Below are 57671 nucleotides of genomic sequence, written 5' to 3'. Positions count from 1 at the left end.
CATCCAAGCGCTGGTGGAAGAGGAACGCAGCCGTACCGCCGAGGCCTTGGGCGAGCGGCACGACGAGTTCATGCGCCTGAAAGTGGAAGGCATCGCCGACTGCGGCGAGCTGCTGGTAGCGGCCCTGGGCGATAAGCGCGAACGGCACATTTTCGGCCGCCGCACCCTGCCGGAAATGGATCTGGCCTCCCTGTCCTGCGCCATCCAGAACCTGTGGCTGGCGGCCCGCGCCGAAGGGCTGGGCATGGGCTGGGTGTCGCTGTTCGACCCGGCCGCCCTGGCCGAGTTGCTGAACATGCCGGCCGGCGCCAAACCGGCCGCCATCCTCTGCCTGGGCCACGTGGAAGCCTTCTACGACCGTCCCATGCTGGAACAAGAAGGCTGGGCGCGGCGCCGGCCGCTGGAGGAACTGGTTTACGAGAATGGCTGGGAGCACGGCGCCCCGCCCGAACAAAGCGAATAGCCGCCATGCTCGGCCACCTCAAACCCCAGCTGTGCCGCCTGCCCTCCTCCGCCCGCCGCCAATACCGGCAACTGTACTGCTCGCTGTGCTACAGCCTGCGCCGGCAATTCGGCCTGCCCGCCAGCCTGCTGGTGAGCCACGAAATGACCCTGAGCCTGGCCGCGTGCAGCGGCGAGTGGGAAACAGTCGACGCCGACTGCGGTTGCCCCGCCCGGCTGTTTTGCCGCTCGCGGCCGGTAGTGCTCCACGACGGCATCGACCGGGCGGCGCGTTATTCCCTGTTGCTGGCCTGGCTCAAGCTGCACGACTGGGAAAGCGACAGCGGCAGCCGGTGGGCGAGGGCCTTGCGGCGCCGGCTGGACCCGGCCGTGGCGCCGATACTGGCGGAACTCTCCGCCGAAACCCGCGCCTTCATCGACACCTACCTGGGCTTGGTGCGCGATCCGGCCGGCGGCTTCGCTCCCCTGCGGGAAAGCTCCGGCCTGCTGGCCCAGTATTTGTTCCAAGAACTCGTCCAACAAGCAACGACCGCCGGCCCCACGCTGCGGCGCATCATCCGCCTCACCGGCGAGCTGCTGCCGGTGGCCGACGCCCTGCTGGACGTGCGGCGCGATCGCGACAGCGGCCAAGCCAATCCGGTGCTGGAAGCGATGAAGGCCGGCGGGCTCAGCCTGGCCGCCGCCTTCGGCGCCCTGCGGCAGGACTACGAAACGCTGGCGGCGGACATCCTGTCCCTGTCGCAAACGCCAGGTCTACCGCAAGACTTCACCGCCATCCTGCAACAATCGCTGCGCCGGCTGGATATCCAGATCCGCCGGGAAGAAGACGCCTTGCTGGGCCGCGCCGCCCCGGACAACGGCCAGCGCCGCCGCAAGCCCAAGGAAGACAAGCGAGACTGGTGCGATTGCTGCGATTGCGGAGATTGCTGCGACTGCATCCAATGCCTGCCCAACCGCGTTTGCAGCCCCTGCCGCCACAGCGGCGACTCGCACCACGGCGACGGTTGCGGCCACTGCTGCGCCTGCGACAGCACGTGTTGCCACGGCGGTAGTTGCGACAGCGGCTGTTGCGACGGCTGCGGCTGCGACTGAGGTTAGCCCCATGCCGCCGCGTATCCTCCTCGTCGAAGACGAAGCCGCCATCGCCGATACCGTCGCCTACGCCCTGGGCAGCGACGGCTTCCTTCCCGTATGGTGCGCCACCGGCGCGGCGGCCTTGCAAGCATTGCGGCAGGAACCGGCGGACCTGGTCATCCTCGACGTAGGCCTGCCGGACATCAACGGCTTCGAGTTGTTCCGGCGCCTGGCGGACGTCTCCAGCGCGCCGGTGATTTTCCTCACCGCCCGCAGCGACGAAATCGACCGGGTGGTGGGCCTGGAACTGGGCGCCGACGACTACGTCGCCAAGCCCTTCAGCCCGCGGGAACTAACCGCACGGGTGCGCTCGGTGCTGCGGCGGGTGAACCGCGGCGCAGCACCGACCGCCGCCGTGGAAGCCGTTCCCTTCGCCGTGGACGAGGAAAAAATGCGCGTCGCCTATTTCGGCCAGCCCCTGGAGCTGTCCCGCTACGAATACCGCTTGCTCAAGCTGTTCATCGGCCGGCCCGGCCGGGTGTTCAGCCGCGACGAGTTGCTGGAACGGGTGTGGGACGAGCCGGACGCCAGCTTCGACCGCACCGTGGACGCCCACATCAAAACCCTGCGCGCCAAGCTGAAAGCGGTGCGGCCCGAGCTGGACGCCATCAAGACCCTGCGCGGCAGCGGCTACGCCCTGCGGGACGACTGGTGAGAAAAACCACCCGCGTCTTCCTCGGCGTCATCGCCGTGTTCGTGCTGGGCCTGGGCTGGCTGGTGCGGCAGGCCATCGACGACGTGGAACAGCGCTACCGGGAGTCGGCCGAGGAGCTGCTGGTGGACACCGCCCAGCTGCTGGCCGCCCTGCTCGCCACCGACCTGCAGGACGGCGCCCCTTCCGTGGAACGCCTGCGGCTGGCCATGCCGGCCCTGCAACGCTCCCGCTTCGAAGCGCGCATTTTCGCAGCGGTGAAGCGCGACGTGAACCTCACCGTCTACGTCACCGACGCCGCCGGCCGCGTGCTGTACCACTCGCAAGCGGAACACGAAGGGGAAGACTATTCCCGCTGGAACGACGTGCTGCGCACCCTGCAAGGCCAATACGGCGCCCGCTCCACCCGCGCCGTCCCCGACCGGCCCGACACCTCCACCATGTACGTGGCCGCGCCCATCCTCCGCGACGGACGCATCGCCGGCGTGGTCAGCGTCGGCAAGCCCACCGCCAGCTACCGCCCCTTCGTGGAAGCGGCCCGCCGCAACCTGCTGATCGGCGGCGCCACCACCGGCCTGGCGGTGCTGCTGCTGGCCCTGGCGGTGGCCCTGTGGCTGCTGCGGCCGGTGGGGCTTTTCTCCGACTATATGCAGCTGCTGAAAAACCGCCGCCAAGCCGGCCTGCCGCGCCTAGGCCGCAGCGCTCTAGGCCTGCTCGGCGCCGCCTTCGACGAAATGCGCGACGCCCTGGCCGGCCGCAGCTACGTGGAAGAATACGTGCAAGCCCTCACCCACGAAATCAAAAGCCCGCTGTCCGCCATCCGCGCCGCCGCCGAATTGCTGGACGAAAACCTGCCCGCCGAGCAGCGCCGGCGTTTCCTCGGCCACATCCGCGACGAAGGCGGACGCATCCAGGACATCGTCGACCGGCTGCTGGAACTGTCGGCCCTGGAAAAGCGCCGCAGCCTGGCCGAACTGCAACGCATCGAACTGGCGCCCTTGCTGCGCGAAGCGGCGGCCAGCCTGGCCTCCAGCGCCGCCGCCCGCCACATCGCCATCCGCTGCGACATACCGGAACAACGCTACGTGGAAGGCGACCGCTTCCTGCTGCTGCGCGCCCTGGACAACCTGCTGCAAAACGCCGTGCAGTTTTCCCCCGCCGGCAGCGAAATAGAAATCGGTCTGGAGTCGTCCCAGCACCACCACCAAATCGCCATCCGCGACCACGGCCTCGGCATTCCCGCTTACGCCGAAAAACGCGTGTTCGAACGCTTCTACTCCCTGCCCCGCCCCGACAGCGGCAAAAAAAGCACCGGCCTGGGCCTGAGCTTCGTCAAAGAAATCGCCGAACTGCACCATGGCCAGGTGAGCCTGACCAACCACCCGCAAGGCGGGGTGCTGGCGCTGTTGCGACTGAGACAGGCCTAACGCCGTCACCTGGCACGCCGGGATAAGCCGCCAGGCGTTCTCGGCAAACGGTCTCGCTGTGGCTAAGGCGGCTGCCGGAAACGGCCAAAAGCCTTACTCCGGCCTGCGTCACAAACGTGCGCCGACAGCCGCGTTTGCCCCTCCACACAAACTTTTATCGTTACCACGTTGTAACGTGGTAACGATAAACGGAAAGGCCCAAATGTAAGCCTAGGCTTACAGACGGCGGCTGCCGAGAACAATAGAATGGCTCGCCAGCGGCGTGCTCAAAGGAAGCCGTATAGCACGGTTATGAAAGATTCCATTTATCGCGACGATTGTCGCGCTAACTATATTATTATCACTCAACGTCATGCTCTTTGAAAGGAGTTACTCACGATGGCCTACACAGGAACAAAACGAAGAGTATTTATTTCACATTACAAAGGTGATCGCGTCGAAGTTAATGCCTTTATCGATCACTTTGCTACCAAGCACGAGGTGTTCACCCCTTATATTCTCGGTGCAGGAGACAATTATGACTTCATCAACAGCAACGATCCTGCCTATGTAATGACGCAAATTCGAAAAAAATATCTGCAGGACACGACGATAACCATCATCCTCGTTGGCAATTGCACCCATAGTCGGCGTTATGTAGATTGGGAAATCAAGAGTTCACTTCAACAAGGCGAAACCCTGCCCAATGGTCTAATGGGGATTATTCTTCCGAGCAAAGGTGGCTCGGCTCATTTACCGCCTCGCATAAAGGACAACTGGAACAAAGAGGGCAAGGACTGCTATGCGCGCTATTGGGTATATCCAAAGACACCCGAGGAACTCGGAGGATGGATTGAAGATGCTTACGCCGCGCGGACAGCAAGATCCAAGTTCATCCAGAATTCACAAGATATGATGAAGTACAACGCCAAATGCCTCGTATGCGTGGTTACGCACTGATGGCCTCTGATAGTTTGGTACTGCTTAAGCTGACGTTCTCCATCGACACGCTCAGCTTCAGTCTAGATGCCTCATTGGCTGTAGTGGCGGTAGTTGCCATCGTATCCGGCATATTTTGGTGGCTGAACCACCATAAACTTAGACGATTTAAACTTGTCAAGGTTGACATAGCGTTAGGGAAAATTGGTAAAGCAGAGTTGCGACCAAATATTGAAGACATTCAGGTCGCGCACAAAATATGGACTGAGCTAGTAACAAGAAAGGCCGCCATCCCTATCGATCCAGACCACGACGTAATAGTTGAGGTCTATGACTCTTGGTACGCCCTATTCACAAAGGTACGAGAACTTGTAAGCAGCATTCCAGCAGAGTTGATCAAAGAGGAAAAAAGTACGAAAGAGCTTGTACGGATTGCGACATCTACCCTTAACAACGGTCTGCGACCGCACCTAACAAGGTGGCAGGCCAGATTTCGTGGATGGTATGAAGCCAACTCTGATCGCCTGAAGGAACTTACGCCACAGGAACTTCAGAAGCAGTACCCGGAGTATCTTGAGCTAATCACCGACATGAAACAAATCAATCAGCAAATGATTATTTATGCCGAAGAACTTAAACGACTAATAGATGGCTGACAAAGTGCATAACCCGGCAGTCAACCGGACCCGGAAAAAAGCCGCGCAGGCCGGTTACTTCGTTAGCCCCCAGGCACGGCCGTCTGGTAAGCGTGCCGAGCAGCGTCGTCCAACACGCCTGACACTAGACTTCGTGACAGAGGAGGTGCCGCGTCGCGCCGGTTAACTCTATGTATGGCGTCAGTGGTTAACATACGAGGCTACACAGCCAATTACAGCAAGAGACCCGCTGATCCGAATCGCCCGTCGTGCCCAGCGACGTGGGTAACGCACCATCCCAAGTAAAGGGCATTCCTGTGACCTCAAATTCCACGCGGACCGAAAGAGTGTTGGAACAATCCAGCCGATTGGCGTTTATCTCGCACGCGAGTGAGGACGACGATCTTGCGGAGGAAGTGGCGCAGATTCTTTCTGCGATACAAGTGCGCACGTGGATAGACAATGCTGAACTTCATAGAAACTCTCCGCTTGAGCTTGTCGGGACGCGAGTTTGGGACGGCCTTCAATCCGCAACGGATGTAATCGCGATAGCAAGTCAAGTCGCAACCACAAAGGCTTGGGTCAAGCATGAGTGGCTAACGGCTTCTGGACGTTGGCTTGCATGTGGTTTACCTCGAATTCACGTAATTACTCGAGGACGACTAGTCGCGGTCCCAGATCTCCCGTATACGTCGCTGAGCGCCGAAGGCGAAAACCTTGCACCATCACTACGCAGAGAATTCGCGCAGTCAAATCCCAGGGCCTTCTATCCTTCAACACCAGATGAATGGACTGCACTCGCTCGCGACCTTCGCTCCCAATATTTGATGGGCGGCCCAACCGCGGTTCAAGCGGTGCACCGATTCGATGTTATCCTTCCAGAGCTAGCTCAATTGGTTGACGGTGCGATCGAAGCGAAGTTCAAGGGTAAACACGCGCCGGCATTGGAGTTGATTCGTACGCTAGCCTTACTACTCGATTTGCGCGCCGATCCTCATTGGCTTAGCACCATTTGGCAGGTCGCAGCCCAGACTGTTGGAATCGATTTACGATCTCGAAATATTCTTCTCAACAACGCGGGAATGGCAGATGCATATATCGGGAATTGGGTGGCCGCTCGTCAATCCCTCCTTGCTGCCGTTGATGGGTGCAATGAGGACAACGACATTTCTGGTGCCGCAATGGCGTGCGGGAATATTGCGCTCATTGAATTAGATCGCGGTGATATTGCTGCTGCAGAAGGGTGGATACTTAATGCACAGCGAGTTTTGGACGAAGCGAGCAACAACCTATACGAACAAAGTGACCGCAACGTAGTTGTCGAGGTGCTCACGACCCGGGGTAATCTAGCGAATCACCTTGGGAGGCTGCACGTTGCTCGCGGGCAACACTCGGAAGCTTTGAGGCACTTTGGTATTCACTTAGCTATTGCCGAGTCCTTGGAATCGCGGCGCGCAATAGGCGTGGCTCTCGGCAGAACAGCTTGGGCAAATCTGGTTTCAGGTAAAGTCCAAGATTACACTGCAATCCTTCTCGAGCGCTACATGGCTATATCGGTATCGACCTTCAACCCGCGCGGGGTCGCTAATGCGCACCATTGGCTTGGGCAATTCTGGGTATTCGAGAGTAACAGCCAGTCTGCCTTACAAAATTTCGATAAGGAATTTAACCTCCGAGTCCATCTCCGGGACCGTCTTGGGATGATTCAGTCGCTATGTTGGCTTTGTGTCCTTCATCGTGCGCTTGGGCATCCTGATGAGCACGAGGTTGTGTCGCGCAGATTGCGATCAGAGGCCGCTGGGATTGAACTGGGTCTCTGTGACAGCGCGATGGTACAGATTGCTTTGGCCAAATCGACTCAAGCCATTGACGCCGATGCTGTAATCAAGGCCCAAGCTGCTGGCGCAGCATTTTGCTCAGCGGCAGCTCTCAAGCGCAGATAGCGCAGGGAAATAAAGGCAGAGTAAAGAAGGGCGTACAGCCGTCGAACAACAGCTTACGCTCGGATCGAAAGACCGCTCCCGCACGTTCTACGCATCGCTTGTTTTGCGGCCGGTGAAGCGCGGTGGGTTGGGCTGACGACAGGAAGTCCAACGTAACGATACAGCGGTAAATATTAAGGCTCGCCCCCCCTGTATACAGACACCCCCTATTGAAAACCTCCCCGTTCCAACGCGCCAACAATAAACGATAAGGCGGAACCGCTGCGCGTTCCGCCCTACCGGGCGCTGGGGATAACCGGCCTTTCGCCGCTTCACATTCACTTCACCCGCACCGCATTTTCTCCTCACACAACGGGAGGATAGTGACATCCGTCCGCCATCCTTCGTTTTCAGGAGAAGACCATGTCATCCCTTACCGCAAAGCTCCTCACCATCGGCTGCATTTCCCTGTTGTTGCTGGCGCCCTTGTCCGCCATACGCGGCTTGAACGGCGAGCGGCAGGCTTATCGGGCGCAGGCGCTCAACGACATTGCCGCCGGCACGGCCGCGGCCCAGCAGATCGTCGGGCCGGTGCTGGTGCTGCCCTGCACCAAGCGGCCCCTGCCGGCCGCCGAGGGCGGCGCGGCGCCGCAAACGGCGGCCGATGCGGGCAAAAGCTGCACCCGCTACATCCTGCCGGAAACGCTGGAGGTCGAGTCCGAACTAGCCCACGAAGCCCGCAGCCGGGGCATTTACCGGGCCACCTTGTTTACCGCCCGCATCACCGCCAAAGGCCGCTTCCAGCTGGAGCCGGCCGAAGCGTCGGGGCCGGGCTACCAGACCGAATGGGGCAGGCCCTACCTGGCTTTGGGCGTGAAAGACCCGCGCGGCATCGTCGGCCTGCCGCGTCTGACCTGGGACGGCGACAACACCGCGTTCGAGGCCGATACCCGATTGCCCGCTATCGGCGCCGGACTGCACGCCAAGCTGGATGATGTTGGCGGCGGCAGCCACGCTTTCGCCGTCGAAATCACCGTGAAAAGCCTGGAAGGCATCGGCTTCGTGCCGGTGGGCAAGGCCACCACCGTGGCCATGCATTCCAGCTGGCCCCATCCCAGCTTCAGCGGGCGCTACTCACCAGAAAAACGCGAGGTCGGCGCCGAGGGCTTCAGCGCCTGGTTGTCCACTTCGTACTTTGCCAGCAATATCCAGCAGGCGTTCGAACGCTGCGCGGCCAACCCGGCGGCGGCGCAGGAAATCCTGGCCAACAGCCTGGCGGTGTCCCTCATCGACCCGGTCAACGTGTACCTGCAAACCGAGCGGGCCATGAAATACGGCTTTTTGTTCGTGCTGATCACCTTCGCCTACCTGCTGTGCACGGAAGCGGTGAGCGGCAAGGCCATGCATCCGGTGCAATACGGCTTGATCGGCATGGCCCTGGCGATGTTTTTCCTGTTGCTGCTGTCCCTGGCGGAACATCTGGGCTTTTTCAACGCCTACCTGCTGGCCAGCGCGGCTTGCCTGGGCCAGGTGTGCTTCTATGTCGCCGGGCTGCTGCAAAACCGCCGGCTCAGCGCCGGTTTCGCCGCGGTGTTGGCATCGCTCTACGGGGTGCTGTACGTGCTGCTGTCCTCGGAGGACTATTCCCTGCTGTTGGGCTCGTCGTTCCTATTCGTGCTGTTGAGCCTGGTCATGGCGGTGACGCGCCGAGTGGACTGGTACCGGCTCAAGCCGTCGGCCAAGCCCACAGCCACGTGATCCCCTCACCCTAGCCCTCTCCCTTAGGGAGAGGGGACCTCTTTGCAACAGGCCGTTAAACCACCTCATCGGGAGACACCGAACATGGCTACGCACATGGACCACGCCGGCAACCAGCCGGAACGCCTCTGGCTGCTGCTCCTGGCAGCCGTACAAGCGGCCGCGCTGATCGCCCTGCACTACGCCGCAACGGCGCTGGAGCAACCGGCCGCCTCGTTCCACTGGCTATGGCCGCTGTACGGCCTGGCGATCCTGGCGCCGCTCAGCGGGCAGGTGCTGGCGGCGTATCGCCGCCGGCGGGAATTTTGGCGGCTGCTGGGCGGTTGCGCCCTGGCCCTGGCCGCCGTGGCCAGCTATAGCGGTTGGCGCGCCTTGGTGGAGGGACGGAGTTATTCCTACTGGTCGGGCGACGCCTTTGCCTTCGGCGCGATCATGGCGGCCTGCTGGCTGCTGCTGTTGCCTTTCGCCCAACAACGGCTGGACCGGGGCGGCTGGAGAATCGCCTATGGCGATTATTTCTCGGGCCTGCTCGACAACGCCGCGCGGCTGGCCGGGGCCGCGGCGTTTGCCGGCGCGTTTTGGCTGTTGCTGCTGCTGGCGGCGGGGTTGTCCGACGTGTTGGGCATCCGTTTCGTCGGCAAGCAGATCGCGCAGCCCTATTTCATTTACAGCGCCACCGCCCTGGCGTTCGCCGCAGGACTGTCGTTACCGCAGGTCAAAAGCGCCGTTTACCGCGGCTCGCTGGCGGCGCTGGGCTGGCTGCTGCCGCTGGTGTCGCTGATCGCCGCCCTGTTCCTGGCGGCCCTGCCGTTCACCGGCCTGCAAGCGCTGTGGCAGACCGGCCACGCCTCGGCGCTGATGTTGTGCCTGCAAGCCGCCCTGCTGCTGCTGTTCAACGCAGCTTGGCAGGACGGCGGCGGCCAGCCGGCCCTGACGCCGTGGCTGCGGCGCGCCGTGTCTTACGCCTTGCTGGCGGCGCCCGGCTTCACCGCCCTGTGCGCCTATGCGCTGTCCCTGCGGGTGCAGCAATACGGCTGGAGCGCGGACCGCGTCTGGGCGGCGCTGGCGATAGCCGTCGTCGGCTGGTTCGCCGTAGGCTACGCCCTGGCGGCCCTCAACCGGGACGGCGCCTGGATGGCCGGCGCCGCCGGGGTCAACCTGACCGGGCTGCCGGCCAGCGCCGCCCTGCTGCTGGCGACCCTCACCCCGCTGCTGGATCCCGAGCGCATCGCCACCGCCAGCCAGGTGGACCGCTTGCTGAGCGGCGCGGTGGAACCGGCGCAATTCGACTTCGCCCAACTGCGTTTCCGCAGCGGCCGGGCCGGCAACGCGGCCCTGCGCCAGTTGGCGGCCCTGCAAAACCACCCCCAGGCGGAAACCCTGCGCGGCCTGGCGCAAAACGAGCTGGACCGAGCCGACGAAATCGCGCTGCACGCGAAGCTGCAAGCGGAAGACGTCGCCCGGCACCTGCGCGTCTATCCCGGCGGGGAAACGCATCGAGCCTTGCTCGGCTTACTCGCCGAACGGGCCAACGCGGAAAGCTACCGCTACCCGTGCCTGAACGACGGCGGCGGACCGTGTCCCTTGCTAGCCATCGACTTGAACGGAGACGGCGTACAGGAGCGCGTGCTGATCCTGGAAAACCACAGTTTGGAACTTTACGGAACCACGGCCGGCGCGTGGCGATACCTGGGCGGCCTGCGGCCGCGCCAGGGCAACGCGACGGCCCAGGGCAGCCGGCCGACCATGGACGAAATTCGCGCCGCGCTGGACAAGGGTGAATTCCGCGCACTGGCCCCCCAATGGCGCGACGTGGAAATCGGCGGCTGGCGCTACGGCGTCGATTGAATAGCCGGACGGGCGCGGCCGGTTACGGCCGCGTCGCCAGCGCCCGCTCCAGCCGCGCCCACTCGCCTTCCGTTGCCGGCAAACCGAAACGCAAAGCCGACGGCTCTTGAAACAACCGCGCCAGCACGGCTTGCCGTTTCAAGGCCGCGTGCCGGCGCTCGGCATCGGGCGCAGGCGCCCATTGGAACAAGGCCGTGCCGCCGGCAGGCGGCAAGCCGGCCGCGGTCAACAATGCCGCCAAGCGGCGGCTGGCGGCGGCCAGTTCGTCCCGCATGGGGGACTGCCAATCCCGGTCGGCCAAGGCCAAAGCCCCGGCCCAGCGGGCCGGCCCGTTCACCGCCCACGGCCCCAGGCATTCGTCCATGGACTGCAACAACGCCGGCCAAGCGGCGACAAACCCCAGACGGATGCCGGCCAGGCCGAAAAACTTACCCACCGAGCGCAACACCACCAAGCCCGGGTCGCCGCAATCGGCCGCCAGGCTAAACAGCGGCGTCGCGTCCATGAAAGCCTCGTCCACCACCAGCCAGCCGCCGCGCCGAGCCAGACGTTCGCGCCAGGCGCGCAGTTGCTCCAGCGGATAACGCTGGCCGGTGGGATTGTTGGGGTGCACCAGCAGCAAAACGTCCAGGCCGTCGACGGCGGCGTCGATGGCCTCGGGCGCCAGTTCCAGCAGCCGATGGCCGGCGCGCCGCCAAGCGGCGCCGTGCTCGGCGTAGGTCGGCGTCACCAGCCCCACCCGGCCGGCCGGCCGCAGGGCCGGCAGCAATTGGATGGCCGCCTGGGAGCCGGACACGGCCAGCAGGTGCTCCGTGCCGTAATAAGCCGCCGCCGCGGCCATCAGGCCGTCGCCGCTTTCCGGCAAGCGCCGCCATACGTCCGGGGGGAACGCCGGCACCGGCCAGCCGTTGGGATTGATGCCGGTGGACAAATCCAGCCATTGCTGCGGCGCGATGCCGGTTTCCCGCGCGGCCCGCAGCAGGCCGCCGCCGTGTTCAAGCAAACCACCACCCTCCCGCCAGCAGTACCGCCAGCCAAACGGCCAAGGCCCGGTCCAGCAGGCGCAACGCCCGGCCGATGTGCTCGCTGGAGGCGGGCGACCCCTCGCCCAGCGGCGGGCGCTGTTCGAGGCGGCCGCCGTACACCGCCTCCCCGCCCAGTTGCACCCCCAGCGCCCCGGCCCCCGCCGCCATCACCGGGCCGGCGTTGGGGCTTTTCCAAACCGGCGCCTGCCGCCGCCAGCAAGCCAAACCTTGCCGGACGTTGCCGGCCAAGCAGTAAGCCAAGGCCGTGCCGCGCGCCGGCAGGTAGTTCAATACGTCGTCCAGGCGCGCCGCCGCCCAGCCGAAATGCCGGTAGCGTTCGTTCTTGTAGCCCCACATGGCGTCCAGGGTATTGGCGAGCCGGTACAGCACCACGCCGGGCAAGCCGGCGAGGCAGAACCAGAACAACGCGCCGAACACGGCGTCGCAGCCGTTCTCCAGCACGGACTCGACGCAGGCCTTGGCGACGCCTTGCGGCGGCAGCTCCGCGCTATCGCGGCTCACCAGCAGGGCGACCCGGCGGCGCGCTAGGGGCAGGTCGCCCCGGTCCAGCGCCTCGGCCACCGGCAAAGCGTGCTGCCCCAGGCTGCGGCGGCCGATGGCGGCGTACAACCCGATCACTTCCGCCACCGGCGCCACGTAGGGCAGCCGCGCCAAGCCATAGGCCAACAACACCCAGGGCAGCACCGCCAGCGCCAGCGCCGCCATGCCCCTGCACCGCCGCCGCACCGGGCTCAGTTCGGCCGAACCGTAACAACGCCGCTCCAGCGCCTGGGCCAAACGGCCGAAGCCGGCCAAGGGATGCCAACGGGACGGCTCGCCCAATACCGCGTCCACGCCCAGCGCCGCCAGACAAGCGACGGCCCGCCACAACAGCACGGCGCTCATCGCACGGCCGCCGCCAGCAACACCGCCATCTCCACCAACTCCACCGCCGCGCCGCACACGTCGCCGGTCACGCCGCCCAAGCGCGCCATGGACAAGCGCCGGATTCCCCACAGCACCAGCCCCGCCGCCAGCAATGCGGGCAACCCCAAGCGCCAGGCAACGGCGATCGCCACCGCCAGCGCGACGATGCGCGCCGGCGGCACCGGCAAATGCCCGAGCCAGGCGCCGGCGATGCCCTCGGGATTGGCGTAGGGGCTGGCCGACAACAGGATCAACGCGGCGGCGCGGCCGGCCGCCGGGGCCCACAACAGTGTCTCCACAGCGCCGGACTGGGCCGGCAGGCTTTGCAAAGCGGCGAATTTCGCCAGCAACACCGTCACAGTGACGGCGACGGCGACGCTGCCGGCGTGGGGATCCTTGAGGATTTGCAGCGTGCGCTCGCGGCTGCCGTGGCCGCCCACCCAGGCGTCGGCACAGTCGGCTAGGCCGTCCAAGTGCAAGGCGCCGGTCGACAGCACCCAGGTCAACAGGATCAAGGCGGCGCTCACCGCCGGCGGCGCCGCGTCCGACAGGCCGTGGACCACGGCCAGCAGAACGCCGATCAGCAGCCCGACGGCGGGATAAGCCAACAGGGAGCGCCCGGCCACGACGGGGTCGTAAGCGACCCGGGCCGGAACAGGGAAACGGGTGAGAAATTGCAGGGCGAACCAAAACGGCTGGAGCTTCATGGAAGACTCCAGCCGTTGGCGGCGCTATGACGGGGCGTGGCCGCCCCGCCGATTTCAGGCGTGGTATTTGGCAAGCGTTTTGAACTGCTCCAGCGCGGCTTTGACCTTCTTGCTCGCCTCGGCATCCAGCTCGTTGTTCTTGTAGACCTTGTCCAGCAACCCTTCTTTCACCAAGGCTTCCTTGATCCACTTCTTGGCGAAACGATAGTTGGCCGGTACCGCCGCCTTGTCGCCGGTGGCCGGATCCCGCAAGGTGATGTCGGCAGAAGCGGGAGCCGGAGCGACCGCCGCCGGAGCTTTCGCCGGAGCGGCGGCCTTAGGCGCGGCGGCGGGAGCCTTGGCCTCCGTCTTAGCCGGCTCCACGGCTTTCGCCGGCGCGGCCTCGGCCTTGGCGGGCGCGGGTGTTTCTGCTGCGGGCGCTTTGGCAGGTGCAGGTGCGGGGGCAGCGGGCTTGCTTTCCTTGGCCGCTTCCGCAGCGGGAGCGGCGGCGCCCGGCTTCGGCGCGAGGTAGCGCTCCACGCCTTCGGTTCCCGCTGCCGCCGCCTTCGCCGCGGCGGCCTCGGCTTTGCGTTGGGCGGCCGCGGCGGCGGCGGCTTTGGCGCGGCGGGCATCTTCGGATAAACAGCCAGTGGACGCCGGCGTCGTGTAGACGGTGTACAACACCAATGCGAGCAATGCGACTGTCACCAAACCGATCATCAATTCCATAACTGTCCCCTCTCTGCGATGCAGATAATACTTATAGTTAGCTGGCCAGCCATCCGCCGTGCCCGAACCCTGGCCCGTGAGCCGCCACTATAATACAAGCGCCGCGATGCCGCAAAACGCCGGTGCTGTCAAGTGTCGCACCGGTCACAGCTAGGCTTCCGCCACCCCCGCTTCGGCGAAAGTCGCCATGCCGTTGTGCAAGGCGCACGCCGCCTGCAGCAAGGGCAACGCCGCCGCCGCCCCGCTGCCCTCGCCCAGCCTCATGCCCAAATCCAACAACGGATCGGCGCCCAAGGCGGCCAACACGACGGCGTGGCCCGGCTCCTTGGAACGGTGTCCGAACAGGCACCAAGCCGACACGCCTTCCACCCAGCGCTCGGCGCAAAGCAACGCCACGCTGGCGATGAATCCGTCGACCAGCGCCGGCAACCCCAGCTGGGCGCAGCGAAGGTAAGCGCCGCACAGCGCGGCGATCTCGAAACCGCCCAAGCGCAGCAGCGCGCCGTGCGGCTGGCCGGCATCCTCGCCGTGAAGACGCAAGGCGCGCTCCACCGCCTCCCGCTTGCGCGCCACGCCGGCCTGGTCCAGGCCGGTGCCGGGCCCGACCAGAACCGCCGCGTCCAATTTCAACAACGCGCAAGCCAAAACGCTGGCGGACGTGGTGTTGCCGATGCCCATTTCGCCGCCGATGAACAAACGGCTGCCGGCGCGCCAAGCGCGCTCCGCCGCCTCGCGACCTGCCGCCATGGCGAGCGCCAGCTGCGCTTCCGTCATGGCGGCGCCCGCCAGGAAATTCGCCGTGCCCTCTCCGGCGCGGGCGGCGACCACGGACGGCAATCCCGGCAGGGGCCGCGCCACGCCCACGTCCACCACTTCCAAGCTAGCGCCCCAGAGCCGCGCCAGCACGCTGATGGCGGCGCCTCCGTGGGCGAAGTTGGCGACCATTTGCGCCGTGACCTCCTGCGGATAGGCGGACACGCCGGAAGCAGCGACGCCGTGGTCCGCGGCGAATACGCTGATCCAGGCCGGATCGACGCAGGGCCGCTCGCTGCCCTGCATGGCCGCCAGACGGACGGCCAAGTCTTCCAGCCGGCCGAGCGAGCCGGGCGGCTTGGTCAATTGGCGCTGGCGCTCGCGGGCGGCATATTCCGCTGCCGCGTTTAAAGGAGCCAAGGATTGGTTCAACCAAGCGAATCCCGGATGATGGCTGGCCGCTTGCATCAATCGCCCTCCCCGCCTTTCAACACTTGCGGCAGGCCCGCAACCACCCAAACGACGCGCCGGCTCAACGCGGCCAAGTCCTGGTGCAGCCAGCCGGCCTCGTCGACGAAGCGCCGCGTCGCCGCGCCCATGGGCACCACGCCCATGCCGATTTCGTTGCTCACCAGCAGCAGCCGTCCCGGCAAGCGCGGCAGGCAATCCAACAACGCGGCCCGCTCCCGCTGGAAGCGCGCCTCGTCGATGCCGCCGTCCCTATCGAACAAGACATTGCTCAGCCAAAGCGTCAGGCAATCGACCAACACGCAGCGCTGGGGCGCGCAATGCTGGGATAAGGCCTGCGCCAAGGCGATGGGCTCTTCCACCGTGACCCAATGGGCCTCCCGCCGTTGGCGGTGGCGGGCGATGCGCTGGGCCATTTCGTCGTCGCCGGCGCGGGCGGTGGCCAAATACACTACCGCCTGTTCCGACGCCGCCGCACGCGACTCCGCATAACGGCTTTTGCCGGAACGGGCGCCGCCCAAAATCAATTCGATCATGCTGGTAGTATCTGGATAAACTTGGCCGCCCGACAAACCTGCCGCAGCGATATGCACTGTCCGACTTTAATGATTCAAGGCACCGGCTCCGACGCCGGCAAGAGCCTGCTGGTCACCGCCCTCTGCCACGCCCTGCATCGGCGCGGCATCCGCGTGGCGCCCTTCAAGCCGCAGAACATGGCCCTCAACAGCGCCGTCGCCTGCGACGGCGGCGAAATCGGCCGCGCCCAGGCGGTGCAAGCCATGGCGGCAGGCCTCGCCCCCCATACCGACATGAACCCGGTGCTGCTCAAGCCCACCGGCGAAATGGGAGCGCAGGTGATTATACATGGCCGCGCCGTGGCGGATTTGAGCGCCCGCGACTACCACGCTTACAAGCCGCAAGCCATGCAGGCGGTGCTGGAGTCCTACCGGCGGCTGGGCGAGCGCTACCAAGCCATCGTCGTGGAAGGCGCCGGCAGCCCGGCGGAAATCAACCTGCGCGAGGGCGACATCGCCAACATGGGCTTCGCCGAAACGGTGGATTGTCCGGTGATCCTGCTGGGCGACATCGACAAGGGCGGCGTGTTCGCGCAGCTGGTGGGCACGCTGGAGCTGCTGTCGGACAGCGAGCGGAAACGAGTCAAAGGCTTGGTCATCAACAAGTTCCGCGGCGACCCGCAATTGCTCCGGCCCGGCCTGGAATGGCTGGAGCAGCGCACCGGCAAGCCGGTGCTGGGCGTCTTGCCGTACTTGCAAGGCCTGCATCTGGAGGCGGAGGACGGCATCAATCCCCTGGCGACGGGACAACGCGGCGGCGACTGCCTGCGCGTGGTGGTGCCGGCCCTGCCCCGCATCAGCAACCACACCGACTTCGACCCGCTGCGGCTGCATCCGCAAGTGGACCTGCGCTTCCTGCGCCAGGGCGAAAGCTGGCCGGCCGCCGACCTAGCGATCCTGCCCGGCAGCAAGAACGTGCGCGCGGACTTGGCTTGGTTGAAACGGCAAGGCTGGGACGACGCCATACGCCGTCACCTGCGTTACGGCGGCAAGCTGATCGGCATTTGCGGCGGTTTGCAGATGCTCGGGCGTGCAGTCCACGACCCACACGGCGTGGAAGGCGCCCCCGGCAGCTCGGACGGCCTGGGACTGCTGGAGCTGGAAACGGTGTTGGAACAGGAAAAGCAGCTGCGCAACGTGAGCGGCGTATTCCTGCCCGCCGGCGCGGCGGTGAGCGGTTACGAAATCCACGCCGGCGTCAGCACCGGGCCGGCCCTGGCGCACGCCGCCATTCGCCTGGACGACGGCCGCCTAGACGGCGCCGTCTCCCTGGACGGCCAGATCATGGCGACCTACGTGCATGGTTTGTTCGAGCGCAACCCGGAGTGCCTGCTGCGTTGGGCCGGCCTGGACGACGCGCAGGCGCTGGATTACGACGCGCTGCGCCGGGAGGCTTTCCAACGGCTGGCGGATTGCGTGGAGGCCCATTTGGACATGGGCAGCATCGGCCGCCTCCTCGGCGCGACGGGGCTGCCGCCGGCCAAAGGCCAGTCCACCTAGCCCCACACGCCGAGCACCTCCGTTGCCACGTCCCAATAGGCCAGGCGGCTGGTCAAGCCGGTTTTGCCGCCGCAAATGCGGATGGTGATGGTGGTGAAATCCTCGATGTCGTCGTCCTCGTTTTCATCGTCGGCCAATTCGTTCAAGCCGTGGGACTGCCAGAAAAACGCCGCCGACAGCGCCGCCGGCAAAGCCTGCTCCAGTAGCTCGGGCTGGGCCTCCAAGGGCAGGCCCAAGGCGGAGGCAACGCTGCGGTAGTTGCCCCTGCCGGTGATTTGGATCAAGCCCCGCCCGCGATAAGCCCAACCGTCGCCGCTGGCCTCGTTGCCGTTGCCCAAGCGCGAGGCGTAGACGTAGTTCGCCAGCTTTTCCGGGTTGTTGGCATAACGATTCGCCTTGTCCATATCGGGAAAGCGATTGGGCCACACCTCCATCAATCGCTTCGCCGAATAGTTGAGGTTTTCCACCAGTTTGTTGAGCTGGCCCGATTCCTGGGCTATCTGCGCCAAAAACGCCGCAACGCGGGCCGGGGTATCGATCCGGAATCGAGCCATGGCTTGGTTGAGCGGGTCGACCCACCCGTCCGGATCGGCGCACTTGGGCATGATCCGCAGAAGCTCGGCTGAAGTGATATTGCGCATGGGATGTCCCTAAAAAAAATCGGCGCTGCCTTGCGGCGATCCGGCCATCAGCCCCAGGACAGGTCGTACTGTTCCGGGAAAGGACCGTTCTTGTAATCGATGGAACCGTGGGCCTTGATGCCGGGCCGCAACAGCACCTGGCGCACCATTTCCGGGATCAGCACCATGCCGACGTATTTGCCCAGGCAATCGTGGCTGCCGAAGCCGAAATGGAAGTAGTGGTACCAGTTGCGCTCGGGGATGAACTCCTCCGGCGATTCGAACGCCTTGGGATCGAACATGGCCGACAAGGTCAACGGCAGCACATAGGTGCCGGGAGGAATGGTGGTGGCGCGGTCCGTGCCCTTGGCAACGGTGTATTCGACGGCGCTCTTGCGGAACATGTAGGGGGCGATGGGCACGAAGCGCATGGCTTCCCAAACGATGCCGTCGAAGGCTTTGGTGTCGTCAGACTTGGCCGCCGCCACCGCCTTGGCGAGCAAATCCGGCCGGTCGAGCAAAAACTGGATGGCCTGGGCCACGGCTTGGGAAGTGGTTTCGATAGCGCCGATCAACAACCCGCCGGCATTGGTGCCGACGCGCTTGATGTCGAAGTCCACCGCGGCGGGAAAAGACGTGCGCAGCATCCTGGCGACGATGTCGTCGCTTAACTTCTTATCGGCCGCCGCCTGCTTGCAAAACAGCTTTTTCAGCAGGTGCCAGGGCGCCAACAGCAGGCTCAGCAACTGGCCCAGCTTGATCATCGGCAGGCGGCGCACGATCAGGCCGGTGATGTATTTGCCCAGTAGTGCCGAAGTCCGGTTGTGGTTGTCGACGATGTGCTGGTTCTCCGCCGGCGTGCGCAGGTCGAAGGGCTGGTTGTGGAACGTGTCGTATTGCGCCCAATAGGACCAATCGATCAAATCCTTGGGGTCGGCGCCGGTCAGGCCGAAATAGTCCTGCACCAGGTGAGCCGGCACCAGGCGGCAATAGTCGTACACCACCTCGATGCGACCGCCGGCTTTGTCCAGCAGCCCCTTGGCGATGCCGGCGACCATGGTCCTGATCTGCGGCAGGTCGTCGCGGTTGAGCAGGCCCATCATGATGGACTTTTCGCGGGTGTGCAGGGCGTCGTCGTCGTGGGCCATCAGGTAATTCCCCTGCTTCGCCACGTACAGCTCGACGGTGAAGACCTTGGGCATATCCAACACTTCGGTCACGTCGTCGTACAAAGCCAGCAGGGTGCAGGCCGGCGTCACCAGGATGGGGCGCTTTGCCCGCAGCTCCTTGAAAAAGGGCAGCGGCTCGTTGTCCATCCATTGGCGCACCAGCGGGAATTTGTCCGCCTCGGCCGCCGCGTCGTAGCGTTCCAGATAATTGGTCGTGATTTCACTCATGGTTGTTTCCTTTCAATCCGTCGTATCGGCTCCCCCGGCGGGACGCCGAATGAACAACGGGGCGAGGCAAACGCCCCGCCCCGCTGCGTTTTGGACTCTGCCGATCGGTTACATGCTCTTCATGTATTCCAGCAGGGCCTTTTTCTCCGCATCGCTGAAGCTGGTGCCGTAATCGTGGCCGCAACGGCTGTTGCCGGAATTGCGGTCGTTGCAATCGGTGGTTTTCAGCGTGAAATTGAACTTGGTCTGCTCAGCCGCCAAGCCCACTTTTTCCGGATCGTAAGCCGGCCCCACCTTGAAGGACGCTTGCCGCTGGGCGGAAGGCGTCAGCAGTTCGGTCAGGCTGGCCACCGAGCCGTTGTGCAGGTAGGGCGCCGCCGCCCAGATGCCCTGCATCACGCGGGACTCGTAGGGATAGGACGGCGCCGCCGAAGTCGCCGGCTGTTCCTTCATCTGGAAAGCGATCTTGAGATCGTCCAGGCCGCCCAGATCCCCCAGGTCTTCCGCTTTGTCCACTTCCGACTTGAACATGGACACCAATTTGTCCAGCTTGCTGCGCAGCTTCTGCTCTTCCGGGCTCAGCTCCACCGGCAGGTAGTGTTGCAAAATGGCGCCGGTAACCACCGTGCCCAGCACGGTAAAGGCCGAATCGACGGCTTTGAGCGGCTCGCGCTCGGGGAAAATCCTCATTCCCTCCAGCACGCCGGTTTTGACCTGGGAACCCAGCAGGTTCACTTCGCGGGAGTCGGTGCCGACGTCCAGGATCGGCGTAGCCCAGGTTTCGTGGGTCAAAGAACGCATGGCGCCTTTCTTGATGCCGTGGCAATCGGCGCAGCTTTCGTTGCCTTGAGCCGGGTCCTTTTTGTTGAACACCTTCTCGCCTTCGGCCGCCAGCGCCTTGTCCAGCTTCCACGGCCATTTCGGCGGCCCGATTTTCTTGATCAGGCTTTCCAGCTTGTTGAGGCCGTGGAAGTTGGCCGTGTTGTTTTTCACGTAGTTGATCTTCAACACGCGGGTGTCGTCCTTTACCGGATGGAAATCGGCGAACACGCCGAACACCTCACCCAGGTTGCGGGACAACCCCAGGATACGGTTGCCGTTGGAGGCGAAGCCGGGCCACTGGATCTTGTCCTGGATGGACGCGTTCCAAACGAAGGGATAACGCACCGGCGCGTCGGCCCGCTTGATGTTCTCGGGGATCATATAGGTGGGAGCCGGCCCGATGTCCAAACCGGACACCCGGTTGAAGATCATGGAAACCGCGTCGAGCCGCGAAGGTCCCCACGGATATTCCGTCGGCAGCGAGCCCTTGATGATGGTGTCGTAGCGCAGGAACCAAGCGGTCACTTCGGCGCGCAGTTTGTCCAGGTCGGGCTGTTTGGCCGACGGCCCCAGCACGGCTTTGGCGAAATCCGCGAAAGCGCCCTCGTCGTTCAGCACTTTGTTGACCGAAGCGTCGAGGTCGGCGAGGAAATTCTGCATATCGGTGATGGCCGGGCCGCCGTCGATACGGTAGGCGGTGCCGGACACCTCGATTTGGCGGGTATGGCAAGCCGAGCAGCTCATGCCGAGCATTTTCTCGCCGTTCTCCTTGGCGACGGTGAAGCCGACCGGCAAGCCGGGGTCGGGACTCTGCGGATTGGGCAAATAACCGTAACGGCTGAGGCTGTCCTCCAGGAAAGGCTTGCCGTCCGCCTGCTTGAGCGCGTTGATCCACTTCAACGGCATGACGCGCGAGCCTTGGTCCTGCGTGTAGTATTGTTCCCGGGTGGAAGCGGTCCAGTGCTTGCCCTGATCGGTCATCACCGGCGCCACGGCGGCCTCCGGCGACAGCGGCGCCAGCATCGCGGCGGCGAACAGCGAGCCCGCCAGGCCGCCGGCCTTTAGTGCAGTTTCACGTTTTCTCATTTGTCCCTTCCCTCATATAAATCAGTGATTATTTTTGACCGTCAGGAGCCAGCCAGTTTCCCAGCGCACAGCCAGGAAATAATCTCCCCAAAACCGGCGGCAGTCTGTAAGCCTCGGCTGTTTGTTCTGTAAGCCTGCTCCTACACGCCGCGCAACCGCCGAGCGCCGCGCCGATCATTGTTTCCTACAATGAATCGGGACGATTGCAGCCCGTCGCCTTGGCCCAAGCCCCCGGATTCCCTGGGAAGAAAAGCCGCGCCGGCCTCCACCCGTGGGGTATTCCCCCGGGGCCGTTCAACGCACCTCGCGGGAGATCACCGAAATGAAGCACCTCAGGCTTTTGCTAGCGCTTACGCTGCTCGCAGCGTTTGCAGCGGGCGTCTTGTGGCCCGTGTTCTCCTCGTTCAATCCGCCCTTGAGCGCCGTCCTGGGCGGAACGACCGCCCCCGACCCGCAAACCTTGCACCGACGCCTGCGCCTGCCGGAAGGTTTCGTCATAGACACCTATGCGGACGGCTTGCCGCAGGTGCGGTTGTTGCGATTCACGGCGGGGGGCGATCTTCTGGCGAGCCTGCCGGCGTCCGGGCGGGTGGTTCTGCTGGAGTGGGACGAGAACGGCGACGGCCGTCCGGATGGGCGCAGCGACCTGTTGATAGGGCTGAACAAACCCCACGGCCTCGATTTCAGGGACAACTGGCTGTATGTGGCGGAAACCGACGGCGTGGCGCGCATCCGCTACGACGCCGCCGCGCGCCGCGTTCGCGGCACGTTGGAACGGGTAGTGAAGGATCTGCCCGCCGACGGCAGTCATTGGACCCGCACGCTGAAATTCGGCCCCGACGGCTGGATGTATGTCTCCGTCGGCTCCAGTTGCAACGTGTGTTTGGAAAACGATCCGCGCCGCGCCGCTTTACTGCGTTACAAGCCGGACAGCGGCGGCGGGGAGATTTACGCCACGGGTCTGCGCAACACCGTGGGTTTTGCCTGGCGACCGGCCACGCAGGAGCTGTACGGCGTGGACAACGGCCGCGACCTGCTGGGCGACGACTTCCCGCCGTGCGAACTGAACCGCATCCGGCAAGGCGGCTTTTACGGCTGGCCTTACGCCAACGGCAACCGCGTCGCCGATCCCGATTTCGGCGCGGGTCACGAAGAAGAGATTAACGAGAGCATCCCGCCCGTCCACGCATTCAAGGCCCACACCGCGCCGTTGAGCATCGTGTTCCTCGAAGGCCGGCAACTGCCGAAGGAATATCGCGGCGCCGCCCTGGTTGCCTTGCACGGCTCATGGAACCGCAGCAAGAAGCAGGGCTACCAAGTGGTGTCCCTGCATTTCCTGGCCGACGGCCGCATCGAGGAACGCCCCTTCCTCAGCGGCTTCGAACAAGCCGAAGACGTCATCGGCAGGCCGGTGGATGTGGCGGAAGGGCCCGACGGCGCCATTTACGTCAGCGACGATTACGCCGGCGCGATTTACCGGGTGCGTTACGCGGGCAAGTAACGCGACCCCCGGTCAGCGCTGCCCCACCATCACGCCCTTGTAGCGCTCCTTAATGGCTTGCGCCAGCTGGTGCACGGCCATGGCGTAGTGGGTGCTGTTGTTGTAACGGGTCAGCACGTAGAAATTTTGATGGCCCAGCCAGTATTCCGTGCCGCTGTGGGTGCTAAGGCGCAACAGGCGCACGTCTTCCACCGGGCAGGATTGCAGCGGCTGCACACCGGCTTGGGTTAGGGTGGACAGCGAATAACGCGTGTCGAAGCCGTACTCCATGCTGTCGACGATGGCCTTGCTGGTGACGGCGGGCGTCACCACCGGCTCCGCCGGCCGCCAGCCGTGGGCGGAGAAGTAGTTGGCGATGCTGCCGATGGCGTCCTGCGGGCTCCACAGATTACAGCGGCCGTCGCCGTCGAAATCCACCGCGAAGCGCAGGAAGCTGCCCGGCATGAACTGACCCAACCCCATGGCGCCGGCGAAAGAGCCCTGCGGCTGGGCGGGATCCAGGCCTTCCTTGCGGGTCATGACGAGAAAATTCGCCAACTCTTCGGTGAAATACTCGGCCCGGCGCGGATAATCGAACGCCAGGGTGGTGAGGGCGTCCAGCACCCGGTCTTTGCCGACGTTGGCGCCGAAGATGGTTTCCACCCCCATGATGCCCATGATGTATTCGGGCGGCACGCCGTAGCGCTCGCTGGCCCGCTGCAGCGCATCGGCGTGCTGGGCCCAGAACGCCGCGCCTTTGCCGATGTGCTGCTCGTCCAAAAACTTGGCGCGATAACGCGACCAGCCGCCGGGACTGGGTTTGCTGACCACCCCCGGCGTGGACGGGCCGGACGGCGCCTGGCGGTTCATATACTCGATGGTCCACTGTTTGCGGCGGGCCTGGGAAAACACGCCGTTGAGGTATTCCCGGGTATAGCCGTACTGGCTGACCATGCGGTCGATGAAGCGATCCAACGCGGCATAACCGGCATAATCGCCGCTGACGGCGGCGGCGCGGTAATCGCCGACCTGCGGCAAACGGGCGATGTCCACATCCGCCGGCTTGGAAGCGGGCGCTTGCGGGGCCGCAACGGCATTGGCGCGGCCTTTGGGCGTTTGGCTGGCGCAGCCCGCCAATACAGACAGGCCCAAAACGAGCAGCGCTATGGGTATTAGCGTTCTTTTCATGGTTTATCCCAACAACATTAGATAATCATAAATTATAGACCGAATGCCTTATGAAGTAATGGGGTATTCCGGGCAATCCTCCATTTATCGGCATACCCGAACGCCATATCCGCCGTGTCGCGGCTGGCGCAGTTATTACCAACTCCCGTACACTTGGGTTCCGCCAAACCTCGCCGGCGCCATTCAAAGCAGGGAGTTGCCATGTTCGATTTCTTTGAACTGATTCTTACCTTGGCCGTTTTGGGCGCCGTGGCGACCTTCGTCATCGTCTTCGTCTCCCTGGTGCAGCAAAGCCGCAACCGCCAGGAATTTAGCGCCGCCCTGCAACGCATCGAGGAAACCCAGGCGGCCATGCAACAGCTCCTGCGGGAAATGGCCGACAGGCCGCCGGCGTTCGCGGGGCGAACCGCCGACGCGACGCCCGCCGCCGAACCGGCGCCGTCCCCGCCGCCGGCCGATCCCGCGGCAACGGAAGCGGCTCTCGCCGAGCCGCCCGCCGCGATGCCGGCAGAGCCCCCCATGACGCCCCACGGCTGGCTGGACGAAGACAACGCCGATTTGGCCGAGCAAAGCTTCCTGCCGCAAGCGCCGCGCGAACCCAGCCGCTTCGAGACCGCCGCCAAGGAAATCCTCCGCGAAATCTGGAACTGGATCGTGGTGGGCGAGGAACACCGGCCCCAGGGCGTGTCCATGGAATACGCCATCGCCAGCAACTGGCTGCTGCGCATCGGCGTGGTGATCCTGGTCACCGGCATCGCCTTCTTCCTCAAATACTCCATCGACAACGGCCTGCTGGGCGAACAGGCACGGGTGGCCTTGTCGCTGCTCACCGGCGTCGCCATGGTGGCGAGCGGCACGCGGCTGTTGGGCAAGCAATACCATCTGTTCGGCCAGGGCCTGGTGGGCGGCGGCATCGCCACCCTGTACTTCGCCGTCTTCGCCGCTTTCGGCTTCTATCACCTGATCGACGCCTACCCCGCCTTCGCCCTGATGGCCCTCGTCACCGTCAGCGCCGGCGTGCTGGCGGTGCGGCTGGACTCCCTACTGGTGGCGGTGCTCGGCATCATCGGCGGCTATGCCACGCCGATCCTGCTGTCCACCGGCGTGGTGAATTTCGTCGGGCTGTTTTCCTACCTGCTGCTGCTGGGACTGGGCATCCTCGGCACCAACTACTACAAGAAATGGCGCTTGCTCAATTACCTGAGCTTCGTCTTCAACTACGCGCTGTTTTTCGCCGCCATGGACAAATACCAGGTGGAAGACTTCTGGAAGGTGATGCCCTTCCTCGCCGCCTTCTTCGTGCTGTATTCCACCATGGTCTTCCTGTTCTGCCTGGTGCAGCGGCAAAAATCCACCCTGCTGGAACTGCTGGCCCTGCTCGTCAACGCCGGCATTTTCTTCGCCACCGGCCGCGACCTGATCGAGGACGCCTACGGCCAGATGTGGGTGGCGGCGCTCACCCTGGGCCTGGCGGCCTTCTATGTGGCCCATGTTTATTACTGCCTGGCGCGGCGGCTGCTGGACAAAGAGATGCTGCTGAGCTTCACCGGCCTGGCCGCCTTCTTCACCACCGTCACCTTGCCCGTGATCCTGTCCGAGCAATGGCTGACGGCGAGCTGGGCCGTCCAAGCCGCCGTCATGCTGTGGATCGCCGCCAAACTGCGCAGCGAGTTCCTGCGCCAGGTGTCTTATTTGCTCTACGGCATCGTGCTGCTGCGCTTCGGCTTCCACGACCTGCCCGGCCAATATGGGCGCCATGCCGCCCTGGCGGCGGACACGCCGTTGCTGGAATACGCCTTGGCGCTGCTGCAACGCCTGTTGACGTTCGGCCTGCCTATCGCCTCCCTGGCCGTGGCCTACCGGTTGATCCAGCGCAAAACGCCGCCGGCCGCCCTGGCCTGCGACGCGTCCAACGACATCCAGCCCTGGCTGGGAACGAGCCGGGCGGTGCAATGGGCCTTCGTGGTGGGCGCCGGCATGTTGTTCCTATTCCTGCACCTGGAGCTGAACCAGACCTTCGGCTACCTTTACCCGCCCCTGCGCCTGCCGGTGCTGACCCTGCTGTGGCTGGGCATGAGCCTGGCACTGCTGCTGCGCTGCCTGGCCGCGCCCAGCCAGGGCATGGCGACGCTGTTTTGGCTGTTCGTCGCCGCCGTGCTGTTGAAGCTGCTGTTCTTCGACCTGGACAGCTGGGATTTGACCCTGACCAATTTCTGGGCCGGCGGCGACTCGTGGACCCTGCTCTACGGCGGCGAGTATTCCTTCCTGCAGGCCCTCCTGCGGCTGCTGGACTTCTCCGCCATCATCGCCTTTTTCGGCTTCGCCTTCCTCAGCCTGTCGCGGCGAGGAATCGACGGGGGAATGGCAAGGCCGTTCTTCGGCGCGGCGGCGCTGGGACTGCTGTTCGTCTTCCTCACCCTGGAGCTGAACACCGCCCTGCACCAGTACGTGCCGGGCCTGCGCTCCGGCGGCGTGTCCATCCTCTGGTCGCTGTTCGCCCTGGCCTGCGTGCTGGGCGGCATCCGCCGGAACGTGCGCGCCCTGCGGCTGGCCGGACTGGGGCTGTTCGCCCTGGTCGCCTGGAAAGTGTTCTTCATCGACCTGGCGCGCCTGGACCAGATCTACCGCATCGTCGCCTTCATCGTCCTCGGCATGCTGGCCCTGGGCGGCTCCTTCGTTTACATGAAATACCGCCAGGTGTTTACCTCCCAGGCCCAAGAGGAATCCCAATCATGAGCAGAGTGCATGCCTGGTCCAGGCTAGCCGCGACGGGAACCGCTGCAGCGGCGATTGCCCGCCCCCTCTCCCCCCGGGAGAGGGTTGGGGTGAGGGAATCTAATAGCCGTGGCAATAATAAGAGCGATAAGGACAAGGCCTGTTTTTCTCCTCTCACCCTATCCCTTCGAGGAAGCCTTAATTTTTCCGCTGTGCGGCGGCTTTCCCTGAGGGAGAGGGGACTTTTAGAAAGGCCGTCCCTTGCTGGAAAGGAAATAGGAAACAGCCGGTCCCTGAGCAGAATCAGCAAGCTAGCCGCAGCAATATCGTTCGGTTTCTCGCTGGCGGCAACGCCGGCCTTGGGCGCAGAACCGGTCGCCTACCGCTATTCCAAACCCATCGAATACGCCGGAGGCCAAACCGAAGCCTTGCTGGCCGTGCCCCTGGACAGCCAGGTCTACACCGCCACCCGCGACGGCTACCCCGACCTGCGCCTCCTCGACCAGGCCGGCGCGGAAACGCCCTTCCTGCTGGAAAAATCCGTGGAGCCCCACAGCGAGATCGTCCACGAGCGCCACGGCGGCGGCGTGGCCGGCATGAAACCGCTGGGCGCGGCAGGCATCGAAGTGCTGCTGCGCGCCGACAAGGACACCCCGCCCACCGACGGCCTGACTCTGGTGACGCCTCTGGCCGACTACGAACAGCGCGTGCAGGTATTCGGCTCCGACGACGGCAAAAACTGGTCGCCCCTGGTGCAGGACGCCGCCATCTACGATTACTCGCGCTACATGGACGTCAGCAACCGCGACATCCCCCTGCCGGCCAACGGCTACCGCCACTTTAAGCTGGTGATCGCCGACGCCGCACGGACGCGCCAGTCCGAGCTGACGGAGCTGACCCGCCACCTGCAAGCCGGCAAAGAGCGCGAGCGCAGCGAAACCACCACTGTCCACACCGAACCGCTGCGCATCGACCGGGTCGAGCTGTGGCACAAGGTCAGCCGCTCCCTGCCGGCGGAAGAAAAGAAATTCGACTATCCGGTGGTAGCGTTCAAGACCGAGGAAGACGCCAAAAACCATTGGACCGTCATCGACGTGCAATCCAACCGCGAGCCCCTCACCCAACTGGCGCTGCACAGCCCCGAACGCAACTACAGCCGCGGCGCCACCGTGCAAGTGGAGGTAAAACGCGGCATCGAAAGCCAATGGCGCGACATCGGCGGCGCCACGGTGCAATCCCTGCGCTTCGAAAACCTCAACCGCGAACAGACCGGCATCGGCTTCCCCGAGCAGCGCCAAACCCATTACCGCATCCTCGTCCGCAACCAGGACAACCCGCCCCTGTCCATCGACGGCGTCGCCGCCCAAGGCAACGGCTACCGCCTGCTGTTCCTCGCCGCGCCGGGCAAAAGCTACCGCCTCCACTACGGCGCCGAAAAAGCCGAACAGCCCCGCTACGACACCGCCCCCATCACCGAACCCCTGCGGGCCGGCTACCAGCCCGTCGCCGCCCGCCTGGGACCGGAACAAGCCGCCAACCCTCAACCCCCCGCCATGGACTTCGCCGGGCTTTTGAACAGCCGGTATTTCCTCGGCGCGGTCATCGCCCTAACCGTGGCGATATTGGCCTGGGCCTTGGTGGGGGCTGGCCGGCGTATTGGGCAGATGCCGGAGGATTAACCAATACCGTGGGAGCGGTGTTATCGCTCCCATTTATCGTTCCCACGTTGCAACGTGGGAACGATAGACCTACCCCCTCCTCCACGCCAAACGGGCCGGCGCTGAAAAAGCGGATAAAATGTGCGGCATGTTCCCTCATGCACACAACCGCCGGCATCGTTCCGGCTTGGAAGGAGATCGCCTTGGAATCCCTCAACGCTCCCCAACAAAAACTGCTCGAAGCGGCGGCGTCCGTCGTCGGCCCGCTCTATCGCGTCGGCGCGCCGACCGAGCTGGAGGCGGAATTGCAAGCCGAAGCCGGCAGCCAGTTGCGCCTCACGGAACCGACGCCGGACCCGGCGGCGCGCGCCGCTTTGCGGGTGGAGCGGCGCGAGCTGTGCCGCCAGCGCAATATCGAGCAGATTCTCCATCTGGCCTTGCGTGAGCTGCCGGACCAGGCCTCATCCGATCCGGTGGAGCGGGCGTGGCTGACCAAGTTTTTCGCCTATGCCCAGGACGCCGACGACAAGCCGCGCCAGGAAGTCTGGGCGCGGCTGCTAGCGGCGGAAGTCGCCGCGCCGCAAAGCGTGGGCAGCCGCACCCTGGCACTGTTCGCGCAAATGGACGAATGGGAGATCGAGGGCTTCGCCACCTGCTGCGCCTTCTCCTTCGCTTTCGAAAGCGGCTGGCGCTTCATGCTGGAAGACGAGCTGGCGGAAAAGGAGATCATGAATTATCAGCAAGGCAACAACATGACCCAGCATTGCGTCGATCTGGGCCTGCTGTCGCCGGAAATCGACGGCATGCGCTGCCTGTCGTCCCGCGGCATGCGCGTGCGCTACGCGGCGAAGGTGTACGAATTGGCGAAGCCGCGGGAAGACAAGGCCGACGCGGTGCTGGCCTATCGCCGCTATACCCGCGCCGGCCAGCAATTGGCGGAGGCGCTGCGGCCGAAGAAGTTCTACGGCTTCGCCCGCAATGTGCTGAAAAGCCTGGACCAGCTGCGCGGCGTCCGGCTGGATCTGGTGGAGGACGGCTCCGGCGGCTAGCCCTGGGGGAACTCCTCGGCGCCGTGCTGCTCCAACCACTCCCGCCACACGGCCAGTAACACGGCCAGTATCACCGGACCGACGAACAGGCCGATAAAGCCGAAGGCGGCCAAGCCGCCCAGCACGCCGAAAAACACCAGCAGGAATGGAATGCTGGTGTTGCTGCTGATGACCAGGGGACGGATGACGTTGTCCACCCAGCTCACCACCGCCGTGCCCCACACCAACAGCTCGACGCCGTCCAAGTGCCGGCCTTGCAGCAGCAGCCACAGGCTGGCGGCTATCCACACCACCGGGGTGCCGAACGGAATCATGGCGAAAAACATCGTCACCAGCGTCAGCAGCACCGGCGACTTGAGCCCGACGAACCAATACCCCAGCCCGGCGATGGCGCCCTGGCCGATGGCGGTCAGCACCAGGCCGTAGACCACCGCTTTGACGGTGGCGCCGGCGGTGGCGAGGTATGCGTCCACCCGCTCGCCCATGACCAAATGCAGCACCCGGCTCACTTCGCGGGTGATCTGCCGGCCGTCCCGGTAGAGGAAGAACACGCTGAACAGGGTAAGCAGCAGTACGGCGGCGAGATACCCCACGTCGCCGAGGAGTTGCAGCACGCCCACGGAAAAACCGCGCAGCCACGGCAGGACGCGGGCCCGCAGGGTTTCCGGGTCGGTCAACTGCTCGAACAAACGCTGCGCCTCCGGCCCAAAGCCCGGCAGCTTGCCGACGGCTTCCGGCAAAACCGGCTTCTGGCGCAACAGTTCGCCGAAGTCGTGGTAAACGCCGACCACCTCGTCCCGCAGCAAATAGGTCAGCCAGACGCTGGGCACGACGATGGCGGCAAGCAGCGCGATCACCATCAGCAAGGCGCTGAGGACGGTTTTGTCGCCGGTCAGTCGGGTCAAACGGGCGTACAGCGGCCAACTGATATAGGCCAGGATCATGGCCCAGGCCAATGGCGTGACGAAATTGCGCAGCACCAGATAAGCCAGGGCCAGCAGCCCGGTGAGCAAGGCGCCGAGAAACACGGGTTTGAGCATTTTGTCCATGGCGTGGGCATCCGGAGATTGGGAACGATGCCGCGACCTTTCGCTCCCCTCGCCCTCTCCCGGGGTGGGGCCGGGAACGGCGCGGCCTCGGCATGGGGCTTAGGAAGGCGGCTTCCCCATGGTAGAGTAAAAGCCGCGATTTGCCATAACTTCGGGGAGACGGCGAGTGGGGGCGGAACGTTACGACGGCTTGTTTGAACAGATTCGCGAGCTGGTGCTGTGCCACTCGCCCAGCGGCGCGGAGGAGGAAATCGACGCTTTCCTGCTGGCCCGGCTGAAGGCGCTGGGCGTGGAGCACCGCCAGGACGACGCCGGCAACATCGTCGCCCGCATCCCCGGCCGGGATCCCGGCCGCGCCCTGGCCATCACCGCCCACAAGGACGAAATCGGCTGCATCGTCAAACGGGTGAACCCGGACGGCACGGTGGAAGTGCGCAAGCTGGGCGGCTCCTTCCCCTGGGTGTACGGCGAGGGCGTGGTGGATTTGCTGGGCGATACGGCCACGGTCAGCGGCGTGCTCAGCTTCGGCTCGCGCCACGTGTCCCACGAATCGCCGCAAAAGGTGCACGAGGAACAGCTGCCGCTGAAGTGGGAAAACGCCTGGGTGGAAACCAAGCGGAGCGCCGAGGCGCTCGCTTCCGCGGGGATACGGCCCGGCACCCGCATGGTGGTGGGCAAGCACCGCAAGCAACCTTTCAGGATGGGCGACTACATCGCCAGCTACGCCCTGGACGACAAAGCCGTGGCGGCGGTGTTGCTGACGTTGGCGGAGGAGTTGCGGGAGCCGGCCTGGGACGTTTACCTGGCGTTCACCGCCAAGGAAGAGGTGGGCGCCATCGGCGCCATGTATTTCAGCGCCCGGCAAAAGCCGGACGCCCTCATCGCCCTGGAAATCAGCCCTAAGTCCCGCGAATACCCCTGCGGCTCGGACCTGGCGCCGGTGCTGGTATCCCAGGACAGCCACGGCCTCTACGACGAAGACCTGAACCGGGAATTGGCGGCGGCGGCCCAGCGGGCGGGCGTGCCCTGCCAGCATACGATACTGAGCCAGTTCGGCAGCGACGCCTCCCTCACCATGAAAAACGGCCACGTGCCGCGCGCCGCCTGCGTCGGCTTCCCCGCCGACAACACCCACGGCTACGAAATCGCCCATTTGGGCGCCATCGACAACTGCCGGCGCTTGTTGCTGGCCTATTGCCGAAACGCTTAGGGAGGGACAGCAAGCCATGAGCGCCCACCACCACGGCCATCAGCACGGACACGCTTGCGGGCACCACGGCGGCGGCAAAAACCGCCACGGCCGCGCCTTCGCCGTCGCCACCGCGCTCAACGTCGGCTTCGTCGCCGTGGAGTTCGGCTACGGCGTCCTCGCCCGCTCCACCGCCTTGATGGCCGACGCCGGCCACAACCTGTCCGACGTGCTCGGCCTGCTGCTGGCCTGGGGCGCCATGCGCCTGTCGCAACGGCGCCCCAAGGGCCGCTACACCTACGGGCTGCGCAGCACCTCGATCCTGGCGGCCCTGACCAACGCCATGCTGTTGATGGGCGCCTGCGGCGCCATCGCCTGGGAGGCGCTGCGCCGCTTCGCCGAACCGCCCGCCGTGGCCGGCCTGACCGTGATGGCGGTGGCCGCCGCCGGCGTCGTCGTCAACGGCGTTTCCGCCTGGCTGCTCATGGCCGGCAGCCGCGGCAACCTCAACATACGCGGCGCGTTCCTGCACATGCTGGCGGACGCGGCGGTGTCCCTGGGCGTGGTGCTGGCCGGCGCCGTCATGTACTACACGAACGATTTTTACTGGCTGGACCCGGCCATCAGCCTGGCCATCGTCGTGATCGTGCTGTTGGGAACCTGGGGCCTGCTGCGCGACGCGCTGCGGCTGGCGCTCAACGCGGTGCCGCCCCATATCGACATGGAAGCGGTGCGCGCTTATTTGGCCGCCCAGCCCGGCGTCACGGAAGTGCACGACCTGCACGTGTGGGGCATGAGCACCACGGAAAGCGCCCTCACCGCCCACTTGGTCATGCCCGCGGGCCACCCCGGCGACGCTTTCATCGACGACGTCGTCGGCGAGCTGAAAGCGCACCACGCCATCCACCATTGCACGCTGCAGATCGAATTGGGACACACCGCCCATTCCTGCTCGCTGCTCTGATCCGGCCGCCCTCGCATTCGTCCCGATAGACTAGACTAGGGGCTTGGGACTTCGACAGACGCAGCAAACACTGGGGATAGCCGACCCGCCGCGACGAACAACCGGAGCAAGGAACCAGCACTATGCCGACTGGATACCATGAGACCGCCTCGCGTTTTATTTCGTTAAGCATCAAAAAAACCTATGCCGTGGTCCTGGCCGGCGGACGCGGCAGCCGCCTGAAGCACCTTACCGACTGGCGCGCCAAGCCGGCCGTGCCGTTCGGCGGCAACCTGCGCATCATCGACTTCCCCCTGGCCAACTGCGTCAATTCCGGCATCCGCCACATCGGCGTTTTCACGCAATACAAAGCCCACAGCCTGATCCGCCACATCCAACGGGGATGGAATTTTCTCGCCGCCAACCTGGAAGAGTTCATCGAAGTCATACCCGCCCAGCAGCGACTGGACGACAACTGGTACCAGGGCACGGCCGACGCGGTATTCCAGAACCTGGACATCATCTACCGCAACGAGCCCCGCTACGTGCTGGTGCTAGGTGGCGACCACGTCTACAAGATGGATTACGAAAAGATGCTGGCGGACCATGTGGCGCGGCAAGCGGAAGTGACCATCGCCTGCCTCGAAGTGCCGCTGGCCGAAGCGGTCGCCTTCGGCGTCATGGGCGTCGACGACGAGCGGCGCGTGGTCGACTTCCACGAAAAGCCGTGCCATCCCCACCCCATCCCCGGCCAGCCGGACAAAGCGCTGGTCAGCATGGGCATCTACCTGTTCGACGCCGACGTGCTGCACGCGGAACTGCATCGCGACGCCCAGGACGCCGACTCCAGCCACGATTTCGGCAAAGACCTGATTCCGCGCCTGGTGACCCGGGGCCGCGCCTACGCCCACCACTTCGCCGACAGTTGCGTCAATATGGTGGACGGCATGCCCTACTGGCGCGACGTCGGCACCCTGGACGCTTATTGGGAGGCCAATATGGACTTGGCCAAAGTCACGCCCGACCTCAATCTCTACGACGACGACTGGCCGATTTGGAGCTACGCCCTGCAACTGCCCGCCGCCAAATTCATCCTCAACGACGACGGCAGGCGCGGCCAGGCGTGGGAATCCCTGGTAGCCGGCGGCTGCATCGTCAGCGGCGCGACGGTATTGCGGTCGGTGCTGTTTTCCAAGGTGCGCATCGACAGCCACAGCTATATCGAGGACTCGGTTATCCTGCCCGAAACCGTGGTGGGCAACCACGTCACCCTGAAACGCGTCGTGGTCGACAAGCGCTGCCGCATTCCCGACGGCTTGACGGTGGGAGTGGACATCGCCGCGGACCGCGAGCGTTTCTACGTGTCGGAGCAAGGCATTACGCTCATCACCCCGAGCATGCTGGACCAGCAGCTGCCGTAAACCAGACGCCGCGGCGATTTGACAAACGCGTCGGCCGCCGCCTAAATTGCGCCCATGCGCCCCTCACCGCTCACCGCCGTCCCGTGCTGAACCCGCGCCGTCATCGCCGCCTGGCCCGCGCCGTCATGCTGTTCGCCAGCCTCCTGTGGCTGCTGTCGGCCGCCTCGCTGGTATGCGGCCGGCCGTTGCTGCACAAAGCCATGGCGATGGACGCCAATTGCGCCATGGCGGATCACGCCATGCCCGACCACGCGCCCGACGACGGCGACTGCGACGACCGCCCCTGCCTGGCGGACAGCCAGCCCTACGACCTGGCGCAGCTCACCAAAAGCGACGCGCCGCAACTGCTGGCCCTGCTGGCCGCGGCCTTCACCCTGATTCTGGCCTGGCCGCCGCGTTTGACGCGCACAAAGCCGCCGGCGCCCCCCGACATCAAGCCCATCCCCCTCTTCCAGCGCTATTGCGTCCTGCGTAATTAGCCGCGGACTGCCTATCGTCCGGCGCTCGCAGCGCCGTTACCGGCGCGCCTTGCGCGCCGCCGAACCGCACGACTTTAGGAGTCCCCCATGTCCCGTTCCGTCCGTTTATCCGGCGGGCCGGCAGCCGCCGTCCTGCTGAGCGCCCTATGGCTGCCGCCGCCGGCCGCCGCCGAACCGCCCGCGCCCCTCGCCCTGGAGGCCGCCGTGGCCGAAGCCGTGGCCGGCAATCCCGGCCTGGCGGAAATGCGCGCCCGCGCCGAAGCCATGGCGGCGGTGCCGTCCCAGGAAGGCTCCCTGCCCGACCCCATCGTCCGCTTCGATGCGCAAAACCTGCCCACCAACAGCGGTTTCAACCTGCGCCGAGAGGACATGACCTACCTGCAGGCCGGCTTCAGCCAGGAACTGCCCTTTCCCGGCAAGTTGGCGCTCAAGGAAAAAGCCGCCGAATATGAAGCGGCCGGCGCCGCCGACAGCGCCGAAGAGGCCCGCCTGCGCCTGGTGCGCGACGTCAAGCAGCTGTGGTGGCAGCTGTTCTACCGAGAGCGCGCCCTGGAAATCGTCGCCGCCACGGAAAAAAAGCTCAACCAACTGGCGGACGCCACCCTGGCCCGCTACCGGGTCGGCGAAGCCATGCAGCAGGACGCCCTGCTGGCGCAACTGGAGCTGTCCAAGCTGCGCGACATGGAGCTGGAACACGCGCGCTTGCACCACGGCGAAATCGCCCGCCTCAACGCCCTGCTCGACCGGCCGGCCGGCCGGCCCTTGCGCCTGCCTCCGCCGGGCGAACCCACCCTGCCGCAAAACGCCGAGCAAAGCGAGCTGCTGGAACTGGCCGAGCGCAACCGCCCCGCCCTGGCGCAATTGCAGAAAGCCCTGGGGGCGGCGCAAAGCCGGCTGGAGCTGGCGGACAAGGGCTACTATCCCGATTTCAACGTCGGCGCCGACTACGCCGCCCGGCAAAACACGCCGGCGGGCCTAACCCGCAGCGACTTCGCCAACTTCCACGTCAGCATGAACCTGCCCATTTACGCCGGCGGCAAGCAAGCCAAAGCCGTGGACCAGCGCCATAGCGAACTCCTGCAGGAGCAATACGCCTTGCAGGACGCCCTGCGCAAAGTTCAGGCGGAAGTGGCGGAGAACTGGGTCGGCTACGGCGGCGCCCGGCAGCAGTTCCAACTGGTCAAAACCACCATCCTGCCCCAGGCCAAGCAAACCGCCGCCGCCATGGCGTCCGCCTACCAAGTGGGCCAGGCGGATTTCGCCAACTTGCTGCGGGCCGAAACCGCCGTGCTGGAATACGAAACGCGCTACTGGCAAGCCTATGTCCAAGCCCAGCAAGCGTGGGCGCGGCTGGCGGCGGCGGTGGGCAAGGAGGGGCTATGAGCGTTAAAACCTTGACGCTGCTGCTGATCGCCCTGGGTATCGGAGCCGTCGCCGGCTACCGGCTCGCGCCCCGGCCGGAACCCGCCGCGACGGGCATAGCGGCGGCGCCGACGCCGCTTTATTACCGTCATCCCATGAATCCCGCCGTCACCTCGCCCGTGCCGATGAAGGATGAAATGGGCATGGATTACACGCCGGTCTACGCGGAGAAGGCAGCGCCGGCCGCCGCCCCCGGCACGGTAAGCCTCGGCCCGGACAAGGTGCAAAAGCTCGGCGTCGCCACCGCCTTGGCCGAATTGCGCGACCTGGCCCGCACGGTGCGCGCCGTCGGCGTGGTGGAAGCGGACGAACGGCGCTTGTACAACGTCGCCCTCAAATTCGACGGCTACATCGAAAAGCTCCACGTCAACGCCACCGGCCAGCGGGTGAAAAAAGGCCAACCCCTGTTCGAACTGTACAGCCCCGAACTGCTGGCCGCCCAACGCGAATACCTCATCGCCCGCAGCGGCCAAAACATGCTGGCGGAAAGCGGCGAGATCGCCCGGGCCGGCATGGAAAACCTGGCCCAGGGCAGCCTGGAGCGCCTGCGCAACTGGGGCATCGCCGCCGGGGACCTGCGCGCGCTGGAACAACGGGGCGCGGCCTTGCGCACCCTCACCGTGCGCTCACCGGCGGACGGCGTGGTCATGGAAAAAGACGCCGTGGCCGGCATGAAAGCGGCGGCGGGCGCAACGCTGTTCCACATCGCCGACCTGTCCAAAATCTGGGTCGTCGCCCAGGTATACGAGCAGGAAATCGGCCTCATCGCCCCCGGCCAAACCGCCGAGGTGAAGCTGGACGCCTATCCCGGCCGGACCTTCCCCGCCAAGGTGGATTTCGTCTATCCGGCCCTGGACGCCGCCACCCGCACGGTGAAAGTGCGGCTGGAACTGGACAACCCGGACGGCTTGCTCAAGCCCATGATGTACGCCCAGGTGGAGCTGGCCGCCCAACCCAGGCCAGCGCTGGCGATCCCGACATCCGCCGTGTTGGACAGCGGCCGGCGCACGGCGGTTTTGCTGGACCAGGGCGACGGGCGCTACGAACCCAGGGAGGTCCGCCTGGGCCTGCGCGGCGACGACGCCGTCGAGGTGCTGGACGGGCTGCAAGCCGGCGACAAGGTGGTGGTCGGCGCCCAGTTCCTGATCGACGCGGAGAGCAATTTGAAGGGGGCCTTCGGCGCTTTCAACGCCGCCGACACGAAGGCGGCGCCGGCATCGCACGCCGACCACAGCGAACACGGAGGCCACTGACATGCTCGGCCGACTCATCGAATGGTCCGCCCGCAACTCATTTTTGGTGCTGCTGGGCACGCTGCTGCTCATCGCCGCCGGCATCCATGCGGTGTTGAAAACGCCGTTGGACGCCCTGCCGGATTTGTCCGACACCCAGGTGATCCTCTACACCGACTATCCGGGCCAGGCGCCGCAGGTGGTGGAGGATCAGGTCACCTACCCGCTCACCACGGCCATGCTCAGCGTGCCCCGTTCCAAGGTGGTGCGGGGCTTTTCCTTCTTCGGCGCGTCCTTCGTCTACGTCATATTCGAGGACGGCACCGACGTCTATTGGGCCCGCTCGCGGGTGCTGGAATACCTCAGTTTCGCCGCCAGCCGCTTGCCTATGGGCGTGGCGCCCAGCCTGGGGCCGGACGCCAGCGGCGTGGGCTGGGTGTTCCAGTACGCCGTGCTGGGGGCGCGGCAAACGCTGGCGGAGCTGCGCAGCATCCAGGACTGGTTCCTGCGCTACCAGCTCAGCAAGGCACATGGAGTCGCGGAAGTCGCCGGCGTCGGCGGCTTCGTCAAGCAATACCAGGTGGTGGCCGACCCGCGCCGCCTGCAAGCCTACGGCATTCCCTTGGCGCGCCTGGGCGAGGCGATCAGCAGCGGCAACCGCGACGTGGGCGGGCGGGTGATCGAGATGGCCGAGACCGAGTACATGGTGCGCGGCAAGGGCTATCTGCGCGGCGTGGAAGACATCGAAAGCCTGCCGCTGAAAGCCGAGAACGGCGTGCCGGTGCTGCTGAAAGACGTGGCGCGGGTGGAACTGGGGCCGGCGGAGCGGCGCGGCATCACCGAGCTCAACGGCGAGGGCGAGGCGGTGTCGGGCATCGCCCTGGCCCGCTACGGCCAGAACGCCTTGACGGTCATCGACAACCTCAAGGCCAAGCTGGCGGAAATCGGCCGCGGCCTACCCCAGGGCGTGAGCATCCAGCCGGTCTACGACCGCTCGCGGCTGATCCTGGCGGCCATCGCCAACCTGCGCGGCAAGCTGCTGGAGGAAAGCCTGGTGGTGGCTACGGTCTGCGCCCTGTTCCTGTTCCACCTGCGCAGCGCCTTGGTGGCAGTGGTGATGTTGCCGGTGGGCATACTGGCGGCTTTCGTCGTCATGCAGGCCATGGGCATCAACGCCAACATCATGAGCTTAGGGGGCGTCGCCATCGCCATCGGCGCCATGGTGGACGCCGCCATCGTCATGATCGAAAACGCCCACAAGCATCTGGAACGGGCCGGGCCGGACGACAACCGGCTGGCCGTGCTCATCGCCGCCGCCAAGGAGGTGGGGCCGGCGCTGTTCTTCAGCTTGGCTGTAATCACCGTGTCCTTCCTGCCGGTGTTCGCCCTGGAAGAGCAGGAAGGCCGGCTGTTCAAGCCGCTGGCCTATACGAAAACTTTCGCCATGGCGGCGGCGGCGCTGCTGTCCGTGACCCTGGTGCCGGTGCTGATGAACCTGTTCATCCGCGGCCGCATCGTGCCGGAAAGCGAAAATCCGCTGAACCGCGTGTTGATCCGCCTCTACCGGCCGCTCATCGGCTGGGTGCTGGGGCGCCGGAAAACCACCCTGGCCCTGGCCGGCCTGGCCCTGGCGGCCTCCGTCTATCCCGCCGCGCGGCTGGGCAGCGAATTCATGCCCACCCTCAACGAGGGCACGCTGCTGTTCATGCCCATCAGCCTGCCGGGGCTGTCGGTGACCAAGGCGGCGGAACTGCTGCAAACCCAGGACCGCATCATCAAGAGCTTCCCCGAGGTGGAGTCGGTGTTCGGCAAGGCCGGCCGCGCCGCCACCGCCACCGATCCGGCGCCGCTGGAAATGTCCGAAACGGTGGTCAACCTCAAGCCCCGGGAGCAATGGCGACCCGGCATGAGTACCGACCGGCTCATCGCCGAAATGGACGCGGCCCTGCAAATCCCCGGCGTCAGCAACGCCTGGACCATGCCCATCAAGAACCGCATCGACATGCTCTCCACCGGTATCCGCACACCGGTGGGCGTCAAGGTGTTCGGCAAGGATCTGGGGGAAATGGAGCGCTTGGCCAAGGCCGTCGAAGCGGCGGTGAAAACCGTGCCCGGCACCGCCAGCGCCTATGCGGAACGGGTCACCGGCGGCTATTACCTCAACATCGAGCCGGACCGATTGCAACTGGCCCGCTACGGCTTAGGCATAGGCGAGTTGCAGGACGTGATAGCCGCCGCCCTGGGCGGCGAGCAAGTGACCACCACGGTGGAAGGCCGCGAGCGCTACGGCGTCATCGTGCGCTATCCGCGCGAACTGCGCGACTCGCCCGATAGGATCGCCAGCCAGGTGCTGGTGCCGCTGCCGGCCGGCGCCATGCTGCCCCTGGGCCAATTGGCGAAGTTGTCCCTGGCGCAAGGCCCCACCGCCATCCGCACGGAAAACGCCCTGCTCTCCGCCTATGTGTTCGTCGACATCCGCGGCCGCGACATCGGCGGCTACGTGGCCGACGCCCAGCGCGCCGTGAGCGAGCAAGTGGCCTTTCCGCCCGGCTATTACGTGACGTGGAGCGGCCAGTTCGAATACCTGCAGCGGGCCGAGGCCAAGCTCAAGCTGGTGGTGCCGGTGACGCTGCTGGTGATCTTCCTGCTGCTTTACCTCAATTTCCGCAACATCGCGGACACCCTCATCGTCATGCTGTCCCTGCCCTTCGCCCTGGTGGGCGGCGTCTGGCTGCTGTGGCTGCTGGACTACAACCTCAGCATCGCTGTGGGGGTGGGCTTCATCGCCCTGGCCGGGGTGGCGGCGGAAACCGGCGTGGTGATGCTGATTTACCTGGAACAGGCCTGGCGCCAGCGCCAGGCGCAAGGCCGGACGACGGCCGCCGATCTGTACGACGCCGTCATGGAAGGCGCGGTGGAGCGGGTGCGGCCGAAAATGATGACGGTGGTGGCGATCATGGCGGGCCTGCTGCCCATCATGTGGGGCGAAGGCACAGGCTCCGAGGTGATGCGCCGCATCGCCGCGCCCATGATCGGCGGCATGGTGTCGTCGTCGCTGCTGACTTTGCTGGTGATTCCGGCGTTGTATGCTTTGATTAAAGGCTACGGCCTACGCAACGACGGACAGGGAGCCGGCGACGCCGGCTTGTCCGACTAACGGGAGCGGCGATCATGCAACAACAGGGCGATTACATCCCGGCGTTTCATTTCCACCGGCTGACGCCCTGGTACGACCGCTTCATGGCGGGCCTGTATCCCGAGGCCCGCATCAAAGGCGCGTTGGTGGCACAGGCCCGCCTCCAGCCCGGCCAAAGGCTGCTGGATATGGGTTGCGGCACGGCCACCCTCACCCTCCTGCTGCAACAAGCCCAGCCCGACGCCGAAGTCCACGGCTTGGACGCGGACGCGAAGATATTGGCCATTGCCCGCGACAAGGCCCTGCGGGCGGAGGCCGGCATCATCCTGGACTTGGGCACGGCCGTCCGCCTGCCTTATCCGGACGGCTCTTTCGACCGGGTCTTCGCCAGCCTCATGCTGCATCACCTGAAGCGGAACGACAAACAGCGGGCGCTAAGGGAGGCGTTTCGCGTCCTCAAACCCGGCGGCGAACTGCACGTGGCCGACTTCGGCCGGCCGCACAACCGCCGCATGGCGCTGATTGCGCTGCTGGTGCGCCGCTTCGAGGAAATCGCCGACGCCGTCGACGGTTTGTTGCCGGCGTTCATGCAAGAAGCCGGCTTTCGGCCGGTGGAGGAAACGGCTTGTTACGGAACGGTGTCCGGCACCCTGCGCTTGTATCGGGCCCGCAAACCGGCGGCGTCCGGGGACGCTCCGCCGTAATCCCTTGCGCCCGCCCGGCAACCTCCCCGCCTAATTTTCCTTACGAATCTCCGGCAACGGCATGCCCAGGAAATAGCCCTGGGCGAAATCGATGCCGATGTCCCGCATGGCGGCCAAGATCTCCGGACCCTCGACAAACTCGCCGATGGTCAGCATGCCCAGGTCGCGGCACAAATGGGTAAGGTGATTGACCAAGGCGTAATCCACCTTGGAATTGATGATGTTGCGCACGAAAGCGCCGTCGATTTTGACGTACTCGAAGTGCAGTTCGCGCAGGTAGTGGAAGGAGTTGTAGCCGCTGCCGAAGTCGTCCAGGGCGAACGCGAAGCCGCTGGCGCGCAGGTTGGTGAGGAAGCGGCGCATATGGGTCATGTCGCTGATGGCGTCCTGCTCGGTGATTTCGAACACCACCTGGCTGGGCGACAGCGCCATTTCCTCGCACAGGCGTTCGGCGAAACTGAGGATGTTGCGCCCCTGGATCTCCTGGGGCGACAGGTTGATAAACACCCGCAGCCCGTCCTGAACGTGCAACTTGCGGCGCATCTCCTCGAAAGTCTTGTGGATCATGCAACGATCCAGGTCGCGCCCCAACCCGTATTTGTTGATGGTGTCGATGAACGCGCCCGCCGCCGTGGTGGTGCCGTCCTTGTTCAAGATGCGCGCCAGCGTCTCGAAGCCGTGGATGCGGCCGGTGGCGGTTTCCAGTATGGGCTGGAAGAAAGGCACGACGCGCTGGTCGCTCAAGGCTTCGCGCAAGGTTTCGGCGAAATTGCGGGTGTCGCGCACCGTGCGCACGTTGTCGCCCAGCCCGTCGAAATTGCACACGCCGTCCTTGCCCAGGCCCTTGGCCCGATACAGCGCGGTGTCCACCCCCGCCATGATGTCGGTGATGGTCTGGGCGTCCCGCGGGTAGGCGATCAGTCCGATGGACACGGTGATGTGGAAATGCTTGCCGTCGGGCGCGTCGAAGCGAATGTTGCGAATGGCGCTACGCAGCTTCTCCCCGACCTGCAACGCGTTTTCCGGCCGGGTTTCGGTGAGGATAAGGGCGAATTCGTCGCCCCCCATGCGCGCCACCACGTCGCCTTTGCGCGTCCCCGCCTTCAATGCTTCGCCGATGGCGCACAACGCCTGGTCGCCCATCAGGTGGCCGTACGAGTCGTTGATGTCCTTGAAATCGTCCAAGTCGCAGAACAACAGGCAGAACTCGTGGCCGTGGCGTTCCGAACGGCCGATTTCGTATTCCAGCATGTCGCTGAAATAACGGCGGTTGTGCAAGCCCGTCAGGGGATCGTGCACCGAGTGGTATTCCAGCTCCGACATGGTGCGCGACAAGGCCTTGCTGGAGCCCACCACCATCACCATCACGGAAAGAATCGAGCGAATGATGGCCGCTTCCTGCGGGCTGTGCGACATGCTGGTGGCGTAGGCCACGCCCAGCATACCGGCCAGCTTGGGCGCGTGCTCCGGCACCGCCACGGTAATCATCTCCACATCGCTGACCTGGGTGCGGCGGCGCCTTTCCATGACCTGGAACTCTTCCACGTCCAGGGCGGCGTCCACCGGCAGCTGCAGCTGATTGAGCATTTCCACGGACAACAATTCCCGCGCCGCGCGCCGCTCGTCCTCGGCGTAGTCGCCCATGTAGTAAACGTACAGCGTCAGCCCGTTCTCTTCGGCGAAGGCGATGAAGAAAAAGTCGAAGGGAAAAATGCTGTGGAAATCACCGAGGATTTCCTGAACGAAATCCTTCCACTGGGAAATGCGCTCGTGGGACAGGATGATGCTTTCCAGCACTTTGCCCTGCCGTTCCAGCAGGTCTTTGCTGACGATCGTGGACGCCAGGTCCTCCACCGTCTGGTTGAAGTACAGCATGGCCTTGCGGATGAAATCGCCGTTCTTGTGCCACTGGCGCTGCCGCTCGTTGGACAAGAGCTCGATGCCTTGCTGCAGCATTTCGCAGCGCACCAGCACCTGCTGGAGAATTTCGCAAACTTCGTCCTGACCCTCCGCCTGGTCCAAGGCCCGCGTCAACTCGCCCACCACGTCGTCGTGCATGTCGTTGATCATGTGGGTGATGTACTGGCCGAAGGCGCGGGTGCGGCTCTGGCTTTCGCTGAGGGCGGCGAAGCGTTCCATCATCGCCAAGCGCAGCTGCTCCAAGTGATCGGGGATCAGCTCGGCGGGCAAGCCGTGGATATCGATGGAAGGCAATATTCCCGCGGGATGGGGAACCATCATGGCGCTGCTTCCAGGGAAAAGCTGCCGGCGGCTTCCATGAGGTCGATGCCGCATTGCAGGTTGGCGAACCATTCGAGGAACTGCTTGACCGCCTTGCCGCGGTAAATCGGACCATGCTGGGGGGCGATGAAATCGATGTCCAGGCGCGAAACCCGCTCGGCCCAAAGCCTGGCGGCCTTGTTGGAGCACATGTAGCGGCGATGGAACCATTCGATGTGCGGCAAATGGCTTTCCAAATCGTCCACGTACTCGTGCTCCTGGTCGTCCGGCAGCATGGCCGCGCCGATATCGCCGGTGAACAACACGCGGGCGATGGGATCGTAGACGTTGATTTGCCCTTCGGAATGCAGGAAGTGAGCCGGCAGCAGCTCCAGACGGAAACCGGGCGCGATGTCCAGGCTCATGCCTTCGTCCGGCACGCCGACAAAGCGCTTGATGCCGGCAATGCCGTAATGGGGAAGAAAACGTACCCAGATGCGCGACACGTAGACCGGCGAGTCCAGCAACTCCAGCCAGGTCGACAGGCCGCCGACGATGTCGGGATCCTGGTGAGAGAGGATCACGGCCTTGATTTGATCCGGCTGCACATAGCGCAGCATCTCCACCAGCACCCTGGGCATCACGCCGAAACCGCCCGGGTCCAACAGGACGCCGCAGCCTTCGTGCGTCACCAGGTATTGATTGGAACGCACGCCTTCCTCTTCTCCGGATTCGGTTTCGTTGAGTAAAACAAACCGGTGTCCGCGGGACTCATGGAGCGTTACATTGCGCATACATTTCACCTCAGCCAGGGCAACTCTAATCTTTGTCTTTCTTGTTGTTTGCGGCCGCGCCGCGACGCTGCGGCCCGTTGCAAAAGGCGTGTTTGCTAGTATGGCAAAGGCTTCTTGCAATAAACAAGCCCCGAACGACAAAAAAGCTTACAAATACTGAGGGTACTCACGCCCCGCCTGAGCCAAACGCCGGTCACGGCCCAGGAAAATAAACCGCGGGAAGCGTCACAATTTCGCCGCCTTTCCCACCCGTCCCTTGGCGGAGCGTGCTAGTATTACCATGGTTTTAAAGGACTTATCCCACGGATAAATGCGAGGTGGCCCATGCTCAACGTCAGCGATGCTTTAAGTAACAGCGCCAGCTTAGCCGCGTATAACGCTGCCACGGCGCAGCGGCCGCCGCCGCAAGCCCGCACGGAGACGCCGCCGGAAACGCAGCGTCCGGTTGCTCCAACGCAAAACGCCAACAGGCTCGGCGACGCCAACGGGCTGAGCATCAGCGCCCAGGCACAGGCCCTGGCCGACGCGAACAGCGAAAGCACCGAACCGCCCCAGGCCGATCAGCGCCGTAACGACGACGTTAGCCAACAAGTTCAAAGCCCCTCCTCCGCCGCCGCACGACAGTATGACGCGGTGGAGAAGATGACCGGCAACACCTAAACCGCCCGCGGCCGCCGGCTTTCCGGCGGCCGAAACGCGCCAGCCCTGCCTTCCTCCCACCGTACGCTTCCGCTTAGCTGACCGGCACCTTTCCATGCCCGCCCCCACAGACTGGGAAATCGTCGAGCGAATCCCCCGCTACCAAGGTTTTTTCACTATCGCCGTGCTGCGCTTGCGCCATGCCCTGTTTCGGGGCGGCTGGAGCGAGGTGATGACCCGCGAGCTATTCGAACGGGGCGACAGCGTGGCGGTGGTTCCCTACGATCCCGTCCAAGACCGGATCGTGCTGATTCAGCAGTTCCGCGTGGGCGCATTGCGGGCGGGAGAGAGCCCCTGGCTGTGGGAGATCATCGCGGGAGTCGCCGAAGAAGACGAGCCCCCCGATCAGGTGGCCCGGCGCGAAGCGCTGGAAGAAGCCGGCTGCACCGTCCGGCACCTGCTGCGGATAGGCGAGTTCTACACCAGCCCCGGCGGCTCCTCGGAAAAGCTGACGCTTTATTGCGGCATCGTCGACAGCACCGGCATCGGCGGCATCCACGGCTTGGCCGAGGAACACGAGGATATCCGGGTGCAAGTGGTGGAATACGCCGAGCTGCTGGACATGATGGAACGGGGCGATATCAGCTCCGCCGTGCCCTACATGGGCTTGCAGTGGCTGACGCTGAACCGCGAACGATTGCGCCGCGAATACGCCGAAGGGCGCTAACGCCGACCTGGAAAGCTAAGGCTTTCCCGCATCCAAATCCTCCACCTTGATGGCGACCGTATCCCTTTCGCTCCAGGTGGCATAGCGATGCCCCAGCCACTGAGACTGTTGCGCCGATTGCTCGTTGTTTTGACCGCCGACGATCACCCACTCGCCGAGTCTGGCCTGCAACGAGGCGGACGCCTGCTGATTGCGCACGTTACGGCTGTCGAACGGATCGGGGCGAGCCGACCATGGCGTCACGTCCACCCGCACGTTGCCGTCGCCAATCAAACGCGCCACCACGGCAAAGCCGGTGGTGATATCCTGATATCCGATGCCCGGCGCCGCCGTCACGCGATTGCCATGGACATCGATGACCTGAACCGTCGCCGGCCGGCTTGCGCCGAACTGGATTTGCGCCGGCGCGCCCTCCAGTGTCTGCACGCGCTGTTCGGCGTTGCGGCTTTCCTCGCCGTCGGTCTGGCCGAAATGGCCTCGTACGCGCAACGACGGCTGCCCCGAGCCATCCAGGGACATCCCTCCTTGCAGCCCCGCCTCCGCATCCAGCGCCTCCCTGGATAAATTGCCGCCTTGCCTGACGGTAATCATCAACCGGTGCGAACTCTTATCCAGCGACTGCAACAGCTGCCGAATCTGCGCCAGCCGCTCCGGACTGGTTTGCACGATGAGTTGGGTGCCGCTGGGCACCAACACATCGCCCGGCGCCAGCAACGGCCGCAGCAGCGGCGCCATTTCCTCGGCGAACCGATGGTTGAGCGGAATCACCTCCAAGGGAGGCGCGGCGGCGACCGCGTGGCTCGACAACACCAAGGCAACGGTCAGGATAAAGCGCAAGCGCATAACGAAGGCCCTCATGGACGGAGCGTCTTTTTTTCGCTGAGCATATAGGCGAACGCCAACACTTCGGCCACCGCCAAATAAAGTTCGCGGGGAATCTCGTCGCCCAACGGCACGCTGGACAGCAAGCTAACCAGCCCGGTATCGGATTTCAAAGGCACTTTATGTTCCTTGGCTTTGGCGACGATCTGCTCCGCCACCAACCCCTTGCCCTTGGCGACCACTTTAGGGACGCCGCTGCCCTCGTAACGCAGGGCGACCGCCAGGTCCAGCTCCTGCTTCGGCCTACCCTCGCTCATGCGTGCAAATCCAACAAAGGCATGGAAGACAGGGGCTTGGCGGCTGAGGCGGGCGCCACCCCCACCGAGGCATCCAGACGGCCGGTTTTGAGTCCCGCCGCCTCCAAACGCGCCTCCAGCAACGGCAAATTATCGCGCACCAAGTCCGCCGTGGTCGGGTCGTCGCTCCAGAAAAACGCGTTGATGGCCCCCTGATGCAAGGTGACCTTGCCGCCAAATTTACCCAGACCCGGCGGATTCAATTCCACGGTCACGGTCCAAGGCGCGCTGTCCTGGGCGGAATCGCTTTCACCCTGCCCTTCCCGGTATGCCTCGCGCTCGATTTCCAGCTTGGCCGACGAGGGATTCCCAGCCAGCGTAAAGGGAATATCGAAGCGCCAAACTTGCTGGCTGGCATCCGGCTGGGGCAACGAAGCCAGTTGATTCAGGACGAGCTTGGCCAAAGCGCCCTCCGTCTGGCTGGTCAGATCCTTTAGCGCCGGCTCCGCGGCGCCGAGCTGGGCGGCAGCGGCGGCTTGCTGCGCCGAATCCGCCGTCGGCTTGTTGGCCGCGACGGCCTGATCGCCGGATTGGGTAGGGGCCGCGGCAACCGCGCCATGGCCTTTGCCCGCGGCGGAGTCGGTCGCGGCAGCGTTTTGATCCGCGCCGCTCGCTGCCGCTGGCTGGCCGGCGGCGGGTGATGCCGATGCCGATGTCGACGCGGGTTCCGCTGCCGCCGCCGGGTTCGGCAGCGGCAGCCCCGGCGGCGTATTGGCCGGCGCCGCATTGGGCGCCGTCTGGGGATTAGGCGCATTAGCCGCGGCTTGCCCGCCGGCCGCCTGTCCCGTCGGCTGACCGGTTGACGCGGCGCGGCCGGTGAGGGCCTCCGCCAGCACCAATAGCTTGGCTTTGAGGTCGTTGGGCAAGGACGGATCCACGGCCTTTCCGCCCGCCAAGGCATCCGATTGCGCCAACTGCGCCAATTTGGACTCCAAAAACAGGCCCGAATCCCTTACCGCCTGCTTCAGGCCTTCCGCGTTGGCCAGGGTATTTTGATCGGGCAAGCTTGCAAGCAGATTTCGCGCCAATTGCTGGATATCGGCCGGCAAGGCGGCGTCGCCGCCGCTTTTGGCGAAATTGGCCAACTGGGTAATCAGGCTGGACAACTCTTGCTGCTTCGGCAGGAACTGGCGCAGCGCGTTTTCCACCGGGGTTCCCTCCGCCCCGGTCTGCTGCATGACGCGCACCTGCGGCGGTGAGCCCCCCTTGACCACCTCCAGCTGCAACGGGCCGCCGGTGGCCAACGGCGTCACCGATTCGGCGGTCACCTGAACGCGGTTCTGGCTACCCGGCTGGAACACCTCCAGCAGGTACTGATTGCCGCCCTTCGCCTGGACCACCATGGCGGTAAGCTGAACGCCCGTTTGCATAAGGCTGGTCAGCGTACTGGCCGCCACTTTGTCCGGCAGTTGCGCCAACTGCTGCGATGCCTGGGACGCCTGGGACGACTGCGGCAGCAGGTTCGTTAGGCTTTTAATATTGATATCCATGCCGATCCCTTTCGGATTACGAGCCTGGGCAGGCTAGTGTATGGCATCGGCCGAGCGGCGGCTAACTTGAACGTTTACCGCCGGAAGCCGCGTTCAGCTTCGCAGCAACTGCGCCAAGGTGTCCACGAACATGTCCACTTGCAACGGCTTGGTCAGGTACGCCGCAAAACCGGCCGAAACGCCTTTGCCCACGTCTTCCGGCAGCGAATTGGCGCTAAGGGCGATCGCCTTGATGTCGCGGGTTTCGGCGTGGCCGCGCAGCCGTTGCAGCAACTGCAAGCCGGTCATGTCCGGCAGGTTGATGTCGAGGATGAGCAAATCCGGCCGCGTCTCCAGAGCCACGAGCAGGCCTTCCTTGCCGTTCTGGGCGGTCACCAGGCGCAATTGGGGATAACGCTTAACGATATTCGCCACCAACAGCCTGTTGCTGGGGTTGTCCTCCACATAGAGCAGGGTTTTCCCCTCCGACAAGCCGGAAAAGGGACTATAGCGCACCGGTTCCGGCGCGGGCGGAGGGGCGGCGTCGCCCTCGTCGAGAACCGCCGCCGCGGGCAGGCTGAACCAAAAAGTGGAACCGACGCCGGCGCGGCTGTCGGCGCCGATGCTGCCGCCCATGGCTTCCACCAAGCGCTTGGTGATGACCAAGCCGATGCCGGCGCCTTCCGTGCCGCTGCGTTCGGCGCCCAGACGATTAAAAGCCTCGAACAGCCCGCTCAATTGTTCCGGCGTCATCCCTTGGCCGGTGTCCTCCACGGCGAGGCGGACCTTGCCCGCTAGCGGCTGCACGGAAACCCGGATCGCGCCTTCCGGACGATTGTATTTCACCGCGTTGGACAACAGATTGAGCAGCACTTGCCGCAACCGGGTGCGATCCGCCGAGACTGTCCCGCCCCCCGGCGCCGGCTCGATCAAGGAGATGCCCCGTTGGGCGGCCTGGGGACGGATGATGTCCAGGCATTCCTGCAACAGCTCGTCGATATCAATGAGCTCCGGCGCGAGATGAATGGCGCCGGCCTCGATCTTGGCCAAATCCAGTATGTCGTTGACCAAATGAAGAAGGTGCTGGCCGGCGTTGACGATATGCTCCACGCAGTCCTTTTGATCCAGCGTCAGCGGCTGGTCCGGCTCCTCGTCCGCCAGTATCTGGCCGAAGCCCAGCACGGCGTTGAGCGGAGTGCGCAATTCGTGGCTCATGCGCGACAGAAATTCCGACTTGGCTTGGCTGGCTTGCTCCGCCAGCTCCTTGGCCCTCACCAGCTCGGTTTCTATGCGCTTGCGGGCGGTGATGTCCTCGTAAGTCCCCAGCACGCCGATAATCTCGCCGTCCGCGCCGGTCAAGGGAATCTTGCTGGTTTCCAGCCAAAAGATGCCGTCGTCGCGCGGCTGCTGTTCCTCGAAGTACAGTTTGGCCTGGCCACTCTCGATGACCGCCCGGTCGTCCTCGCGGTAACGCTCGGCTTGCGCCCGCCACCCCATGTCGTAATCGGTCTTGCCCACCAGCTGCGACGGCTCGTCGACCCCCGCGTCCCTCGCGAACGCCCGGTTGCAGCCGAGAAACACGCCGTCGCGGTCCTTCCAGAATACCCGGGCCGGGATCGTGTCCAGCACCAGGGTCAGCAAATTCTGCGACCGCTCCCGCTCCAGCATGGTTTGCCGATGGCGCTCCACCTCCGCGCGCAACCCCGCGGTGATTTCCGCGTTGGCGCGGCACAACTGCAGCGTCTTGGCGAAATTGGCTAACACCGGCTCGAATACCGTGGCCAGAGGCAAGGGCGACGCGGGTTGCTCCGGCGCCAACAACAGGAACGCCCCTTGCTCCGCCACCGGCAGCCGCAACGCGGTGCGGTAAGGCGCAGCGGGAAAGGCGGCCTGAATCATTTCCGCGTCCGTGCTAAGCGCCGCCCCGCCTTCCAGCAAGCCGACGGGCAAGGACAACCATTCGCCGGCAAGCCCGATGCGCCGGCCGCCGATCACGGCTTCCAACAACACCGACCGGCGGGTCGCGTCGGCGGGGCCGGTCTCGGGTATGCGCAGGAACAAGCCGCAGGGAAAATCCGCATGAAACATCAGCCGTTGCAGGAATTTTTCCAGCAAGGGCCCCACCTCGGTTTCCGAGGCGGTCAGCAAAGCCATTTCGTACAAAATGGACAGTATGCGTTCGCGTTCCATGTCAGGCGCGGCTCCAGGGCGCGCAGAGTATGGCGGCGTTGTGGAACAGCGGATAGCCGCGATTCCAGGCGCTGCCGATTTCTCCCAGCGACAAGGCGCCGAACATCGGCCTGGGAGCGAAACGGCGCGCCAAATGCTCCAACTCCACGGCGAATTGCTCGCCGAGCTGCATGCGCCGGCCGGCGCAGTAAAACGCCGCCACGGCCGCCGATGGCGTCTTGTCCACATGGCCGGCGAGGCGGTCCAGGGTATCGCGGCTGCGCGAGTCGCTGGCGTGCAACACGCACAGCAAAGCGTTTTCCGGAATTTCACCGATGCACACCAGCGCGCCGTCCTCGCTCAGCCCGACGGGAATGCGCACGATCAAGCCGCCGTCCATGCGCGGCAAGCCCAAGGGATAGTGCACCGCCCATCGATAAAAATTGTCGCGCGTAATGCCGACCCCATGGTGCTTGGCGACCAGTTCGCTATAGGCCTCGAAGGCGGGGCGCCAATCGATGGTCTGGATTTGGTTGCCGCGCGTGGACGTGGCGGAGAGCATTTCGTCCGGCGTCGCGTAACCGTGCTCGGCCCAGGCGCCGGCGTGGTCGGCGAGCAACACCAGCAAAGCGGCGTCGGCGACAAAACGGCTGTTGTCGAACAGGCAGGGCACGGAGCGGAACGTTTCGCTGCCGGCATTGGCGCCGAAATAACGCACTTCGTCGCCCACGTCGCGATATATCGCGTCCAACAGCGTGCTGATGTTGGGCAGCATGCCGTCGAACAACAGCAACAGGGAGGCCTCGCGGCCTTCGCCGCCCAATCGGTCCGCCGCATCGCCCAAAGCGTCGCAAGCGGCCGCCAGCGCCGCTTCGCCGCCCTCGGCGACGCCTTCGACCAACCGCAACACCGGCGTCTCATCCAGCGGAAGAAACACCACGCCCCGTTTATGGGAAGCGCCGTGCGCCAGCAGCTCGGGGAACAGGCCGCCGCACAAGACGATGCCCCTCGCCCCGGCAAGCGCCTGCAAGCGCGCAATGCACGCCCCATCGGCTTCCGCCACCAAGGCCAGCACGCCGCCGCTGCCTTGCAGCGCGGCCAAGCCGGCGTCCAACTCATCGTCGCCCGTGGCTGTCAGATACATCGGCTGTCGGTCAAGCATGGCTCGGATCTTCGAAAACCCTAGATTTCCAGTCGGTTTTTTTAGCGGAAAACCGAAGCGAAGGGAAGGATAATCGGATTTCAGCGATCTATACGCTATCATGTGCGCGTCGTTTTTCCCCCACCACCCGCCCTCCATCTCCATGACCGATACCACCGCCGTCGAACAGGCGTTGCGCACGTTGCGCGACTATATCCGCTGGGGCGCCAGCCGTTTTCAGGAAGCCGGCCTGTTTTTCGGCCACGGCACCGCCACGGCCCTGGACGAAGCCGCCACCCTGGTGCTGCACGCGCTGCACCTGCCCGGGGACTTGCCCGGCACTTATATGGATGCGGTGTTGGCGCCGGACGAGCGCCGCCAGGTCGTCGGCTTGTTGCTGCGCCGCATCAAGGAATGCAAGCCGGCCGCCTACCTGACCCAAGAAGCGCTGTTTTGCGGCCTGCCGTTCTACGTGGACGAACGGGTGCTGGTACCCCGCTCCCCCATCGCCGAATTGATCGAACAGCAATTCGCCCCTTGGGTGGATCCGGACGAAGTCAACGCCGTATTGGACCTGTGCACCGGCAGCGGCTGCATCGCCATCGGCTGCGCCTACGCTTTTCCGGAAGCCCGAGTAGACGCCGTGGACCTGTCGTCCGACGCGCTGGCGGTGGCCGAAATCAACCGGGCCAAGCACCAGTTGGAGGATCGCTTGCGCCTGGTGCCGGGCGATTTGTTCCAAGGCCTGGGCGACGCCCGTTACGACGTCATCGTCAGCAACCCGCCCTACGTCAATCGCGCCGAATGGGAAAGCCTGCCGGCCGAATACCACGCCGAACCGAAAATGGGGCTGGAATCGGGCGAGGACGGATTGGATTGCGTGCGGCGCATCCTGGCCGACGCGGACCACCACCTGAATGCCGGCGGCATCCTGGTGGTGGAAGTGGGCAGCAGTGCGGAAACGCTGGAAGCGGTCTATCCGGAAGTGCCTTTCACTTGGCTGGATTTCGAGCGGGGCGGCGACGGCGTATTCCTGCTGACCGCGGAGCAAGTGGCCGAATTCGCCGACGTATTCCGAGCCCGCGCCGCCGCCTGAGCCGCACCATACCGGAGCGACGCAGGCACCCCGCAGCGGCGCGCACGCCGCCGCTGCGGGGTGCCCGGCGCTGATTTCCCAAACAACGAATTATAGGTACGCCGGTTGGGCCATCCCCCACTCGGCCAATTTGGCCATCTCGCTTCCGTATAATCGCTCGCAAGCGGGTATCGCGCTATCCATCGAAGCGTCGGACGGAAACAACCGGGTTCTCTGCAAATTCGGGCTAGGCTTGGCGAAATAATAGCCTTGCAAAAAATCCACGCCCGCATCCTGAGCGGCCGATACTTGGTCGCTGGTCTCGATACCTTCGCAAACCACCTTGGCGTGCAACTGGTGGATGATTTCCACGATATATCGCAACACGTTGCGCATTCGCTGATTTTGCACCGCCATGGCTATCAGGCTGCGATCCAGCTTGACGATATCCGGCTCGAGCCGCCACAACCGCTCGAAATTGGAATGGTCGCGGCCAAAATCGTCGATAGCGATGCCAAACCCAAGTTTTCGGTAATTGGCCACGGCGTTTTGCAACTGACGCGTGTCGTCGACGGCGCTCTCGAGTATTTCAAGCACGATATTTTTCGGGCTAAACCCGCAAAGCTGGAGCACCTTTTCGAAAAATTCCCCATGGCTGTTGGTCACGGCGGTCAAATGGCACGGATCGATATTTAAAAACAACTTGCCGCGAAAAATCCCGGATTGAATCATAAAATTCATGGCATGCATTATTCTGGCGACCCGATCCAAATAGACATGCTCATCGGGACCGCCGGGCAACGAAAACACACGTTCCGGCGACACCCTTCCTCCGGTGTCGTTTTGCGCCCTCAGCAACGCCTCGAAACACTGCGCGCTGCCCTCCTCCACGGCGAATATCGGCTGGAACACGGAATAAAGCGTCAAGCCGCGATACGCCCCTCCCACCCGTCCGTCCGGCAGCAAAGCCAAACGATCGGGCGCCCCGTCGCCGGCCGGCTCTATTTGCGGAAGCTCTTGAAATATGTACTCGAAAATAAAATCATAAAATGACTCGCGCATAATCTCACCCTAAATTTTCCATTAAGCCCCGACGCGGCCCACTCGGCCGAAATCGATGCCGTAGCGGGTAAACAACTTGGAGGCATGAGCGGTGACGACGCAGGAATCCGACGTCACGGTAATCGACGACAGCCGCTCGTCCATCAGCACCACATTGGCCGACTCCTCCCGCCCCGCGCGCTCGCCACGCGCCGCGTCGGAAGGCTTCTGCAAATAACGGACAACCCCGCAGGAAAGATCGCGCAGACTGATGCGGCCGTCGTTTTCCGCATCGATAAACAACGCCCTCGCGACGATGTGGAGCGACGATCGGCGGTGCCCGTTCCCCTCCTGCCGCGGATTAGGCGCGGCCCATGGGCCGCTTGCGGCGCTATTTCCGGTATTCGGCAACGCTTTCCGAGCGGCCGGCCGACATAAATGACAGCGGCACCCCTCGATCCCCTCGTCGCGCGGGGCTTCAATCCTATACACGGTATTTACAAGCTTAAAAATATGCATATGCCGGCCCCACTAAATCAATCGTCCACGCAAACCGCCTTAAACTCTTCGACACAGAGGCTGCCGAAGACATCGTCCATGGAATAACTTCTGCAAGCCGCGATGTCGGCGCAAGGATCGCAATAAATACCCATCCCGTGTTTGTCGCGGCAATGCATACCGGGACCTTTCGCCATGCAAAATCGTTTTATCGCAATCTTTTTCGACCGCCTGCAAATAAATACTTGAGTGTCCATAGCCGTGCCTCAAACAATCGACAGGGCGATACCGCCCCAAGCGAAGCAATGCAATTGGCAAGCCAACCCAATAAACACCCCATAAACCAGACAAAAATTGGTGTTTTTAACGGCTATGCGCGCTCATAACCTGGTGTTTTCACCTATTGACAAAACAGGCGACTTCCCACATTTAGCCTGAATTCCGGCGACGACGACGCCGACAGGAAAAAATGGTTATTTGCCGCCCCGGACAAACTGTTGCTGCGCGCGCACCCGATCAACAGGCCGCCCTCAACCAACCAGTAACGGCGGTGCCGCAACGCGCCGACGCCGCAGCGGCGAGCGGCCCTGCCGCCGCGATAAGGACACGAATGCTGGTATCATTGCCAAGCTAACTCCCACCCTCGGCTGTCATCCCCCATGTCTGGAAACACCTACGGCAAACTGTTCACCGTCACCACTTTCGGCGAGAGCCACGGACTCGCTCTGGGCGCCATCGTCGACGGTTGTCCGCCGGGATTGGAGCTCTCCGAGGCCGACATCCAGGGCGATCTGGACCGGCGCAAGCCGGGCACTTCGCGCCACACCACCCAGCGGCGCGAAGCAGATGAAGTCAAAATCCTTTCCGGCGTATTCGAGGGCAAAACCACCGGCACGCCCATCGGCCTGTTGATCGAGAACACCGACCAGCGCTCGCAGGATTATTCCGACATCGCCGCCACCTTCCGCCCCGGCCACGCCGACTACGCCTACACACAGAAATACGGCTTCCGCGACTACCGCGGCGGCGGCCGTTCCTCGGCGCGGGAAACCGCCATGCGCGTGGCGGCCGGCGCCATCGCCAAGAAATACCTGCGCGAACGGCTGGGCGTGGAGGTGCGCGGCTATTTGGCCCAGCTCGGGCCGATCAAGGCGGAAAAGCTCATCTGGGAAGAAGTGGGCAACAACGCTTTCTTCTGCCCGGACCCGGACAAGGTGGCTGAACTGGAAGCCTATATGGACGCCCTGCGCAAGGAAGGCGATTCCATCGGCGCGCGCATCAACGTGGTGGCCACCGGCGTGCCGGTGGGTCTGGGCGAGCCCATCTTCGACCGGCTGGACGCGGACCTGGCCCATGCGCTGATGAGCATCAACGCCGTCAAAGGCGTGGAAATCGGCGGCGGCTTCGCCTGCGTGGAGGCCAAGGGCACGCAATTCCGCGACGAGATGACGCCGGAAGGTTTCCTCAGCAACCACGCCGGCGGCGTGCTGGGCGGCATATCCACCGGCCAGCACATCGTCGCCAGCATCGCCCTGAAACCCACCTCCAGCCTGCGCCTGCCGGGGCAGACCATCGACATCCACGGCCAGCCGGCGGAAGTCGTCACCAAGGGCCGCCACGACCCCTGCGTCGGCATCCGCGCCACCCCCATCGCCGAGGCCATGATGGCCCTGGTGCTGATGGACCATTATTTGCGCCACCGCGCCCAGAACGGCGACGTCGTCCCGCCCCTCAAGCCCATCGCCGCCGGCCGGGATTGAAGTGGCCGGCAAGCCTGGCAAGCTCCTTGCCATGCAGGACGAACCCCATGAGCGTCGCGTTCCGGTTCCCTCTCCCTGCGGGAGAGGGGCAGGGTGAGGGAGTTAAAACGGCCACGGCTATTAAACTCCCTCACCCCAACCCTCTCCCGCAGAGAGAGGGGGCCGAAGAGCCGATACTTGCACAAAGGTGAAACCGAAGGCGTCCCCTACTGGCGCCTGTCCGGCTTCTATTTCTTCTATTTCGCCGCCCTGGGCAGCCTGCTGCCCTATTGGCCGCTGTATTTGCAAAGCCTGGGGTTCGACCACGGCCAGATCGGCACCGTCATCGCCATCATCGCCGCCACCAAAATCGTCGCGCCCAATATCTGGGGCTGGATCGCCGACCGCACCGGCCGCGGGCTGACCGTGATCCGCCTGGGCTCGATCTGCACCGTGGCGACTTTCTGCGCCATCGCCCGCTTCGACGACTTCCTCGCCATGGCGCTGGGCACGCTGCTGTACAGTTTTTTCTGGAACGCCATCCTTCCGCCGTTCGAAGCCGTGACCTTGCACCACATGCGCAGCCGGCCGGAGCGCTACAGCAAAGTTCGGCTGTGGGGCTCCATCGGCTTCATCGTCGGCGTGTTGGCGGTGGGCCGCGCCCTGGAATCCTATCCCGTCGCCCATCTGCCTTATGTGGTGGCGGCTCTGTTGAGCGGCATGTGGCTGTTGAGCCTGCTGGTGCCGCCCGCCGCGCGCCACGGCAAGGAAGCGGCTACCAGCAGCTTCCGGCGCTTGCTGTTGCGCGGCGAGGTGCTCGCCCTGCTAACGGTGGTGTTCCTGGTGCAACTGGCCCACGGCCCCTATTACGCCTTTTTCACCCTGTATCTGAAGGAACACGGCTACGGCAGCGCCCAAGCGGGCCAGCTATGGAGCCTCGGGGTCATGGCCGAAGTGGTGCTGTTCATGGGCCTGGCCCGGCTGCAGCGGCGCCTGTCCCTGCGCCAACTGCTGCTGGGCAGCCTGGTGTTGGGAACCCTGCGCTGGCTGGCCATCGCCCAGGCGGTGGACGAGCCGCTGCTGCTGGCGACGGCGCAGCTCCTGCACGCCGCCACTTTCGGCATCACCCACGTGACCGCCGTGCACCTGGTGCACCACCATTTCGGCGGCGCGCACCACAGCAAGGGCCAAGCGCTGTACAACAGCGCCGGCCACGGCCTGGGCGGCATGCTGGGCAGTTATTGGAGCGGACTATTCTGGGCGCAATGGGGCGGCCCGCTGGTTTACAGCGGCGCGGCGGCGGCCTCTTTGCTGGGCTTGCTGATCGCTTGGCTGGGCATCCGTTCGACTTACGCCCGCGCCACCAGGGCCTGAAGTCGGAACGGAAACGCCGTTTGTCGCACACCGGCTGCCGACCAGGCGGCGTATCGTTTAGAATGCTTGCAGTTTTTTGCTAAAGGACGCCAGTCTCGTGTGGGAAATCATCAAAGCCGGCGGATGGGTGATGTGGCCGTTGATCGGTTGCTCCGTGGCCGCCATGGGCATCGTCGGTGAGCGGCTGTGGACGTTGCGCAGGGAGCGGGTATTGCCGCCGGCGTTGTTGTCCCAGGTGTGGGGCATGTATCGCCAGAAGCAACTGACCGGGGCCAATCTGCGCCAACTCAAGGCGGGGTCGCCCCTCGGCATGATATTGGCGGCGGGACTGGCCAATTACCGCCACGGCCGGGACATCATGAAAGAAAGCCTGGAGGACGCCGGCCGCCAGGTGGCCCATGAGCTGGAGCGCTACCTCGGCATGCTCGGCACCATCGCCCTGGTGTCGCCGCTGACCGGGCTGCTGGGAACGGTGTTCGGCATGATCCACGTGTTCTCCGCCATTTCCCACGGCAACAGCGCCAACCCCACCGTGCTGGCGAGCGGCATCGCCGAGGCGCTGATCACCACCGCCGCCGGCTTGGCCGTCGCCATCCCC

Annotated in this window: 49 protein-coding genes (2 of these 49 cut by a window edge); 28 read left to right on the top strand and 21 right to left on the bottom strand. The window is 64.5% G+C overall.

Translation table 11 applies throughout. From position 1 onward, the window contains the following. The 9 genes from bluB to K5607_RS05780 all read left to right on the top strand — a co-directional run. Positions 1 to 463: the 3' portion of a 5,6-dimethylbenzimidazole synthase gene (gene bluB, locus K5607_RS05820; protein ID WP_221048485.1), read on the top strand. Its footprint begins 200 nt before the window's first position; the window shows 463 of its 663 coding nt (coding positions 201-663); its start codon lies beyond the left edge, outside the window; the stop codon is at positions 461 to 463. Positions 464 to 468: 5 nt separating this feature from the next. Next, a complete protein-coding gene (locus K5607_RS05815) occupies positions 469 to 1554 on the top strand; it encodes a DUF5685 family protein (RefSeq protein WP_221048484.1) in 1086 nt (361 codons plus the stop codon). Between the two features lie 10 nt (positions 1555 to 1564). Further along, complete coding sequence (creB, locus tag K5607_RS05810) at positions 1565 to 2251, top strand: two-component system response regulator CreB (RefSeq protein WP_054774981.1); 687 nt, start codon at positions 1565 to 1567, stop codon at positions 2249 to 2251. Beyond that, positions 2248 to 3675: a two-component system sensor histidine kinase CreC gene (gene creC / locus K5607_RS05805; RefSeq protein ID WP_221048483.1), complete on the top strand. Its 1428-nt coding sequence runs from the start codon at positions 2248 to 2250 to the stop codon at positions 3673 to 3675. The genes creB and creC overlap by 4 nt, the downstream gene beginning before the upstream one ends. A gap of 378 nt (positions 3676 to 4053) precedes the next feature. Further along, positions 4054 to 4614, top strand: coding sequence for a TIR domain-containing protein (locus tag K5607_RS05800; protein ID WP_221048482.1), 561 nt, complete (start codon positions 4054 to 4056; stop codon positions 4612 to 4614). Next, positions 4614 to 5249, top strand: a complete 636-nt coding sequence (locus tag K5607_RS05795) for a hypothetical protein (RefSeq protein ID WP_054774125.1) — start codon at positions 4614 to 4616, stop codon at positions 5247 to 5249. Before K5607_RS05800 ends, K5607_RS05795 begins: the two co-directional genes overlap by 1 nt. Positions 5250 to 5545: 296 nt before the next feature. Next, entirely contained in the window at positions 5546 to 7171 is a 1626-nt protein-coding gene (locus tag K5607_RS05790; protein ID WP_221048481.1) for a toll/interleukin-1 receptor domain-containing protein, read from the top strand. 402 nt (positions 7172 to 7573) lie between these two features. Next, entirely contained in the window at positions 7574 to 8908 is a 1335-nt protein-coding gene (creD, locus tag K5607_RS05785; RefSeq protein ID WP_221048480.1) for a cell envelope integrity protein CreD, read from the top strand. An 84-nt stretch (positions 8909 to 8992) separates the two neighbouring features. Next, positions 8993 to 10756: a DUF4153 domain-containing protein gene (locus K5607_RS05780; RefSeq protein ID WP_221048479.1), complete on the top strand. Its 1764-nt coding sequence runs from the start codon at positions 8993 to 8995 to the stop codon at positions 10754 to 10756. Between the two features lie 22 nt (positions 10757 to 10778). Here the strand turns inward: K5607_RS05780 and cobD are convergent, their stop codons facing one another. From cobD to cobU, 6 genes are all read right to left on the bottom strand, one after another. Then, a complete protein-coding gene (gene cobD, locus K5607_RS05775; protein WP_221048478.1) occupies positions 10779 to 11759 on the bottom strand; it encodes a threonine-phosphate decarboxylase CobD in 981 nt (326 codons plus the stop codon). Beyond that, positions 11752 to 12687, bottom strand: a complete 936-nt coding sequence (gene cbiB, locus K5607_RS05770) for an adenosylcobinamide-phosphate synthase CbiB (RefSeq protein WP_221048477.1) — start codon at positions 12685 to 12687, stop codon at positions 11752 to 11754. Before cbiB ends, cobD begins: the two co-directional genes overlap by 8 nt. Then, positions 12684 to 13415 carry an adenosylcobinamide-GDP ribazoletransferase gene (gene cobS, locus K5607_RS05765; protein WP_221048476.1) on the bottom strand — a complete coding sequence of 244 codons (732 nt, stop codon included), beginning with the start codon at positions 13413 to 13415 and terminating at the stop codon, positions 12684 to 12686. Before cobS ends, cbiB begins: the two co-directional genes overlap by 4 nt. Before the next feature lie 54 nt (positions 13416 to 13469). Continuing rightward, complete coding sequence (locus K5607_RS18025) at positions 13470 to 14123, bottom strand: hypothetical protein (protein WP_246598963.1); 654 nt, start codon at positions 14121 to 14123, stop codon at positions 13470 to 13472. 150 nt (positions 14124 to 14273) lie between these two features. Next, positions 14274 to 15344: a nicotinate-nucleotide--dimethylbenzimidazole phosphoribosyltransferase gene (gene cobT / locus K5607_RS05755; protein WP_221048475.1), complete on the bottom strand. Its 1071-nt coding sequence runs from the start codon at positions 15342 to 15344 to the stop codon at positions 14274 to 14276. After that, positions 15344 to 15880 (bottom strand): bifunctional adenosylcobinamide kinase/adenosylcobinamide-phosphate guanylyltransferase, encoded by a 537-nt coding sequence (gene cobU, locus K5607_RS05750; protein WP_054773848.1) that lies wholly within the window; start codon positions 15878 to 15880, stop codon positions 15344 to 15346. Before cobU ends, cobT begins: the two co-directional genes overlap by 1 nt. 69 nt (positions 15881 to 15949) lie before the next feature. Here cobU and K5607_RS05745 point away from each other — a divergent pair, with 69 nt between their 5' ends. Further along, positions 15950 to 17419: a cobyric acid synthase gene (locus tag K5607_RS05745; RefSeq protein ID WP_246598962.1), complete on the top strand. Its 1470-nt coding sequence runs from the start codon at positions 15950 to 15952 to the stop codon at positions 17417 to 17419. Here the strand turns inward: K5607_RS05745 and K5607_RS05740 are convergent. The 3 genes from K5607_RS05740 to K5607_RS05730 all read right to left on the bottom strand — a co-directional run bounded on the left by K5607_RS05740 (position 17416) and on the right by K5607_RS05730 (position 21344). Continuing rightward, a complete protein-coding gene (locus tag K5607_RS05740) occupies positions 17416 to 18060 on the bottom strand; it encodes a glycoside hydrolase family 19 protein (protein ID WP_054773849.1) in 645 nt (214 codons plus the stop codon). The genes K5607_RS05745 and K5607_RS05740 overlap by 4 nt on opposite strands. Before the next feature lie 47 nt (positions 18061 to 18107). Then, positions 18108 to 19436 (bottom strand): cytochrome P450, encoded by a 1329-nt coding sequence (locus tag K5607_RS05735; protein WP_221048474.1) that lies wholly within the window; start codon positions 19434 to 19436, stop codon positions 18108 to 18110. Positions 19437 to 19544: 108 nt separating this feature from the next. Next, positions 19545 to 21344, bottom strand: coding sequence for a di-heme-cytochrome C peroxidase (locus K5607_RS05730; RefSeq protein ID WP_221048473.1), 1800 nt, complete (start codon positions 21342 to 21344; stop codon positions 19545 to 19547). A gap of 415 nt (positions 21345 to 21759) precedes the next feature. Here K5607_RS05730 and K5607_RS05725 point away from each other — a divergent pair, with 415 nt between their 5' ends. Then, positions 21760 to 22845, top strand: a complete 1086-nt coding sequence (locus K5607_RS05725; protein ID WP_246598961.1) for a PQQ-dependent sugar dehydrogenase — start codon at positions 21760 to 21762, stop codon at positions 22843 to 22845. Between the two features lie 12 nt (positions 22846 to 22857). On the opposite strand, the gene mltB is transcribed toward K5607_RS05725, so the two are convergent. Next, entirely contained in the window at positions 22858 to 24012 is a 1155-nt protein-coding gene (gene mltB / locus K5607_RS05720; RefSeq protein ID WP_221048471.1) for a lytic murein transglycosylase B, read from the bottom strand. A gap of 201 nt (positions 24013 to 24213) precedes the next feature. Here mltB and K5607_RS05715 point away from each other — a divergent pair, with 201 nt between their 5' ends. The 3 genes from K5607_RS05715 to K5607_RS05705 all read left to right on the top strand — a co-directional run bounded on the left by K5607_RS05715 (position 24214) and on the right by K5607_RS05705 (position 29434). Beyond that, positions 24214 to 26748: a DUF2339 domain-containing protein gene (locus K5607_RS05715; RefSeq protein ID WP_221048470.1), complete on the top strand. Its 2535-nt coding sequence runs from the start codon at positions 24214 to 24216 to the stop codon at positions 26746 to 26748. A gap of 338 nt (positions 26749 to 27086) precedes the next feature. Then, on the top strand, positions 27087 to 28406 hold the full coding sequence (locus K5607_RS05710; RefSeq protein ID WP_221048469.1) for a DUF3999 family protein: 1320 nt from the start codon (positions 27087 to 27089) through the stop codon (positions 28404 to 28406). A 137-nt stretch (positions 28407 to 28543) separates the two neighbouring features. Beyond that, positions 28544 to 29434, top strand: a complete 891-nt coding sequence (locus K5607_RS05705) for a DUF2806 domain-containing protein (protein ID WP_221048468.1) — start codon at positions 28544 to 28546, stop codon at positions 29432 to 29434. On the opposite strand, the gene K5607_RS05700 is transcribed toward K5607_RS05705, so the two are convergent. Further along, the gene (locus K5607_RS05700; protein ID WP_221048467.1) at positions 29431 to 30483 is read right to left on the bottom strand and encodes an AI-2E family transporter; all 1053 of its coding nucleotides are present in this window, start codon (positions 30481 to 30483) and stop codon (positions 29431 to 29433) included. The genes K5607_RS05705 and K5607_RS05700 overlap by 4 nt on opposite strands. Positions 30484 to 30649: 166 nt before the next feature. Between K5607_RS05700 and K5607_RS05695 the strand changes: the two genes are divergently transcribed. From K5607_RS05695 to K5607_RS05660, 8 genes are all read left to right on the top strand, one after another. After that, positions 30650 to 31693, top strand: a complete 1044-nt coding sequence (locus K5607_RS05695; RefSeq protein ID WP_221048466.1) for a M42 family metallopeptidase — start codon at positions 30650 to 30652, stop codon at positions 31691 to 31693. A 16-nt stretch (positions 31694 to 31709) separates the two neighbouring features. After that, a complete protein-coding gene (locus tag K5607_RS05690) occupies positions 31710 to 32636 on the top strand; it encodes a cation diffusion facilitator family transporter (RefSeq protein WP_221048465.1) in 927 nt (308 codons plus the stop codon). A 122-nt stretch (positions 32637 to 32758) separates the two neighbouring features. Continuing rightward, entirely contained in the window at positions 32759 to 34036 is a 1278-nt protein-coding gene (gene glgC, locus K5607_RS05685) for a glucose-1-phosphate adenylyltransferase (RefSeq protein WP_221048464.1), read from the top strand. Between the two features lie 83 nt (positions 34037 to 34119). Continuing rightward, entirely contained in the window at positions 34120 to 34515 is a 396-nt protein-coding gene (locus K5607_RS05680) for a hypothetical protein (protein ID WP_221048463.1), read from the top strand. An 87-nt stretch (positions 34516 to 34602) separates the two neighbouring features. Beyond that, the gene (locus tag K5607_RS05675) at positions 34603 to 35898 is read left to right on the top strand and encodes a TolC family protein (protein WP_221048462.1); all 1296 of its coding nucleotides are present in this window, start codon (positions 34603 to 34605) and stop codon (positions 35896 to 35898) included. Then, entirely contained in the window at positions 35895 to 37190 is a 1296-nt protein-coding gene (locus K5607_RS05670; RefSeq protein WP_221048461.1) for an efflux RND transporter periplasmic adaptor subunit, read from the top strand. Before K5607_RS05675 ends, K5607_RS05670 begins: the two co-directional genes overlap by 4 nt. 1 nt (position 37191) lies before the next feature. Next, positions 37192 to 40326 carry an efflux RND transporter permease subunit gene (locus K5607_RS05665; RefSeq protein WP_054773346.1) on the top strand — a complete coding sequence of 1045 codons (3135 nt, stop codon included), beginning with the start codon at positions 37192 to 37194 and terminating at the stop codon, positions 40324 to 40326. Between the two features lie 14 nt (positions 40327 to 40340). Then, positions 40341 to 41009, top strand: coding sequence for a class I SAM-dependent methyltransferase (locus K5607_RS05660; protein ID WP_221048460.1), 669 nt, complete (start codon positions 40341 to 40343; stop codon positions 41007 to 41009). A gap of 30 nt (positions 41010 to 41039) precedes the next feature. Here the strand turns inward: K5607_RS05660 and K5607_RS05655 are convergent, their stop codons facing one another. Together K5607_RS05655 and K5607_RS05650 are read right to left on the bottom strand one after the other, a co-directional pair. Next, on the bottom strand, positions 41040 to 43250 hold the full coding sequence (locus K5607_RS05655) for a putative bifunctional diguanylate cyclase/phosphodiesterase (protein WP_246598960.1): 2211 nt from the start codon (positions 43248 to 43250) through the stop codon (positions 41040 to 41042). Further along, positions 43247 to 44023 (bottom strand): oxygen-binding di-iron domain-containing protein, encoded by a 777-nt coding sequence (locus tag K5607_RS05650; RefSeq protein ID WP_054773345.1) that lies wholly within the window; start codon positions 44021 to 44023, stop codon positions 43247 to 43249. The genes K5607_RS05655 and K5607_RS05650 overlap by 4 nt, the downstream gene beginning before the upstream one ends. 324 nt (positions 44024 to 44347) lie before the next feature. Here K5607_RS05650 and K5607_RS05645 point away from each other — a divergent pair, with 324 nt between their 5' ends. Further along, positions 44348 to 44683: a hypothetical protein gene (locus K5607_RS05645; RefSeq protein ID WP_054773344.1), complete on the top strand. Its 336-nt coding sequence runs from the start codon at positions 44348 to 44350 to the stop codon at positions 44681 to 44683. A 94-nt stretch (positions 44684 to 44777) separates the two neighbouring features. Continuing rightward, positions 44778 to 45389, top strand: a complete 612-nt coding sequence (locus K5607_RS05640) for an NUDIX domain-containing protein (protein WP_054773343.1) — start codon at positions 44778 to 44780, stop codon at positions 45387 to 45389. Between the two features lie 15 nt (positions 45390 to 45404). Here the strand turns inward: K5607_RS05640 and K5607_RS05635 are convergent, their stop codons facing one another. From K5607_RS05635 to K5607_RS05615, 5 genes are all read right to left on the bottom strand, one after another. Further along, positions 45405 to 46247 carry a secretin N-terminal domain-containing protein gene (locus K5607_RS05635; protein WP_156302382.1) on the bottom strand — a complete coding sequence of 281 codons (843 nt, stop codon included), beginning with the start codon at positions 46245 to 46247 and terminating at the stop codon, positions 45405 to 45407. Next, positions 46244 to 46528 carry an EscU/YscU/HrcU family type III secretion system export apparatus switch protein gene (locus tag K5607_RS05630; protein WP_054773341.1) on the bottom strand — a complete coding sequence of 95 codons (285 nt, stop codon included), beginning with the start codon at positions 46526 to 46528 and terminating at the stop codon, positions 46244 to 46246. Before K5607_RS05630 ends, K5607_RS05635 begins: the two co-directional genes overlap by 4 nt. Continuing rightward, a complete protein-coding gene (fliK, locus tag K5607_RS05625; RefSeq protein ID WP_221048459.1) occupies positions 46525 to 48057 on the bottom strand; it encodes a flagellar hook-length control protein FliK in 1533 nt (510 codons plus the stop codon). The genes K5607_RS05630 and fliK overlap by 4 nt, the downstream gene beginning before the upstream one ends. A 93-nt stretch (positions 48058 to 48150) precedes the next feature. Continuing rightward, complete coding sequence (locus K5607_RS05620; RefSeq protein WP_221048458.1) at positions 48151 to 50226, bottom strand: hybrid sensor histidine kinase/response regulator; 2076 nt, start codon at positions 50224 to 50226, stop codon at positions 48151 to 48153. A gap of 1 nt (position 50227) precedes the next feature. Then, positions 50228 to 51367 (bottom strand): FIST signal transduction protein, encoded by a 1140-nt coding sequence (locus K5607_RS05615; protein WP_221048457.1) that lies wholly within the window; start codon positions 51365 to 51367, stop codon positions 50228 to 50230. Between the two features lie 142 nt (positions 51368 to 51509). Between K5607_RS05615 and prmB the strand changes: the two genes are divergently transcribed. Next, the gene (gene prmB / locus K5607_RS05610; protein WP_221048456.1) at positions 51510 to 52442 is read left to right on the top strand and encodes a 50S ribosomal protein L3 N(5)-glutamine methyltransferase; all 933 of its coding nucleotides are present in this window, start codon (positions 51510 to 51512) and stop codon (positions 52440 to 52442) included. A 90-nt stretch (positions 52443 to 52532) separates the two neighbouring features. On the opposite strand, the gene K5607_RS05605 is transcribed toward prmB, so the two are convergent. From K5607_RS05605 to K5607_RS05595, 3 genes are read right to left on the bottom strand one after another with little or no spacing between them, the layout of a single operon-like run. Beyond that, entirely contained in the window at positions 52533 to 53483 is a 951-nt protein-coding gene (locus tag K5607_RS05605; protein ID WP_054774443.1) for an EAL domain-containing protein, read from the bottom strand. Positions 53484 to 53504: 21 nt separating this feature from the next. Beyond that, positions 53505 to 53981 carry a hypothetical protein gene (locus tag K5607_RS05600; RefSeq protein ID WP_221048455.1) on the bottom strand — a complete coding sequence of 159 codons (477 nt, stop codon included), beginning with the start codon at positions 53979 to 53981 and terminating at the stop codon, positions 53505 to 53507. 17 nt (positions 53982 to 53998) lie between these two features. After that, positions 53999 to 54217, bottom strand: a complete 219-nt coding sequence (locus tag K5607_RS05595) for a hypothetical protein (protein WP_221048454.1) — start codon at positions 54215 to 54217, stop codon at positions 53999 to 54001. Between the two features lie 402 nt (positions 54218 to 54619). Between K5607_RS05595 and aroC the strand changes: the two genes are divergently transcribed. The 3 genes from aroC to K5607_RS05580 all read left to right on the top strand — a co-directional run. Further along, entirely contained in the window at positions 54620 to 55720 is a 1101-nt protein-coding gene (aroC, locus tag K5607_RS05590) for a chorismate synthase (protein WP_221048453.1), read from the top strand. 177 nt (positions 55721 to 55897) lie between these two features. Continuing rightward, on the top strand, positions 55898 to 57073 hold the full coding sequence (locus K5607_RS05585; protein ID WP_221048452.1) for an MFS transporter: 1176 nt from the start codon (positions 55898 to 55900) through the stop codon (positions 57071 to 57073). 97 nt (positions 57074 to 57170) lie between these two features. Next, positions 57171 to 57671, top strand: the 5' portion of a protein-coding gene (locus K5607_RS05580; RefSeq protein WP_156302893.1) for a MotA/TolQ/ExbB proton channel family protein. It continues 126 nt past the right edge of the window; the window shows 501 of its 627 coding nt (coding positions 1-501); its start codon is at positions 57171 to 57173; its stop codon lies off the right edge, out of view.

Source organism: Methylogaea oryzae, from assembly GCF_019669985.1.
Taxonomy (GTDB): Bacteria; Pseudomonadota; Gammaproteobacteria; order Methylococcales; family Methylococcaceae; genus Methylogaea; species Methylogaea oryzae.
The sequence above is the reverse complement of the archived record's forward strand: the minus strand, read 5'-3'. Positions and strand labels throughout refer to the sequence as shown.

What these genes read in the sequence shown, in the direction of transcription:
- K5607_RS05815 (WP_221048484.1), top strand. Translation starts at nt 469, where the DNA reads ATGCTCGGCCACCTCAAACCCCAGCTGTGCCGCCTGCCCTCCTCCGCC.
- creB (WP_054774981.1), top strand. Translation starts at nt 1,565, where the DNA reads ATGCCGCCGCGTATCCTCCTCGTCGAAGACGAAGCCGCCATCGCCGAT.
- K5607_RS05800 (WP_221048482.1), top strand. Translation starts at nt 4,054, where the DNA reads ATGGCCTACACAGGAACAAAACGAAGAGTATTTATTTCACATTACAAA.
- K5607_RS05795 (WP_054774125.1), top strand. Translation starts at nt 4,614, where the DNA reads ATGGCCTCTGATAGTTTGGTACTGCTTAAGCTGACGTTCTCCATCGAC.
- creD (WP_221048480.1), top strand. Translation starts at nt 7,574, where the DNA reads ATGTCATCCCTTACCGCAAAGCTCCTCACCATCGGCTGCATTTCCCTG.
- K5607_RS05780 (WP_221048479.1), top strand. Translation starts at nt 8,993, where the DNA reads ATGGCTACGCACATGGACCACGCCGGCAACCAGCCGGAACGCCTCTGG.
- cbiB (WP_221048477.1), bottom strand. Translation starts at nt 12,687, where the DNA reads ATGAGCGCCGTGCTGTTGTGGCGGGCCGTCGCTTGTCTGGCGGCGCTG.
- cobS (WP_221048476.1), bottom strand. Translation starts at nt 13,415, where the DNA reads ATGAAGCTCCAGCCGTTTTGGTTCGCCCTGCAATTTCTCACCCGTTTC.
- K5607_RS18025 (WP_246598963.1), bottom strand. Translation starts at nt 14,123, where the DNA reads ATGGAATTGATGATCGGTTTGGTGACAGTCGCATTGCTCGCATTGGTG.
- cobT (WP_221048475.1), bottom strand. Translation starts at nt 15,344, where the DNA reads ATGCAAGCGGCCAGCCATCATCCGGGATTCGCTTGGTTGAACCAATCC.
- cobU (WP_054773848.1), bottom strand. Translation starts at nt 15,880, where the DNA reads ATGATCGAATTGATTTTGGGCGGCGCCCGTTCCGGCAAAAGCCGTTAT.
- K5607_RS05745 (WP_246598962.1), top strand. Translation starts at nt 15,950, where the DNA reads ATGATTCAAGGCACCGGCTCCGACGCCGGCAAGAGCCTGCTGGTCACC.
- K5607_RS05740 (WP_054773849.1), bottom strand. Translation starts at nt 18,060, where the DNA reads ATGCGCAATATCACTTCAGCCGAGCTTCTGCGGATCATGCCCAAGTGC.
- K5607_RS05735 (WP_221048474.1), bottom strand. Translation starts at nt 19,436, where the DNA reads ATGAGTGAAATCACGACCAATTATCTGGAACGCTACGACGCGGCGGCC.
- K5607_RS05730 (WP_221048473.1), bottom strand. Translation starts at nt 21,344, where the DNA reads ATGAGAAAACGTGAAACTGCACTAAAGGCCGGCGGCCTGGCGGGCTCG.
- mltB (WP_221048471.1), bottom strand. Translation starts at nt 24,012, where the DNA reads ATGAAAAGAACGCTAATACCCATAGCGCTGCTCGTTTTGGGCCTGTCT.
- K5607_RS05715 (WP_221048470.1), top strand. Translation starts at nt 24,214, where the DNA reads ATGTTCGATTTCTTTGAACTGATTCTTACCTTGGCCGTTTTGGGCGCC.
- K5607_RS05705 (WP_221048468.1), top strand. Translation starts at nt 28,544, where the DNA reads ATGCACACAACCGCCGGCATCGTTCCGGCTTGGAAGGAGATCGCCTTG.
- K5607_RS05700 (WP_221048467.1), bottom strand. Translation starts at nt 30,483, where the DNA reads ATGGACAAAATGCTCAAACCCGTGTTTCTCGGCGCCTTGCTCACCGGG.
- K5607_RS05690 (WP_221048465.1), top strand. Translation starts at nt 31,710, where the DNA reads ATGAGCGCCCACCACCACGGCCATCAGCACGGACACGCTTGCGGGCAC.
- glgC (WP_221048464.1), top strand. Translation starts at nt 32,759, where the DNA reads ATGCCGACTGGATACCATGAGACCGCCTCGCGTTTTATTTCGTTAAGC.
- K5607_RS05675 (WP_221048462.1), top strand. Translation starts at nt 34,603, where the DNA reads ATGTCCCGTTCCGTCCGTTTATCCGGCGGGCCGGCAGCCGCCGTCCTG.
- K5607_RS05670 (WP_221048461.1), top strand. Translation starts at nt 35,895, where the DNA reads ATGAGCGTTAAAACCTTGACGCTGCTGCTGATCGCCCTGGGTATCGGA.
- K5607_RS05665 (WP_054773346.1), top strand. Translation starts at nt 37,192, where the DNA reads ATGCTCGGCCGACTCATCGAATGGTCCGCCCGCAACTCATTTTTGGTG.
- K5607_RS05660 (WP_221048460.1), top strand. Translation starts at nt 40,341, where the DNA reads ATGCAACAACAGGGCGATTACATCCCGGCGTTTCATTTCCACCGGCTG.
- K5607_RS05655 (WP_246598960.1), bottom strand. Translation starts at nt 43,250, where the DNA reads ATGATGGTTCCCCATCCCGCGGGAATATTGCCTTCCATCGATATCCAC.
- K5607_RS05650 (WP_054773345.1), bottom strand. Translation starts at nt 44,023, where the DNA reads ATGCGCAATGTAACGCTCCATGAGTCCCGCGGACACCGGTTTGTTTTA.
- K5607_RS05645 (WP_054773344.1), top strand. Translation starts at nt 44,348, where the DNA reads ATGCTCAACGTCAGCGATGCTTTAAGTAACAGCGCCAGCTTAGCCGCG.
- K5607_RS05640 (WP_054773343.1), top strand. Translation starts at nt 44,778, where the DNA reads ATGCCCGCCCCCACAGACTGGGAAATCGTCGAGCGAATCCCCCGCTAC.
- K5607_RS05635 (WP_156302382.1), bottom strand. Translation starts at nt 46,247, where the DNA reads ATGAGGGCCTTCGTTATGCGCTTGCGCTTTATCCTGACCGTTGCCTTG.
- K5607_RS05630 (WP_054773341.1), bottom strand. Translation starts at nt 46,528, where the DNA reads ATGAGCGAGGGTAGGCCGAAGCAGGAGCTGGACCTGGCGGTCGCCCTG.
- fliK (WP_221048459.1), bottom strand. Translation starts at nt 48,057, where the DNA reads ATGGATATCAATATTAAAAGCCTAACGAACCTGCTGCCGCAGTCGTCC.
- K5607_RS05620 (WP_221048458.1), bottom strand. Translation starts at nt 50,226, where the DNA reads ATGGAACGCGAACGCATACTGTCCATTTTGTACGAAATGGCTTTGCTG.
- K5607_RS05615 (WP_221048457.1), bottom strand. Translation starts at nt 51,367, where the DNA reads ATGCTTGACCGACAGCCGATGTATCTGACAGCCACGGGCGACGATGAG.
- prmB (WP_221048456.1), top strand. Translation starts at nt 51,510, where the DNA reads ATGACCGATACCACCGCCGTCGAACAGGCGTTGCGCACGTTGCGCGAC.
- K5607_RS05605 (WP_054774443.1), bottom strand. Translation starts at nt 53,483, where the DNA reads ATGCGCGAGTCATTTTATGATTTTATTTTCGAGTACATATTTCAAGAG.
- K5607_RS05600 (WP_221048455.1), bottom strand. Translation starts at nt 53,981, where the DNA reads ATGCATATTTTTAAGCTTGTAAATACCGTGTATAGGATTGAAGCCCCG.
- K5607_RS05595 (WP_221048454.1), bottom strand. Translation starts at nt 54,217, where the DNA reads ATGGACACTCAAGTATTTATTTGCAGGCGGTCGAAAAAGATTGCGATA.
- aroC (WP_221048453.1), top strand. Translation starts at nt 54,620, where the DNA reads ATGTCTGGAAACACCTACGGCAAACTGTTCACCGTCACCACTTTCGGC.